At 41.2% G+C, this 57,671-nt stretch carries 41 protein-coding genes (2 of these 41 cut by a window edge); 17 read left to right on the top strand and 24 right to left on the bottom strand.

Features of this window, described 5'->3' with window-relative positions; all coding sequences use genetic code 11:
• On the bottom strand, positions 1-678 hold the start of the coding sequence (locus tag C1A09_RS13335; RefSeq protein WP_101545020.1) for a SusC/RagA family TonB-linked outer membrane protein. Its footprint begins 2,616 nt before the window's first position; only the first 678 of its 3,294 coding nucleotides appear in the window; its start codon is at positions 676-678; the stop codon falls past the left edge of the window.
• A gap of 145 nt (positions 679-823) precedes the next feature.
• Positions 824-3,466, bottom strand: a complete 2,643-nt coding sequence (locus C1A09_RS13330) for a zinc-dependent metalloprotease (RefSeq protein ID WP_101545018.1) — start codon at positions 3,464-3,466, stop codon at positions 824-826.
• 448 nt (positions 3,467-3,914) lie between these two features.
• Between C1A09_RS13330 and pheS the strand changes: the two genes are divergently transcribed.
• The 6 genes from pheS (at position 3,915) to C1A09_RS13300 (ending at position 11,634) form a co-directional block, all read left to right on the top strand.
• Entirely contained in the window at positions 3,915-4,949 is a 1,035-nt protein-coding gene (gene pheS / locus C1A09_RS13325) for a phenylalanine--tRNA ligase subunit alpha (protein WP_101545016.1), read from the top strand.
• A gap of 97 nt (positions 4,950-5,046) precedes the next feature.
• Positions 5,047-6,243 (top strand): MFS transporter, encoded by a 1,197-nt coding sequence (locus C1A09_RS13320; protein WP_101545014.1) that lies wholly within the window; start codon positions 5,047-5,049, stop codon positions 6,241-6,243.
• Entirely contained in the window at positions 6,240-6,914 is a 675-nt protein-coding gene (gene nth / locus C1A09_RS13315) for an endonuclease III (RefSeq protein ID WP_101545013.1), read from the top strand. The genes C1A09_RS13320 and nth overlap by 4 nt, the downstream gene beginning before the upstream one ends.
• Before the next feature lie 87 nt (positions 6,915-7,001).
• Positions 7,002-8,261, top strand: coding sequence for a phosphoglycerate kinase (locus tag C1A09_RS13310; protein ID WP_101545011.1), 1,260 nt, complete (start codon positions 7,002-7,004; stop codon positions 8,259-8,261).
• A gap of 72 nt (positions 8,262-8,333) precedes the next feature.
• Positions 8,334-9,359 (top strand): porin, encoded by a 1,026-nt coding sequence (locus tag C1A09_RS13305; RefSeq protein ID WP_101545010.1) that lies wholly within the window; start codon positions 8,334-8,336, stop codon positions 9,357-9,359.
• 76 nt (positions 9,360-9,435) lie between these two features.
• The gene (locus C1A09_RS13300) at positions 9,436-11,634 is read left to right on the top strand and encodes a tetratricopeptide repeat protein (protein ID WP_101545008.1); all 2,199 of its coding nucleotides are present in this window, start codon (positions 9,436-9,438) and stop codon (positions 11,632-11,634) included.
• 11 nt (positions 11,635-11,645) lie between these two features.
• On the opposite strand, the gene C1A09_RS13295 is transcribed toward C1A09_RS13300, so the two are convergent.
• The 5 genes from C1A09_RS13295 to C1A09_RS13275 all read right to left on the bottom strand — a co-directional run bounded on the left by C1A09_RS13295 (position 11,646) and on the right by C1A09_RS13275 (position 14,517).
• Positions 11,646-12,233: a Maf-like protein gene (locus tag C1A09_RS13295; protein WP_101545006.1), complete on the bottom strand. Its 588-nt coding sequence runs from the start codon at positions 12,231-12,233 to the stop codon at positions 11,646-11,648.
• Between the two features lie 63 nt (positions 12,234-12,296).
• Entirely contained in the window at positions 12,297-12,827 is a 531-nt protein-coding gene (locus C1A09_RS13290; RefSeq protein ID WP_101545004.1) for a KdsC family phosphatase, read from the bottom strand.
• Between the two features lie 25 nt (positions 12,828-12,852).
• Positions 12,853-13,641 carry a Rossmann-like and DUF2520 domain-containing protein gene (locus tag C1A09_RS13285; protein ID WP_101545002.1) on the bottom strand — a complete coding sequence of 263 codons (789 nt, stop codon included), beginning with the start codon at positions 13,639-13,641 and terminating at the stop codon, positions 12,853-12,855.
• A 1-nt stretch (position 13,642) separates the two neighbouring features.
• The gene (locus C1A09_RS13280; RefSeq protein WP_101545000.1) at positions 13,643-13,978 is read right to left on the bottom strand and encodes a hypothetical protein; all 336 of its coding nucleotides are present in this window, start codon (positions 13,976-13,978) and stop codon (positions 13,643-13,645) included.
• 2 nt (positions 13,979-13,980) lie between these two features.
• Positions 13,981-14,517 (bottom strand): nitroreductase family protein, encoded by a 537-nt coding sequence (locus tag C1A09_RS13275; RefSeq protein ID WP_101544997.1) that lies wholly within the window; start codon positions 14,515-14,517, stop codon positions 13,981-13,983.
• Positions 14,518-14,592: 75 nt separating this feature from the next.
• On the opposite strand from C1A09_RS13275, the gene C1A09_RS13270 reads away from it, so the two are divergent.
• A complete protein-coding gene (locus tag C1A09_RS13270; protein WP_101544995.1) occupies positions 14,593-15,576 on the top strand; it encodes a GNAT family N-acetyltransferase in 984 nt (327 codons plus the stop codon).
• 15 nt (positions 15,577-15,591) lie between these two features.
• Here the strand turns inward: C1A09_RS13270 and C1A09_RS13265 are convergent, their stop codons facing one another.
• From C1A09_RS13265 to C1A09_RS13250, 4 genes are all read right to left on the bottom strand, one after another.
• Positions 15,592-17,649, bottom strand: coding sequence for an alpha-amylase family glycosyl hydrolase (locus C1A09_RS13265; protein WP_101545138.1), 2,058 nt, complete (start codon positions 17,647-17,649; stop codon positions 15,592-15,594).
• Positions 17,650-17,822: 173 nt separating this feature from the next.
• Positions 17,823-19,268: a SusF/SusE family carbohydrate-binding protein gene (locus C1A09_RS13260; protein WP_101545136.1), complete on the bottom strand. Its 1,446-nt coding sequence runs from the start codon at positions 19,266-19,268 to the stop codon at positions 17,823-17,825.
• 27 nt (positions 19,269-19,295) lie between these two features.
• Positions 19,296-20,933 (bottom strand): RagB/SusD family nutrient uptake outer membrane protein, encoded by a 1,638-nt coding sequence (locus C1A09_RS13255; protein ID WP_101544993.1) that lies wholly within the window; start codon positions 20,931-20,933, stop codon positions 19,296-19,298.
• 12 nt (positions 20,934-20,945) lie between these two features.
• On the bottom strand, positions 20,946-23,912 hold the full coding sequence (locus C1A09_RS13250; RefSeq protein WP_101544992.1) for a SusC/RagA family TonB-linked outer membrane protein: 2,967 nt from the start codon (positions 23,910-23,912) through the stop codon (positions 20,946-20,948).
• 528 nt (positions 23,913-24,440) lie between these two features.
• Between C1A09_RS13250 and C1A09_RS13245 the strand changes: the two genes are divergently transcribed.
• The 6 genes from C1A09_RS13245 (at position 24,441) to C1A09_RS13220 (ending at position 34,770) form a co-directional block, all read left to right on the top strand.
• Complete coding sequence (locus C1A09_RS13245; RefSeq protein WP_101544990.1) at positions 24,441-25,445, top strand: LacI family DNA-binding transcriptional regulator; 1,005 nt, start codon at positions 24,441-24,443, stop codon at positions 25,443-25,445.
• 31 nt (positions 25,446-25,476) lie between these two features.
• Positions 25,477-26,850, top strand: coding sequence for an SLC45 family MFS transporter (locus C1A09_RS13240; protein ID WP_101544988.1), 1,374 nt, complete (start codon positions 25,477-25,479; stop codon positions 26,848-26,850).
• 80 nt (positions 26,851-26,930) lie between these two features.
• Complete coding sequence (locus C1A09_RS13235; RefSeq protein WP_101544986.1) at positions 26,931-29,243, top strand: family 65 glycosyl hydrolase domain-containing protein; 2,313 nt, start codon at positions 26,931-26,933, stop codon at positions 29,241-29,243.
• A gap of 117 nt (positions 29,244-29,360) precedes the next feature.
• Positions 29,361-30,413: an efflux RND transporter periplasmic adaptor subunit gene (locus C1A09_RS13230; protein ID WP_101544984.1), complete on the top strand. Its 1,053-nt coding sequence runs from the start codon at positions 29,361-29,363 to the stop codon at positions 30,411-30,413.
• A gap of 12 nt (positions 30,414-30,425) precedes the next feature.
• Positions 30,426-33,458 (top strand): efflux RND transporter permease subunit, encoded by a 3,033-nt coding sequence (locus tag C1A09_RS13225; protein WP_101544982.1) that lies wholly within the window; start codon positions 30,426-30,428, stop codon positions 33,456-33,458.
• Between the two features lie 40 nt (positions 33,459-33,498).
• The gene (locus C1A09_RS13220; RefSeq protein ID WP_101544980.1) at positions 33,499-34,770 is read left to right on the top strand and encodes a TolC family protein; all 1,272 of its coding nucleotides are present in this window, start codon (positions 33,499-33,501) and stop codon (positions 34,768-34,770) included.
• An 85-nt stretch (positions 34,771-34,855) separates the two neighbouring features.
• Here C1A09_RS13220 and C1A09_RS13215 read toward each other — a convergent pair whose 3' ends face one another.
• The 12 genes from C1A09_RS13215 to C1A09_RS13155 form a co-directional block, all read right to left on the bottom strand.
• Positions 34,856-36,091: a sodium ion-translocating decarboxylase subunit beta gene (locus C1A09_RS13215; RefSeq protein WP_101544979.1), complete on the bottom strand. Its 1,236-nt coding sequence runs from the start codon at positions 36,089-36,091 to the stop codon at positions 34,856-34,858.
• Positions 36,091-37,923 carry a biotin/lipoyl-containing protein gene (locus C1A09_RS13210; protein WP_101544977.1) on the bottom strand — a complete coding sequence of 611 codons (1,833 nt, stop codon included), beginning with the start codon at positions 37,921-37,923 and terminating at the stop codon, positions 36,091-36,093. The genes C1A09_RS13215 and C1A09_RS13210 overlap by 1 nt, the downstream gene beginning before the upstream one ends.
• 39 nt (positions 37,924-37,962) lie before the next feature.
• Entirely contained in the window at positions 37,963-38,223 is a 261-nt protein-coding gene (locus C1A09_RS13205) for an OadG family protein (protein WP_101544975.1), read from the bottom strand.
• Between the two features lie 218 nt (positions 38,224-38,441).
• Entirely contained in the window at positions 38,442-38,930 is a 489-nt protein-coding gene (locus tag C1A09_RS13200) for an HU family DNA-binding protein (RefSeq protein ID WP_101544972.1), read from the bottom strand.
• A 354-nt stretch (positions 38,931-39,284) separates the two neighbouring features.
• A complete protein-coding gene (locus C1A09_RS13190; RefSeq protein WP_101545134.1) occupies positions 39,285-40,079 on the bottom strand; it encodes an ADP-ribosylglycohydrolase family protein in 795 nt (264 codons plus the stop codon).
• A gap of 760 nt (positions 40,080-40,839) precedes the next feature.
• Positions 40,840-41,652, bottom strand: a complete 813-nt coding sequence (locus C1A09_RS13185) for a hypothetical protein (protein WP_101544968.1) — start codon at positions 41,650-41,652, stop codon at positions 40,840-40,842.
• A complete protein-coding gene (locus tag C1A09_RS13180; protein WP_101544965.1) occupies positions 41,649-42,749 on the bottom strand; it encodes an AAA family ATPase in 1,101 nt (366 codons plus the stop codon). The genes C1A09_RS13185 and C1A09_RS13180 overlap by 4 nt, the downstream gene beginning before the upstream one ends.
• Before the next feature lie 134 nt (positions 42,750-42,883).
• Positions 42,884-43,864 (bottom strand): helix-turn-helix transcriptional regulator, encoded by a 981-nt coding sequence (locus C1A09_RS13175; protein ID WP_101544963.1) that lies wholly within the window; start codon positions 43,862-43,864, stop codon positions 42,884-42,886.
• A 184-nt stretch (positions 43,865-44,048) separates the two neighbouring features.
• Complete coding sequence (locus tag C1A09_RS13170; RefSeq protein ID WP_101544961.1) at positions 44,049-45,623, bottom strand: peptide chain release factor 3; 1,575 nt, start codon at positions 45,621-45,623, stop codon at positions 44,049-44,051.
• A gap of 21 nt (positions 45,624-45,644) precedes the next feature.
• Entirely contained in the window at positions 45,645-46,499 is an 855-nt protein-coding gene (gene rfbD / locus C1A09_RS13165; RefSeq protein ID WP_101544959.1) for a dTDP-4-dehydrorhamnose reductase, read from the bottom strand.
• Between the two features lie 49 nt (positions 46,500-46,548).
• Positions 46,549-47,088 (bottom strand): DUF4924 family protein, encoded by a 540-nt coding sequence (locus tag C1A09_RS13160; RefSeq protein WP_101545132.1) that lies wholly within the window; start codon positions 47,086-47,088, stop codon positions 46,549-46,551.
• Between the two features lie 35 nt (positions 47,089-47,123).
• A complete protein-coding gene (locus C1A09_RS13155) occupies positions 47,124-47,777 on the bottom strand; it encodes a LysE family translocator (RefSeq protein ID WP_101544957.1) in 654 nt (217 codons plus the stop codon).
• A 359-nt stretch (positions 47,778-48,136) separates the two neighbouring features.
• On the opposite strand from C1A09_RS13155, the gene purL reads away from it, so the two are divergent.
• The 4 genes from purL to C1A09_RS13135 all read left to right on the top strand — a co-directional run bounded on the left by purL (position 48,137) and on the right by C1A09_RS13135 (position 57,208).
• The gene (gene purL, locus C1A09_RS13150) at positions 48,137-51,841 is read left to right on the top strand and encodes a phosphoribosylformylglycinamidine synthase (RefSeq protein ID WP_101544955.1); all 3,705 of its coding nucleotides are present in this window, start codon (positions 48,137-48,139) and stop codon (positions 51,839-51,841) included.
• A gap of 191 nt (positions 51,842-52,032) precedes the next feature.
• Complete coding sequence (locus C1A09_RS13145; protein ID WP_101544953.1) at positions 52,033-56,064, top strand: hybrid sensor histidine kinase/response regulator transcription factor; 4,032 nt, start codon at positions 52,033-52,035, stop codon at positions 56,062-56,064.
• A complete protein-coding gene (locus C1A09_RS13140) occupies positions 56,061-56,609 on the top strand; it encodes a chromate transporter (protein ID WP_101544951.1) in 549 nt (182 codons plus the stop codon). Before C1A09_RS13145 ends, C1A09_RS13140 begins: the two co-directional genes overlap by 4 nt.
• Positions 56,610-56,659: 50 nt before the next feature.
• The gene (locus tag C1A09_RS13135; RefSeq protein ID WP_101544949.1) at positions 56,660-57,208 is read left to right on the top strand and encodes a chromate transporter; all 549 of its coding nucleotides are present in this window, start codon (positions 56,660-56,662) and stop codon (positions 57,206-57,208) included.
• Between the two features lie 81 nt (positions 57,209-57,289).
• Here the strand turns inward: C1A09_RS13135 and C1A09_RS13130 are convergent, their stop codons facing one another.
• On the bottom strand, positions 57,290-57,671 hold the end of the coding sequence (locus C1A09_RS13130) for a glycoside hydrolase family 10-like protein (RefSeq protein ID WP_101544947.1). The gene runs 1,130 nt beyond the window's last position; the window shows 382 of its 1,512 coding nt (coding positions 1,131-1,512); its start codon lies off the right edge, out of view; it ends in the stop codon at positions 57,290-57,292.

Below are 57,671 nucleotides of genomic sequence, written 5' to 3'. Positions count from 1 at the left end.
GGGATTTAATCCAGCGATAGAAGATTGCCGCATATTAGTTATATCGCTTAATTCCTCTTGTTGGGGAATATCCGTTCCTTCAAGGGGAATACCATCCAATACCCATAGAGGATCTTGTGTTCCATGCAAAGAGGCAGTACCACGAATGCGTATCTTTGCCGGAGCACCCGGAGCACCGGAAGTCGGAGTAACAGCAAGTCCGGCAACTTGTCCGGCAAGTGCCTGATCGATACTTTTCACCGCACCGATAGTCTCATCCGAGATATCAAGTTTTGAAACAGCCGCTGTCAATTTACGACGTTCCACGGTTTGATAACCCGTCACCACTACTGCATCCAGCATATGAGCAGAGACATGGAGGGTGATTTCGTACCGATCTTTATTTGGAACAAGTTTCACTTCCTGAACATCATAGCCCAAATAACTGCAAAACAAACGGGTAATTCCGGAAGGAACTGAAATAGAAAATTTACCATCTATGTCGGTAATAACCCCAATTGCAGCCTGAGCACTTCCTGTTTTCTTCAAGTCTTCTGCCACTATATAGACAGAAGCACCAATGAGTGGAAGGTTATCTTCTGAAGATATTACCACACCTTGTACCTGCCTGTCTGTAGCAAAAACAGAAGACAAAACTCCCACAAGGCATAGTAAAACGATTAATAAACGTTTTTCCATGTGTTACAATAAAAAAATTAATACTCTATTGAAATTGATTATATAAATGGAAATTTAGGGGCGTAACGCTCTGACAAGGTCTCCTCTCGGATGACAGTGTTTTTAGGCGCGGATGATACGGATTTTATGCTACGCCCCTAAATTATCATTTAATTCCCAGCGCCGTATTTATGCGCAAAACTAAGTCCTTATAATGATATTTCGTCGCTATATCCGATATTCCCAAGCGGCTTTGCAGCAAATCCTTGATACGCAGCAACTCACCACGTTTCACAGATATCGCATCCGATACCCGGTTTATCTGCGAACCGTAAAAGTTAAGTTCACGGGGAGCACCCATGCGGTCGGAATTCAATGCGCGGCGCGCATGTTCATCGCAACTACAAAGAGGGAGACGATTATCCAACAAGAAATGCCCCTCCATCAACTTCTTGTTTATTTTTACCCCTTCGCTCTCGGAAGCGGCCGTAATCAGAGCATCCACAAAATTCTTTTGCAAGGCACGTGTCATAACATCCGGCACTGTTCCTCGCTCCGTGGTGGCAAAGATACCACGATGCAAACCATCCATTAACTCCACTACCGTAAAAGCTTTCTTGCCATTGACCGATTCGTTTTCTAACATACGTATCAGACGATTATTAGCTAACAAATCCCAAAGGATATATGACTGTGCATTCTTCAATACCTGAGTAGGGGCATTCTCTACCACTCCCAGCGGAGTATTACGCAATAAATAAGTGTACTCCCCCACTTCTGTATCAAACAACCACTTCGGATACGTCAGCACCTGATCCAGCAAGAACTTTAAAGCCGCCTGCTGCCTTTCTCTCTCCACAAAAGTATAGGTTTTCTGTCCATCGCCCACCGTGGTATTCTCCAAATAGATACCACCGATATTGGCAAGCACATGATAGAGGTAATTGTTCCACTGATTGATTACCGCATAATACAAGCGAGATGCTTCCTCGTAGGTCTGTCCTTTTTCTCCGGTAGTAGTCCATTGAATAATCTGAGGCACAATACGTTTTAAATTTTCGATACCCAACAGAGACGAGAGAATGGCATCATCCCCCAAATCTTCAATCTGCGCACGAGGGTCAACCGCATCACGAACATCCTGCGCTTCGCTGTATTTGTACAGACGATCCGTATGGCGCCCCAAAAAATCGGCAAGCAATTCCTTTTCCGCTTCCGGAGTCTCTTTTCCATACCAACGATAACCATATTCTATGGCAAACATATCGTAGGGTCCGATATGTGGGGAAAGTGCCGTAATGCCATCCTCCGGTTGTGCCACATAATTAAAACGAGCGTAGTCCATTATAGAAGATGAGGTACTGTTCATACGATCCGTAAATGTTTTGGAACGTAACGAATCTGTCGGGAAAGCCCAAGAGGCTATCATGTTATGGCGCAATCCCAGCGAATGCCCCACCTCATGGCAGGCCACAAAACGCATGGCATCCCCCATCAGTTCGTCCGATAATTTCACCCCTTGAGCTCCGGAGCGTACAGTTCCCGTTTGTACCGTAATCCACTCCTGAAGCATACTCAGGACATTGTGCCACCACATAATATCCGCCTCCAATATTTCTCCCGAACGCGGATCTAGAATAGACGGCCCCATTGCATTGGCTTTGGTAGAAGCGGCGTATGTCAAGACGGAATAATTTACGTCATCTTTATCCACGTTCATGCTGTCCGTCAGTTCTTTGGCTATAATGGCATTCTTAAATCCGGCACGCTCAAAAGCAACCTGCCAATCCTCAATACCTTGCTTAATGTATTTCCGCCAACGACGGGGAGTGGAATTTTCTATATAGAATACAATCGGTTTGGCGGGTTCCACCAATTCACCACGAAGATAGCGTTCACTGTCTTCCGGCTTCGGCTCCATACGCCAACGGGTAATAAACGGTTTCTTATCCACACGTTGCTGTCCGTCGCTATAGTTCAACAGCGGGTTGGTAAAATAACCTACGCGCGGACTGTCCAGACGCCCCATCATCGGTTTTTCGGGGAGTAATAACAAGGAAGAACTCACCTCGACCGTGACAAACACTGTTGTGGTTCCCTCAGTCACCTTTGTAGTCAGTTCGGACGTTGCCACCACATTATTTTCAAAAGACTTAATAGAAAGTATACGCGACAGGTTCTTTATGGCAGAAGTGCCCAAGTTTATATTGGTAAATACATTGTTGATACTGGTTTCCGTACCATCATAGATATCATTCACCTTCACTACCATTTTGGTAGAATCACTATTGAACGCTTCTATTTTGAAACCTGCTATCAACGGAGAAATATAATTGTCTAGTACCGATTGACGTATAGCATCTTCATCAGGAGCCAAAGGCAAAGGACGGCTTTGGCGTACCAATAATTTATTGGCGGCCTTATCCAATTCGAAACGTACCATCTGGTTTTCATAATTCGTGCCACGATTGACACCCGCTTCATTCAGTTCGGAAGGCACACGTTGCAACTTGTTTACCACCAACATATCGCGCCCTAACAAATTTGCAGGCACTTCGAAATAATAATCATTTTTCTTTTGGTAAACATTAAACATACCCTTGCGAACAACAGCCCCGTCACCCGTCAACTTTTCATAAGCACTTTTAGATGGAATACTGTCTTTTGTATCATTTTTCTTTTTCTTCCGGAACCATCCCGTTGTCTCGGGAGATGCAAAATCAGTTTGTCCGGCACGTAAAAATACAGCGGGTCCACACATCAGGACACCTGTAGCAGCCATAATAGGCAGGAATGTTTTCAATCTCATCAATACAATATCTATCTTTATAATATAAACTCCTGTCTGTCAGCAATTCTCTTTTTAATCGCTTTATCAACAAAGCATAAACAGACATTTATTCTACCTCCTATAGAATAATAATGGGGCGCAAAGATAATAAAAGTATGTTTTAAAAGTTACAAAGCAATGTATATTTATGATTTTTCCATGAACAAAAAGAATACTTATGTATTATTAAGAAGTTAAGCGATATTAGAACTCTACACATACTTTCCATAGATCGTATTTTTACAGAGTAACTACTAAATCGCTATGTTTTTAAATAACACCTTGATCTGAAATCCATTTTAAATTCACCTGTATGGTATTTTCTATACAAATTGGGAAAATAATATGAAACGACTAACCACAGAACAATGATAAAATTGTATCTTTGCACCGTTTTATGCACTTAGAAAATAAATAAAGGAAAGATATGATAGCTAAAATCAATCAGCTTCTGCAAGAAGTAGAAACACTGAAAGCCGCTAATGTAGAGGAACTGGAAGCACTCCGCATTAAATACCTTAGTAAAAAGGGAGCCATTAATGACTTGATGGCAGACTTCCGTAATGTAGCAGCCGACCAAAAGAAGGAAGTAGGCATGCGTCTAAACGAACTCAAAAACAAGGCACAAGAAAAAATAGCTGCTCTGAAAGAGCAGTTTGACAACCAGGACAACAGTTGTGATGACCTTGATCTGACTCGTTCGGCTTATCCCATTAAAATGGGTACACGCCATCCGCTCACCATCGTAAAGAACGAAATTATCGACATATTTGCCCGTATGGGTTTTAGCATCGCTGACGGTCCGGAAATAGAAGATGATTGGCATGTATTCTCTTCCATGAACTTTGCCGAAGATCATCCGGCACGTGACATGCAGGATACTTTCTTCATTGAAAATAATGCAGAAAACGTATCACACAATATCATTCTGCGTACACATACCTCAAGTGTACAAAGTCGTGTCATGGAAACCTCACAGCCACCTATCCGTGTATTGTGCCCCGGACGTGTTTACCGTAACGAAGCTATCAGCTATCGTGCACATGCATTTTTTCATCAGGTGGAAGCCTTATACATAGACCGTAACGTATCGTTTACCGATTTAAAGCAAGCACTGTTGCTCTTTGCCCGCGAGATGTTTGGTAACGATACCAAGATACGCCTCCGCCCTTCTTATTTCCCTTTCACAGAGCCGAGTGCCGAAATGGACATCAGCTGTAATATCTGTGGTGGGAAAGGATGTCCTTTCTGTAAAGGTACAGGATGGGTAGAAATCCTAGGTTGTGGAATGGTAGATCCGAATGTATTGGAGTTGAACGGCATTGACAGCAAAATATACAGTGGATATGCTCTCGGTATGGGTATTGAACGTATTACGAACCTGAAATATCGTGTCAACGACTTAAGACTCTTTTCAGAAAACGATACGCGTTTCTTGAAAGAATTCGAAGCCGCCTATTAATAAAAAGAGAAGGTGTGTCATAATGAAGTGGATTTTATCATTTCGTTCTAACACACCTCTTTTTTCTTAATTATTCCCTACATCAAAATCCAGCATCATGAAAGATAGGCTTGTCACTTCCGATTATTGCTTCATACTGGCAGCAAACTTTCTGTTGTACTTCGGTTTCTGGCTATTGATTCCGGTATTACCTTTCTACCTATCAGAGGTGTTTGAAGCCGGAAATTCTACCATTGGCATCATCCTTTCCTGCTATACTGTGGCTGCCTTATGCATCCGCCCGTTCTCAGGATATCTACTGGACAGTTTCGCCCGTAAGCCACTCTACCTGCTCGCTTACTTTATTTTTATGAGTATGTTCGCAGGATACATCATCGCAGGTTCACTGACCCTTTTTATCTTGTTTCGTATTATTCATGGAATATCGTTCGGAATGGTAACGGTAGGCGGTAATACGATAGTCATTGATATCATGCCTTCCTCCCGACGCGGTGAGGGACTGGGTTATTATGGTCTATCCAATAATATAGCAATGGCGGTAGGTCCCATGTCAGGGCTTTTTCTGCACGATGCCGGAATGAGCTATACCACCATTTTTTGCTATTCAGTGGGGGCATGCCTATTGGGCTTTTTCTGTGCCATGCTTGTGAAGACACCCTACAAACCACCTGTAAAGCGGGAACCAATATCACTTGACCGTTTTATCCTGCTAAAAGGAATACCTGCAGGCATCAGCCTATTGTTGCTTTCTATCCCATACGGTATGACGACTAATTATGTAGCTATGTACGCCAAAGAAATCGGCATCAATGCTACTACCGGTTTCTTCTTTACCTTTATGGCGGTTGGTATGGCAATCTCGCGTATCTTCTCAGGGAAAATTGTGGATAAGGGAAAAATAACACAAGTCATTTCCACTGGACTATACATCGTTGTTGTCAGTTTCTTCCTGTTATCGGCTTGCGTGTATATCATACAATGGGATACCAGAATATGTAATGTCACCTTTTTCACTGTTGCTTTATTGTTAGGTATCGGTTTCGGTATCATGTTTCCGGCTTACAATACCCTATTTGTCAATCTTGCCCCTAACAATCAGCGTGGTACAGCCACTTCCACCTACCTCACCTCATGGGATGTGGGTATCGGTATCGGTATGCTGACTGGAGGATATATCGCAGAAATCAGTACTTTCGACAAAGCATATTTTTTCGGAGCTTGCCTCACCATCCTCTCCATGCTTTATTTCAATTATAAAGTAGCCCCCCATTATCATAAAAACAAATTACGATGAGAAAGAAAGAACGTTATGAGAAAATAATTGCTTGGTTCAAAGAAAACCGTCCTGTGGCAGAAACCGAGTTGCATTATGATAATCCGTTTGAATTACTAATCGCAGTAATCCTTTCGGCTCAATGTACGGACAAGCGGGTAAATATGATAACTCCCGCTCTCTATCGTGATTTCCCTACCCCGGAGGCACTTGCCGCCACTACTCCCGAAGTAGTCTATGAATATATCCGTAGCATATCCTACCCCAACAACAAAGCGAAACATTTAGTGGGAATGGCAAAGATATTAGTGAAAGACTTTAACAGCCAGGTACCCGATACATTAGAAGAACTCATCAAGTTACCCGGTGTGGGACGTAAAACCGCCAATGTCATCCAGTCTGTCGTTTTCAACAAGGCTGCAATGGCGGTAGACACACATGTATTCCGCGTCAGCCATCGTTTGGGACTGGTTTCAGACAAGTGTACCACTCCTTTCAGTGTAGAAAAAGAATTAATAAAACACATACCAGCTGTAGATATTCCCATCGCGCATCATTGGCTTATCCTACATGGACGTTATATCTGTCAGGCGCGTACACCTCAATGTGACAACTGTGGTTTACAATTACTGTGCAAATATTATTGCCGGAAATATAAAGTAAGTAAAGAGAGTAGTGATACAGAAGAATAAATGACTATTTCATAGCGAAAAAAAGAAATAAACATTAACTTTGCGCTCACAAAAAAGATTCAGTAACACTTTTAAATAATATAGAGTATTATGACAATTGATCAATTTAACTTTGCCGGAAAAAAGGCATTCGTTCGCGTGGACTTTAATGTACCCTTGGACGAAAACTTCAACATTACAGATGATACCCGTATGCGTGCCGCTCTTCCTACCCTAAAGAAAATTTTGGCTGATGGCGGTAGTATTATCATTGGCTCTCATCTCGGTCGCCCGAAAGGTCCCGCTGATAAGTTTTCCTTGAAACACATCTTGAAACATCTTGAAGAGTTGCTGGGTATCGAGGTGCAGTTTGCTAATGACTGTATGTGCGAAGAAGCTGCAGTAAAGGCTGCTGCTCTGCAACCAGGTGAAGTGCTGTTGCTCGAGAATCTTCGTTTCTATGCTGAAGAAGAAGGAAAACCACGTGGTTTAACAGAAGATGCAACAGACGAAGAAAAAGCTGCTGCAAAGAAAGCCGTAAAGGAAAGTCAGAAGGAATTTACCAAGAAATTGGCTTCTTACGCTGATTGCTATGTAAATGACGCATTCGGTACCGCTCACCGCGCACATGCTTCTACGGCATTGATTGCCAAATATTTCGATAAAGACAACAAGATGTTTGGTTACTTGATGGAGAAAGAAGTGAAAGCTGTTGACAAGGTGTTGAATGACATCCATCGTCCATTCACAGCCATCATGGGTGGTTCCAAGGTTTCTTCTAAAATTGAAATTATCGAGAATTTATTGAACAAGGTTGATAACTTGATTATTGCTGGTGGTATGACTTATACCTTCACCAAGGCTATGGGAGGTAAAATCGGTATTTCTATCTGCGAAGATGACAAGCAGGATTTGGCTCTCGACCTCGTAAAAAAAGCTAAAGAAAAAGGTGTAAACCTTGTTTTGGCTGTTGACGCAAAAATCGCAGATTCATTCTCGAACGATGCTAATACTAAATTCTGCCCGGTAGATCAAATTCCTGACGGATGGGAAGGTCTGGATATCGGTCCTGAAACTGAAAAGATTTTTGCCGATGTTATTAAGAATTCCAAAACTATCCTTTGGAATGGTCCTACTGGCGTATTTGAATTTGAAAACTTCACTCATGGTTCACGTGCAGTAGGTGAAGCTATTGTCGAAGCTACTAAAAACGGTGCATTCTCACTCGTAGGTGGCGGTGATTCTGTAGCTTGCGTCAACAAATTCGGTTTGGCAAATGGCGTATCTTACGTTTCTACCGGTGGTGGTGCGTTGCTTGAAGCCATTGAAGGCAAAGTTCTTCCAGGTATCGCTGCTATCAACGAATAAGAAGAATTAATATTATGCAAAAGGGCAATTCTTTGAAAAAAGAGTTGCCTTTTTTAATCATAATTCCAACACATGAAACGAATTCTACTATCCTGTTTTCTTTTTCTCTTTGCTTTTATGCTAAAAGCACAAGATGCTTGTCTGAATGATATAGTCAATACTTTGAAAGAACGCATCAGTCTTGCTGGATATGCACAAGTAGGGTATACCTACGAAAATACCAACGAAAAGAACACCAATACTTTCGATATAAAGAGAGTAATTTTCATGGCACGGGGTAAAATTACCGATAAATGGTCGTGCTACTTTATGTATAGTTTTGCCAATACCGGAAAGATATTGGAAGCTTATACCGAATATAAATTTCTTCCAGAACTCACCGCCCGTATCGGACAGTTCAAAACAATGTACACCATCGAAAACCCAATGTCTCCTTGTTTTGTAGAATTAATTAACTGTTATTCTCAGTCAGTCAATTATCTGGCAGGTATCAATGGTAGCGATCCACTATATGGTTCCAATAGTGGTCGTGATATGGGTATATTGATTTACGGTAATCTTTTCAAGAAACTCATAAGTTATAATCTTGCTGTAATGAACGGACAAGGTATTAATCTGAAAGACAAAAACAATCAAAAAGATATAGTAGGTAGTTTAATGGTTAATCCTATGAAATGGTTATCAGTAGGTGGTTCTTTCATTAAAGGAAAAGGATGTGCCATAGCAACTTCTTCCATTAATCCCGATATCACTGTAGGTGAAAATTACACACGTAACCGTTGGTCAGCAGGTGCAACTATCCAAACAAAGCCCATCAGCCTGCGTACCGAATATCTTGCCGGTAAGGATGGACATGTAAAGAGCGACGGATATTATGCCACAGCTTCCGTACACATATTGCCTAAATTTGATATAGTGATATCGTACGACTACCTCAACAAAAACAAGTCAATAGCCGACAAGCAAAACAATTATATAACCGGCGTACAGTGGTGGTTCTACCCCAAGTGCCGTATACAAGCACAATATACATACTGCGACTCCCACAAGGGAGGACATTCTAATTTGTTACAGACACAGTTACAAGTCAGATTTTAAAAAACAAAACAGTATCGAACTTTTTGGCATCCTTTTTGTATATTTGTAGAATATATACTTAAAAGAATACGAATTTATGAATGAGCAAGCCATACAAGAGCAATATCAACAAATCATTATCCTGTTGCAACAGAAGCGGTTGAAAGAGGCACAGTCTCAATTGGAAGCTTTCCTTTGGAATTGTAGCGACTGGACGCTACGTACCAGATTGGAACAGACCAAAGTCTCCTATCAGTATATGCTACAATATATGCGACAAGGAATAAAAGATCCTGAACGACAAAAACTCTACCGGCAACTTCTCGCCGATACCTGGGAGATTGCCGATCAAACTCGTATCAGCTTGCTCAACGGAGTTTCAATTCGTTATTATCATGCTCTTCATAAGAACAAGATAAATATGACAAAAGATTACTCCATACTTGACTGGCTGAAAATATTGGAGTCATTTCCTGATGATCTGGCTGTCTGCCAACTGATGCCCGATAATAGACAAGGACTAGATAATGTCTTGCAACGTCATGAGGAAACCGGACAATATTTATTCCTCACCACATGGGGAAACAGTAGCTGGACCATGGAAAACGAGCAACAGGCTAAAGCTTTTTTAGATTCGGAACTTTTACCTGCCAATGATCTATGCATGTTCATAGGCGCTGTCATGCTTAGTTTGATGGAATGTTTCGACTCTCGTAAATTTCTATGGTTGCTGGATGCAACCACCCATGCAGATACACAGGTCAGCCAACGCGCATTAGTGGCAATTACCATCATATTGCATGTACATCCTTACAGACTATCTCTTTACCCGGAACTTATGGCACGTCTTTCTTTATTCAATGAAGACGGAAGTTTCGGTAAACAGTTAAATCGTGTGTACATCCAACTACTTCGTAGCCAGGAGACAGAAAAGATTGACAAAAAAATGCGTGAAGAAATCATTCCAGAAATGATGAAAAACGTAGGTATCATGCGTAATATGAAATTTGGTTTTGAGGAAATTGCTGAAGAGAATGACCGTAACCCTGACTGGGAAAAGGCCTTTGAGGAATCGGGATTAGGAGATAAAATACGAGAAATGAATGAATTACAGTTAGAAGGTGCCGATGTATACATGAGTACTTTTGCACAACTCAAGAGTTATCCATTTTTCCAGAACCCACATAATTGGTTCTATCCATTCGATATGTATCACTCCAGCATTATCCATGAATTCGGGTTAAAACCAACAAATGACAATGCTGTTTTATCTCTAATATTACAATCGGGATTTTTCTGTAACAGTGATAAATATTCGCTTTGCTTTACAATGGCACACATTCCTCAAGCCCAACGTAACATGATGCTAAGTCAAATGACTTCGCAGGATTTAAACGAACTGATGGATGAAAACAAATCATCTGGTTTACGACAATATGCCCAACGGCCAGATGTTATCAGTAATCAATATATCCACGATCTATATCGTTTCTTCAAACTGAGTCAGCGCCGTCATGAGTTTCGTGATATTTTCAAGGAAGAAATTGCATTACATCGTATCCCGGCATTAAAAAATATCTTGCAGAAGCCAGAATTACTGGTTGCTGTTGCCGACTTCCACTTCCATAAGGAACACCCAGTTGAAGCATTGGAGATTTATAAGGAAGTAATAGATATGAATTCTGCCAATGCTGATATTTTTCAAAAAACAGGTTACTGTTTGCAGAAAGAAAAGCACTATAAGGAAGCTATCGATGCCTATCGCAAAGCAGATATACTGAAACCCGACCATGTATGGACTATCCGCCATCTTGCTACATGTTATCGCCAGATGCGTAACTTCAACTCTGCCCTCGAATATTACAAAAAAGCGGAAAGTATTCAACCTGATAATCGCAACATACTGTTTTATATTGGAAATTGTTTGGCAGAATTGGAACGATATGAGGAAGCCTTACAATATTTCTTCAAATTGGATCTGATGGAGAATAATTGTGTCAAAGCATGGCGCGCTATAGGGTGGTGCTCTTTTATCAGCGGAAAGCATGAACAAGCCATGAGGTATTACGACAAGGTACTTGAATTAAAACCCATTGTAACCGATTTTCTCAATGCAGGACATGTGGCATGGAAGTTGGGCAATTTGGAGAAGACAACCCAATTGTATAGAAAAGCTGCTATTGAAAGTGGAAGCAGGGAAACATTCCTCGAAATGTTTGACAAAGATAAGAAAACGCTTATCAAGCAAGGCATAGATGAAAAAGATATGCCGTTGATGTTGGATTTGATTAGTTGAAAGTTTAAGATTTAAACTTTCAACTGAACAAGTTCTTTATAAAGTCTTTGTACCGGAAGTCCCATTATGTTATAATAACTCCCCGAGATATTTTCAACGCCGATAAAACCGATCCACTCCTGTACACCATATGCCCCAGCCTTATCCATAGGCTTGTAAGTATCTACATAATATGTGATTTCTTCTTCACTTAGTTCTGCAAAACGAACCTCTGTCTGTGCAGTGAAACTACGTTGCCATTCTGTCGTAGTGAGACAAACACCTGTAAAAACTTCATGGGTACGGCCAGACATTGTTCTTAACATACACATGGCATCCTCCCTATCCTTAGGCTTTCCAAGTACTTTCTCATCTAGCCAAACAATAGTATCGGCGGTAATCATCAACTCTCCTGGCTTCATCATATTCAGATAGGCATTTGCCTTTTCTTTAGCAATGAAGAGAGGTATATCAGCCCCTTTCAGTGTATCAGGATATGTCTCATCTACATCTGGTAAAGTACGTACTTCATAGTCCACACCCAATCCGGCCAATAAATCCTTCCTGCGAGGAGAATTAGAAGCGAGTATTACTTTGTATTTCTTTAAAATATCTAGCATAACAACATTTGCTGATTACAAATCACTAATTATTACTTTTCAATTTACGGTATTGTATCGGTATCACCACCCAAAAGCCCTTTCATCTGCCATCCAGAGTCCCTTCACCTTTAGAACTTGTTCCACGATATCACGCCCACAACCATATCCTCCTTTCTGATGGGAAATATAACGTGCTACCTCCTTTACTTCCGGAGCGGCATCTTTAGGGCAACAAGGTAATCCACACGTAGTCATCACCTCAATATCGGGAATATCATCACCCACATACAAAATCTCCTCATCACGTAGACCATGACGATCACGAAAATCCCGATAATCATGAATTTTCACGGAAGATCCCAAGTAAATATCTTCCGCTGCCAGCCCCAAAGCAAGGAAACGTTTACGTACAGCTTCGGTACGTCCACCTGTAATAATACCCAATGGAATACCCAACTTAGCAGCCAGATGCAAGGAATAACCATCTTTTATATTCACTGTACGCAATGGCTCTCCATCTGTACTCATGGAAATAACATTGGCACTCAACACGCCATCCACGTCAAAAACAAGGGCTTTTATCTTCTGCAAATCGTAATTGATTGTACTCATGCTGTATCTTTTTAATAAAGTTTTTTCAGGACAAACGATGTATACTCTCACTTATTAACCGATACAGTTCCTGTATTTGGGGTTCATCGACAAGCATCTGCAAGTGATTATTGATTACATTCTTATCGTAACGTATAGCAGGACCGGTTTGTGCAAGATGAGGATTCAGTTCATGTACCTTACGGGCTGTTTCGTCTATCAATGGCAACATCACCTCGAAAGGCAGTTCATATTTCTCCAATAAATCAGCGGCAAGAGTATACATGTGATTTGTAAAGTTACAAGTAAATACTGCTGCCAAATGCAAGCTCTTCCTTTGCTCAGAAGTTGCTTCATATACTCTTTCGGAAAGAACAGCGGCGATATCTTTCAAAAAACGGGTATCTTCTGCCGAATTACTCTCTACAAAAATAGGTATATCGCTAAAATCTACTTTACGTTGTTTACTAAAGGTTTGCATGGGATAAAACACCCCATATCGTTCAATCTGTCCTTCCCACACATTCATCGGGATACTACCAGCTGTATGCACCCACAAACCTTTCTCCTTTCCCAAAATAATCTCAGGAAGCAGTTCCACAAAAGCCGTATCCTTCAAGGAAACTATATAAAGTCGTGCATTATTGATTACAGTAGACAAATCTGTTGTATACTCCGCCTCAACGGTTTGCGCCAATACCTGCGCTGCTTCTACTGTCCGGCTGTAAATCTGAGCTATGCGAAAGCCTTTATAATAAAGTTCTTTCGCCAGATTAGTTGCTAGATTTCCAGCACCAATAAAGACAATGGAGGTGTCTTCTATACTTCTTTTCATCTTACCTAGTTGAAATTAAATATAATATACCACCGATTATTAACAATGCCACAGGCAAAAGGTAAGCAGACATTGTACCAAGCAATGCTGTTATCAACCCAAAGTTCAATATCAACCACAATCCTATGAGTACCAGCCCTACGGACTTATCACGCTTGAAACACAAGAAAACCACTGCCGTATAAAGCAAGAAATTATCCTTATTCATCACCCAAGGTAACCCCAATGTCGAAAAATGTATAAGCTTATCTATCATATAAAGAATACCGAAAACAATCAGCGTGATAGCGGTGGCTCTATATGTATCCCGATTATTGTTTGCTTTCGCCGCACTCACCGTTACTTCCCTCCATATTTATTAAGATGAATTTTTTCCCATTGCAAATTATCTTCATTAAAAGGCTTACGTTCCATACCTTTATGTCCAATAGCTATGATACTAAGTACTTGCAGTTGTAATGGAATATCAAGGATATCGTGTACATATTCACCAGAAGATATACCGGAAGCCGTAAGCCGTTCTCGAACCTGCACCCAACAACTTCCTAAGCCTATGTCTTCAGCCTGAAGTTGCAAATAAATAGATGCAATAGCAGCATCTTCAATCCACACATCACTAACCAACGGATCGGCAACGACTACAATTGCCAACGCAGCATCCGCAATGAATTGTGATGCCTGTTCCTTACAAAAAGATAATTTTTTGAGACTCTCTTTATCATCCACTACAATAAACTGCCAAGAATTGCTACGCTTTGAGGTAGGTGCCATCAACGCTGCTTTCATTAGTGTAACGACCTGTTCTTGCGTCAATTCTTCCTCCGTAAATTTACGCATACTGCGACGGACTTTTATCAATTCGCTGAAACTTTCCATTTGTGTATACTGTTTTAGTGTGAATACTTTATTAATGTATGCAAAGATACGAGATTATTTTCTAAATTTGCAGTAATGCCCTTGAAACTGACTACATATTACCGAGGAAGCCTAATACCCGAATTACCGGGTACAAACACGTTCCACTCCACCGAATTGTTTCGTATCTACGAAGCGACACCGGGATATACTCCTCTGCTCATTGTCGCTTCCGAAGAAGGGAAACCTATAGCCAAGTTACTTGCTGCAATACGAAAAAGTGTACGTCTGTTTCCACCGGGTATCATTAAGCGGTGTGAAGTCTATGGTACAGGAGAGTATTTTGATAACCTAGTAGATCGGGAAACAATCTTTAGTGATATGCTACAACGACTTACAGACGAAGCTTTGCGAGAAGCCTTTCTTATCGAATTTCGTAATTTGGATAATGCCAAGTTCGGTTATAAAGTTTTTCGTGAAAATCATTATTTTGCCATCAATTGGTTACGTGTACGTAACTCACTACACCTTGTTGCACAGGCAGAAGAATGGTTTAGTCCTTCACGCATCCGTCAAATAAAGAAAGGTTTAAAGAATGGAGCTAAAGTACGCGAGGCACATACAGCAAAAGAAATCAGAGACTTCGCTCATATGCTTCACAAAGTATATTCAGCCAAGATACGCCGCCATTTTCCAAGCAAAGATTTTTTCCAGCAACTTGAAAAACAAATGATGAGGAGCCGCCAAAGTCGTATCTTTATCGTGACTTATAAAGATAAAATTATCGGTGGAAGCGCTTGTATCTATTCAGATAAAAGTGCATATCTATGGTTTTCCGGTGGAATGCGAAAAACGTATGCACTGCAATATCCCGGTATTCTTGCCGTATGGTATGCATTGCACGACGCCAAACAACGTGGATATCACCATCTGGAATTTATGGACGTAGGTTTACCGTTCCGTAAACATGGTTATCGGGAATTTGTACTTCGTTTTGGTGGAAAACAAATCAGCACCCGTCGCTGGTTCCGCTTTAAATGGGAATGGCTGAATCGGATGCTGATCAAAATGTATGAGTAATCTCTATTATTCAATTTACTGGATGATTTTAAAAACGACTGAGCTGTAAGCACCCATTTTTATAGAAGAAGGTATATCTTTCTTTTGTTGAATTGTACCGGATACCCCTACTACTTTCTCTATCTTATCAGAAAGTGAAATTTCTACAGATAAGTTTCCAAAGTTATGAACAACCAGCATCTTTTCGTTTCCTTTAGTCATGTACCATGCAGCAATGGTTTTACCTGTAGTTGTATTACTCTCATTATAAGTACTATGTTTCGTCATTGCCCCTTCGGCTAAAGCAGGATATGTATTACGTAGCTTTGTGAAGGTAAGATATGTATTCAGTAAAGAGTTGATATTTTCCCTCTGGTCGGTCACAGGTTTTATATTAGAAGCTAAGGTTGCATCAATCTTATCAGTATAAGCAGTAGTGTAGTTGTTGTCTCCCCATAACATCGGACTACGTACATATTCATCACCATTTTCTTTTGTTCCATAAAGCCCCAGCTCCTCACCGTAATAGATATAGGGATGCCCCGGTGCAGTTAACAATACAGCAGCAGCCAATTTTTCCTTAGCTTCTGATTTACCCAACTTGGAAGCAGCACGATCTTCATCATGATTACTTAACTTAGTAGCTTCGATATAATCTTGACGATATTGCATATATTCTTGTTGATAAGAAAGAATATCATTTGCAAAATAACAACCCTGGCCATTATTTATCGCATACTCCAAACGATACCAGAATGAAAATTCAAATAATGCCGGAAGTCCTGCATAATAGGGCGCTACCTCATTATGCTCTGAAAGTACTTCTCCCACTACATAAATATCATCAGTATTTCCTTTTTGCTTATAATATGTATTCATATCATCATAGAACATCTTCAGGAAACGAGGATTTTCATCGGAAGTAGCACTATGATAAATGTGTTTCACGGCATCTAAACGGAAACCATCCACCCCTTTATCAATCCATCCTTTAGCAGCCGAAGCAATAGCTTTGTATGTAGGGGAATTAGCAGCATTCTCTATCGAACCATAATTTAAATCTGCAAACCAGTCGGTATAGAAATGAGAATGATAGTACCATAAACTCATTGAGTCAAATAAAATATTTTCAGGTGAAGAATTGGTTATAGCAAAAGCCTCTCCCAGTTTTACTTTGGAAGAAAGAGAAGATGCACCATATTTTGTACCTCCATCCCAAGTGGTATTACTTGTACGAATCAGAAAGCCCCAGTCTGTATCCAAATTAACCGTTAATTCATATTTATTATTACCTTTATCATAGAATTTCTTACAGACCCCGTTTCCATAATAAAGATATTTAGCTTCCTTCGTACTTGTATCCGGATTATCATTATCGACAACAGAAGCTTCCGTTACTGTTACTGTCGGTTTAGAAGAATCAGACCAATCAAGTACAAATTTATAACATCCTTTAAAAGCCGTACTTACAGAAAACCACTCACCTTTATTATATCCATTCCCACCTTCTTTACTTATCATTGCTATTTTACCAGCTGCAATATCAGTTTGTGGATTTTGTGAGAAAATATAGTAATCACGATATGGGCTCTCAGCAGACGCTTTCGCGTCTAAAAACCAAGGATGATCTTTACTAGTATGATTCATTACATAATCTAGATAAATCTTAATACCCAGACTATGTGCTTTGGTTACCAGCTGTTCAAAGTCGCCCATTGTTCCATATTCAGGATTTACAGTCGTATAGTCTGTTACATCATATCCATGATAAGACATTGCTGGATGAATAGGTGATAACCAGATAGCGTTTATACCTAACGAGTTCAGGTACTCCAACTTATCAGTAATCCCCTTAAAATCGCCACACTTATCCCCGTTACTATCGGCAAACGAATATACCAGCAATTGATAAGAAATATCTGCACGCTTCTGTCCATCCCACTCTATAGGAGTAGCAACTAAATTCTCCCATTCTCCCGAAGGTTCGGGATCTGGTTCGGGAACAGGCGATGCCGGATTATCATCACTACATGCCAGCATGAAACATACCAGCAAACAATACATCAGAAAAGAGATAAACTTATTCTTCTTCATGTTATTAGATTTTTTCATTAGTTATCTTTATTCAAAGATAGAGAAGAAACCGAAATATAGAGTGAACTTTGAAACCTAAAGTTATAAAGAGGTTTCGAAAACGTTTGCATGAAAACAAGGCTGTTCAGTAACGTCCAAACAGCCTTGCCATACTTATCTTACACAATTTAATATTAGAAACTGCCTGTACCGTTTCTGAAGTCCAATTTTACAACTTTACCACCTTCAATGGGCACACGCGGTTCTTGATCTCCACCTTTACCACGGTATTCAATCTTACTTTCTTTGATAACGAACTCAGATTGCCACCAGTCAACACCATCAATACCTGTTTCTGCATAGATACGCAAATCACCGGCACCAACAGTCGTGGCTTGATATGTACCGTCTGTACCTAATGTGAAAGATACTTTGGCCAATGGTTCCCAACTGCCAGCACATCCTCCTACCAAATAAATCTGCGGTTCAACCAATATCACCTTTCTATTTACAGACTTTTTATCAGCAGAAAGAGTACAAGAAACAATAATCATATAATAACCGTCATGGTCTACTACCAAGTTACTTCCTCCTGTATTATATTCACCAAATCCTTTAGGATCTTCATTCTCCGCACCAAAGTTTTCACCAGTGTCCCAACTTCTTTCATGATTAAATTTCATTTTATTATTGGCTTTCATGTAATAAATCCCCCAAAACATACCATCATGACTATGAACAGGTATCATTTCAGGAGCTACATCCCAACTCCATCCCTCACTAAATGCATCACCGTTAATATACATCTTTTCTGGAAGTTCAGCAGTGGTTGTATCCTCTGCTGTACATACAGCCTTGGCTGAGAATTTGCCGGTACGTAAATCCAACTTTAATGTTACAGTATAAATACCGGCTTTATCAATCTTAAAATTCTGACCTCCACCTTTACATTCACTAAAAGATTCCGAAATTGAGGTTGCAGCATCGCCAGTACCCCCCATATTAGTATGAATTTTGACAGTAGCCCCTTGGTAAGGAATAGACATCCCCCAATCACCAGAATAACGAAACTTCATTTCCTTTTTGTCCAAAGTCACACCTTCCAAACTAAATATCACAGAAGCCTGAGCTTCATCATAAGAAGCTGTTCCCATAGAAGTTTCACCATTCCACTGCAATGGAGTAGCATCACCTATAATTCCAAAACCTACAGGAATAATAGTCAACTGCTTATCAGCCATACTCATAGCTATATAATATAATCCATCAGTTGCAACCTTAAAAGCCTCACCGTTGGCAGATAATGCAACTGTCTCAGCAGGTGTAGAAGATATTACTTCCCCTCTGCCATAAACAGTTTGATTACCTTCAGCATCTACATTCAAAATATTGAAGCTACCACTTGCCTTCAGCCATGTATAAATACCTACTACATTAGTACCATCAGGTGCATTATCTAATGGAGCAGTAGTTAGTTGAGAAGAAGTTGCCGTTGCGCTATATATAGTAGCATCTCCTGTGATATATGTTCCCGTCTGTGCTTCTGTAATGATTTTCCAGTTATCATTACCTTCTTCGCAACTTGTTCCTATCACTAATAGCAACAGAAGAGTTGTCACATATTGAAATATCTTTTTCATATTATTTTCCGTTAAATCGTTCAACTTTTAATAACCATAATTTTGTGTCAGCTTAGTGTTCAAGCTTAATACATCTTCGTGAATCGGGAATACAGTAGTATATCCATTTGCCTCTTCTTTCAACTGTGGCCTATCTGTGTAAGCACGAGTGAACTTACCAAAACGTATCAAATCTTGACGACGTAAACCTTCCCAAGCAAACTCTCTCAAACGTTCAGCGAGTAGATTATCCAAGGTAGCATCTACATCCAAAGAAGCCCCAGCACGTTTACGCACATCATTCAACTCAGTTTGTCCACTTTCACCATTACGAACCTTCGCTTCACTTTTCATCAATAACACATCAGCATAACGGAATAGGACAATATCATTACTTTGCAACTTACCGTCATTGGTAGCAGAAGCATCCAACTCATATTTCTTCATACGCGCACCAGCAGTCTTTTCATTCGGTTTGTTAGACAAATCTAAAGTAACATCTTCCGGTACATATACCAAATCCGAACCATCATCCATCTTTATCACTCCATTCGGACCTTCAACTTTACCTGCGTAATAAGTTAATTCAAAACGCGGATCTTGTTTATTTGTATTATATCCAAACGCATCCAAAGCTTCTTTTGTCGCAGAAGAGCCATTCCACCCACCTTGCCCGTAAGCATTACCATGATTATAGTGGCGGGAACGGATTAAATTATAAAATTCATTTTTATATAAATTCGCATCCATTGGAATGGTGAAAATATTTTCTACCGAAGACTCATTCTTTAAAGAAAAGTTTGCTTCAAACTTTTTTTCCAAATCATATCCAAGAGCCTTTATTTTATCACAGTAAGCAATAGTAGCCTGCCATGCATTCATTTCAGTACCATCCACAATCAACTTAATATTCTTACCGTCCAATTTTGTAGCATCTATCCAGTTGTCATCCATATAAACTTCTGCATTTAAAGCCAGTTTAGCTAAAAGGAAATAAGCCACCGGTTTTGTCATACGACCATAATACTCACCAGTTAAATTACTGTGTGCATCACTTAAATCAGCAACAGATTCCTGTAGTTCGGTCCATACAAAATTGAATACAGCAGAACGTTCAGACTGTTTCACGTCTTCCATAGCCATGGTAGATGAAGTTACCAACGGAACACGAGCAAACATATCGAGCAGATAATAGTAATACATGGCACGAAATGCACGAACTTCTGATATATAGCCCGGTACAACTTTATTTTGCGGATCATTCTCCAATATTTCTTTTAGTTTATCTAAAGAAGTATTAGAAAGTGCCACTACTCTATAAAGATAATCCCAAGAACCCTTTACCAAATCATTTTTAGTACCCCAGTCATGTTTGAACAAACCTTGCCACAAACCACCGTCATACCAGTCCCCCCCACGTGTAGGAAGGATGGCCTCATCCGTAGTAAAAGTGTTCAAGTCATAAAGTCCTCGGTCAGTTCCTTGTAAACCGGAACCTCCACCATTAGCACCCACTTGTGTATAAAGTGTAGCCACCGTATTTAAATATACCAATGTAGAATTGGAATAAGCCTGTTCTTCCGTAATCTGATCTTTCGGGTTTTCTCCCAAGAAGTCGTCACAGGAAGAGAAGCCAAGTGTTGTTGCAGCTGCAATCAGCATGCTATATAATATTCTTCTTTTCATAATTTCCTTGAATTAAAAATTAACACTAAGTCCTAATGAATATGTACGAGACAACGGATAGAAACGTTTATCGTCTATACCAAGGTCACTACCTACCGTTGTGCTGTTAATCATTGGAGAGAGGCCGGAGTAACCTGTTATTGTGGCCAAATTATTCACAGAGAACGTTAAACGTAAAGAATTGATATTCTTTAAATTCTTGGTATTCAAATTCCAGCCTAAAGTCACATAGTCAAAATGCAGGTAGTCACCCTTTTCCAACCAATAATCGGTAACGGTCTGGTCCTTGATGTTCTTTGCCGGAGCCTCAGTCATTACATTGTAAGTAGGGAACTGGCTCATATTCATATAAGACAATGAAGTACCGTTGTAAATCTTGTGTCCAAAAGCGCCATTCATCTGTACCTGAATATCGAACTGTTTATAGCGGAAACTTACATTAGCTCCCAACAAAGCCTTCGGCATAGCCTGACCTGCCACATAACGATCCTTTCCGTCTGCCAAGTCAACTCCTTCCACTCCATCAATATCTTGGATATGATAAGTATAGTCACCGAAACCATTGTCTACCAATCCATCACATTTGGGCAAATAGAATACACCTACAGGCTGACCAACCATCTGATAAATAATCTGATTATAACCGCCGATGAAACCTGCACCATTCATTCCTCCTAAATTCATATATTCTTTGGCAGTCATTTCCTGCCCCATATATGTACCATTCAAAGAAAGCAACTTATTCTTTTGGAAAGCGACGTTGGCATTAATATTCAATTCCATATCTTTTGTTTTCAGAGGAGTAATACCCAATGCTATTTCAAAACCGGTATTACGCATGGCACCCATGTTGGCAAGTAATGTGGGATGAGTGAAAGGAGGAACCTTCACATCATAATTGTAGAGTAAATCAGTGGTCTTTGAATTGTAATAATCCAAGGTCAACGTCAGACGTTCGTCAAACATACCGAAATCCACACCTACATCGAAAGTCTTCTTAACCTCCCACTTTAAATCTGGATTGTAGTTACGAGTAACACCCATAGTCACCACAGGAACACCGTTCACAGTAGTCACACCATTAGGACTCAACAAAGAAAGAGAGTTATAGGAACTGATGGCATCCTGATTACCCGCTAAGCCATAACCAGCCCTCAACTTCAAATTACTAACAAGATCTACATCTTTCAAGAAACCTTCTTCCTTCAGTACCCATGCCAAAGAAGCAGAGGGGAAAAATGCCCATTTATTATTGGCACCCACCTTGGACGAACCATCGGTACGCGCATTCACTGTCACGATATATTTATCGGCATACGAATAGTTGACACGTGCCATGAAGGAAGCCAAACTTGGATTGTTGAAATAAGAAGTATTGTCCCCCCACTTCAGTACTGCACCAGCTTGCAGATTATTGTACATGAAATCGTCTGAACTAAATCCGTGTACCGTAGCACCAAACCCCGTATTAGTGACACGCTGTATTTCACCTAATGCCAAAGCGTTAATATAATGTTTACCGAAGGCTTTCTTATAAGTCAACATCAAGTTTGCCAAAACAGACTGTGACTTATTATCACCGCGATACGCCTCACCACGATTACTCATACCTGCCTTGATGGAAGTAGGAATATACTTCTTATTTTCCTTGACATTATAAGTATACGAACCGAATGCGCTTAATTTCAAATCATCCGTGAAACTATAAGTAATACGGGCATTAGTATTAATGTAAGCATTTGTCTCACGATCATCAATATCCAAACGTCCCAATGGATTTTGTACTTCATTGGCATCAGCATTCTCATCCCAAGTACCGGTTTCCGGATTCTTAAAACTCGGGAAGGTGGGATTATAAGAAGCTGCAGAATAGAATGTCTTTTGATAGTCGTTTACGTAACGGCTCTGCTTCAATGAACCGAACATGCCGAATTCCAGTTTCAATTTATTGTTGAACATATTCTGTACAGCATCCAATTTAGCCGTATAGTTACGCATAGTATTGTTCTTGATGATACCTTTCTGATCAATAACACCAATGGAAGCACGATAATTAGAATCGTCATTACCATTAGAGAAAGAAACGCGATGGTTTTGGGTATATCCTACTTGCTGCATTTCATCCATGAAATCGGTACTATAACCCTTATCCAAAATATTGATACCTCGTGCTTCGGCAACTGCTCTATATTGATCGGCACTCAACATATCCAAATTCTTATAAACGGTTTCAATACCGAAACTACCATCATAACTCAAGCTCTTCACACCGTTTTTACCTTTAATGGTAGTTACAACAATAACACCAGACGCACCACGTGAACCGTACTGCGCTGTTTCAGAGGCATCTTTCAACACTGTGAAATTCTCAATATCAGCAGGAGATATCGCATTCAACATACCCAGATCGCCGAAAACACCGTCAATAATAACCAATGGATCATTACCGCCGGTCAAAGAAGTTGTACCACGCACACGAATGGCAGGTGATGCCGTCGGGTCACTACCACTCTTCTGGATATTGACTCCGGCCACTTTTCCTTTAATCGCCGCCAATGGATTTACTACCACACCGGCATTCATTTCTTCACGTCCTACTTTTTGTACGGCTCCCGAAACAGTACGTTGACTTCCAGTGGCATAACCGATTACAACCACATCATCCAGTATTTCGCTGTCTTCCTTCAAAATTACATTGAGTGTTGGAGCAACCTGTACTTCTGTTGAAACATATCCTACGAAAGAGATGACGAGCATTGCTCCTTTAGGAGCTTGCAGTGAAAAATTACCGTCAATGTCAGTAATGACTCCATTTGTAGTACCTTTTTGTAGTACATTAGCACCGATAATGGGTTCACCCATTGCATCCTTTACATTACCTTTCACAGTGATGTTCTGTGCATAAGCGCCTACAGACAAGAATAACCCTAATAAAAGGGGAAGAATCGTTCGATAGATTCTAAGATTAACTTGCTTCATGCATTTAATAAATTAAAGTTAACAATATTAATTACCTATATATACTTCGAAATCTAAGTTTCGTTTAGCTCTTATTCTTCACAGTGTGATGCAACAAAAATATGATTTAATAAATTAGTAAAGAATAGGAATGATACAAAATATGCAATTGTTAGTACGCAAACGATTGCACCCATTAGAGACCCTCTCAGTTAAATTGAAAACCTTTTCACTCCGTTCTCCCTATTTCCTAGTATTTCCGTTTTCGTAATGAGATACTTTCGTTCCCATTAGAAGAAACCGACGTTCCCGTTAAAAGAAACCAGCGTTTCCATTAAAGGGAACTGGCGTTTCCGCGAAAGGGAACGAGAGTTCCCCCCTATAGGAAACGATAACCATTGGGGCATTGATGAGCAGCATACCTTAATGGACATATATGCAATCGTTTGCATTACAACTTAACTTAATAACTATCAATGAAGAGGGCTATATCTACCAATACTCCTATTTTTGCATTATCTTTGGAAGCTGAAAAATAAAATCTAACCCATGAATAAACCACAGATTACTATCAAGGATATTGCCCGTGCACTGAATGTCTCCCCTTCTACTGTGTCAAGAGCCCTCAAAGACAATCCGGACATCAGTCAGGAAACTCGTAATCTTATCCATGCATACGCGCGTGAACATAATTATAAGCCGAATGTGCTGGCAGTCAACCTACGAGCAAGCCGCAGCAATACTATCGGGGTGATTGTGCCGCAACTGGTACATCATTTCTTTTCGTGTGTATTGAGCGGGATAGAGACTGCGGCAGCTAAAGCAGGCTATAATATAATAGTAGCACAAAGTAATGAGTCCTACGAACAGGAGGTAAAAATAGTGCATTCTTTCCTTGCCGCCCGTGTTTGTGGTGTAATATCATCGTTAACTAAAGATACTTCTCAATACGACCATTATCAGGAATTGTTGAACAATAACATACCTATCGTATTTTATGACCGAATCTGTACCGGACTGAAAACGGAACGAGTGGTTGTGGATGATTATGCCGGATCATTTGCCGCAGTGGAATATATGATTCAGACAGGATGTAAACGCATTTTATTCTACGGTGCCGCCCCTCATCTGGAAATCACTAAAAATCGTCGTAACGGATATCTGGATGCCATGAAGAAATATAAAATTCCGGTGGATGACAGTATGATAAAGTTCTGTGATACAAGAGAACGTGCTATCGCCATCACACCCGATCTGCTGGAACAAGACAAACGTCCGGATGGTTTCTTTGCCATTAACGATGAAACGGCATCGGGTATTCTCTACGCCTGCAAACTGGTAGGAATAAAAGTTCCGGATGAAGTTTCTATTTGTGGCTTCACGGACGGAGCGATAGCTCAAAATACCGATCCTAAACTGACTACCGTAGAACAACATGGGGAAGAAGTTGGTAAAAGCGCTTTCGGCATCCTGATAGATAAGTTGGAAGGCGAAGAAAAAAGCAATAATAAAATTGTGAAAACCAATCTTGTGGTGAGGGGAACGACGAAGTAAAGAAGTTAATATCTAATATCATACTAGAACCATGAAAGCAAAACCCGATTTAAGTTTCTGGAAGCTGTGGAATATCAGCTTTGGTTTTTTCGGCGTACAGATTGCGTATGCCTTGCAAAGTGCAAATATCAGCCGTATCTTTTCAACATTGGGTGCCGACCCACATGATCTGAGTTATTTCTGGATATTGCCACCATTGGCGGGAATATTGGTACAGCCTATTGTAGGAGCTGCCAGTGATAAGACGTGGACTCGCTTCGGACGTCGTATCCCCTATTTGTTTATCGGTTCGCTGGTTGCCGTCATCGTAATGTGTTTGTTACCCAACGCAGGAAGTTTTGGCATGGCGGTAAGTACAGCAATGATTTTCGGACTGGTATCTTTAATGTTTCTGGATACTTCCATCAATATGGCAATGCAACCTTTCAAAATGATGGTGGGCGACATGGTAAATGAAAAACAAAAAGGACTAGCCTACTCCATCCAAAGTTTCTTATGCAACGCCGGCAGCCTAGTGGGTTATTTGTTCCCGTTCATATTTGCTTGGATAGGCCTCAGCAATACGGCTCCGCAAGGAGTAATTCCCGACTCTGTAATTTATTCATTCTATATCGGAGCGGCCATATTGATATTGTGCGTCATCTATACTTCTGTCAAGGTAAAAGAAATGCCACCTGCCGAATATGCAGAGTACCACGGCATTACGGAAGAAGAAGAACATGAAAAAACGAATATGCTGAGACTACTCATCAAAGCTCCCAAAGCTTTCTGGACAGTAGGACTGGTACAGTTTTTCTGTTGGTTCGCCTTCATGTTCATGTGGACTTATACGAACGGAAGCATTGCCGCCAATGTATTCGATGCTCCTACTGTGGAACATATCACAAACGGTATCAGTAAAATAGTTCTCGACACCAAGAGTCTTCAATATCAGGAAGCTGCCAATTGGGTAGGCGTACTGTTTGCCGTACAAGCTATCGGTTCCGTAATATGGGCTATCTGTATCCCGATGTTCAAGGATCGCCGCTTTATTTATGCTCTCAGCCTTGTATTGGGAGGTATCGGTTTTATATCCACCTTCTTCGTGCACAATCAATATGTCTTGTTTGTATCCTTCCTGCTTATCGGTTGCGCATGGGCAGCAATGTTGGCACTACCTTTCACCATCCTGACAAATGCACTTTCCGGTGGTCACATGGGTACCTATCTAGGACTGTTCAACGGTACTATCTGTATCCCGCAAATTGTAGCGGCAGCTTTAGGTGGAACTATTCTCGCCCAGTTTACCCCCAAAGGTATGCTCCCTCCTGAAATCAACATGCTGGTAATGGCAGGTGTAATGTTGATTATCGGAGCGATTTGTGTGTATCTCATCAAAGAGACCAAAGGAGAAAGGGTAGACTGATATTTATTTTGTCCTCGCTTTTCTTTTTTATTTCTGTGTATTGCTTATCTTTACGGCGACAACTACAGAAAACACATGCCATGAAGAAATACCTCAAAATTGATGAATGGAATATCATCGAAGATAGTTTTCATGCCGATCACCTACGGATGTCGGAAAGTATATTCAGTCTCGGGAACGGTCGTTTCGGCCAACGGGGAAATTTTGAGGAGCCTTATAGTAGTGATAGTTACCGGGGGAGCTTTGTCGGGGGCATCACTTTTTTAGATAAAACCCGGGTAAATTGGTGGAAAAATGGTTTTCCCCAATTTTTTACCCGTATTCCCAATGCAGCCGACTGGAGCCGTATCAGTCTCCGGTTAATCGATGAAGAATTGGATCTCGCCCAATGGGATGTGAATAGTTTTTACCGCAGGCTCGACATGAAAGCCGGTATTTCATATCGTGACGTAGAGGTTACTTCTCCACGAGGTAACCAACTACGCCTACATGTGGAGCATATCACGGATATGGCACATCCCAATCTATGCCTCATCAAATACAGCGTTACTTCACTCAATTATAGTGGTAAGATATCATTTGTTCCCATTCTTGACGGACATATAGTAGATGATAATGAACAACCGGGCGAAAAAATCTGGAATATCCTCCGTTCAGGAGGTACCCATGATTGTGCATATCTTTGGACGCAAACACGACGGGAAGATGCGCAAATATGTTATGCAATGACCTATCAACTACTAAAAAATAATAAGGAAGCCACTCATAACCCTATACGGATAGAGAAGGGTAAACAAACCGGTTTCAGTGTAGGTGTCGATGTAAAACCTGATGATACTATAACGCTTATCAAATATGTAGCTATCACATCTTCACTTTATTACGAACGGCATAACTTGATTGAACAATCCGTTTCAGAAGTATCGCAAGCCAAGCTCATCGGCTGGAATACATTATTGGAAGAACACCAAAAAGCCTGGCAGGAAATCTGGAATGAAACCGATGTTATTATCGAAGGCGACCCGGAAGCCCAACAAGGTGTCCGTTACAATATTTTCCAACTCTACCAAACCTACCGAGGAGATGACCCGCGCCTGAATATCGGTCCGAAAGGTTTCACAGGGGAGAAATATAGTGGTAATACTTATTGGAATACCGAACTATGCTGTGTGCCGTTCTTTCTCTTTTCCACTCCTAAGGAAATTGTGAAAAACCTGTTGATATATCGCTATAACCAGCTTCCCAACGCAATAGAGAATGCCAAGAAACTAGGTTTTAATAATGGTGCAGCTCTTTTTCCACAAGTAACCAGTAATGGAGAAGAATGTCATAGCGAATGGGAAATTACATTCGAAGAAATCCATCGTAATAATATCATTGTTTATGCCATTATCCAACATGCAGCAATAAATGGTTCGTTGAATTACATAGCACACTATGGTTTGGAGGTGATGATTGCCATCTGCCGCTTCTGGAGCCAACGGGTGTCTTTCTCAACACCGAAACAGAAATACGTAATTTTGGGAGTCACCGGTCCGGATGAATACGAAAACAATGTAGACAATAACTGGTACACTAATTATTCATGTATACAATGTCTCAAAACGACCCTTGAATACATTGAAATCATCGCTCGGGAATACCCCGACGAATATACACGTATACGTCGTATCACCAACTTCAAGTATACGGAAGAAAGTGAACGCTGGAAAGATATCATCGAAAACATGTATTTACCCGAAGATAAAGAGCAGGGTATTTTTGTACAGAATGATGGTTATATGGATAAAGTGTTACAAAGTGTAGACACCATTCCCGCTGAAGAACGTCCTATTAACCAGCATTGGTCATGGGATCGCATCCTCCGTTCATGTTACATCAAACAAAGTGATGTCTTACTTGGCCTATACCTTTATTATTTTAACTTCGATACGGATACTGTTCGCCGCAACTTTGAGTTTTACGAACCTATGACCGTACATGAGTCCTCACTCTCTCCTCATATTCACGCCATATTGGCAGCACGTATCGGTAAAGTAGAAAAAGCATATCAACTTTTCCTGCATACCACGCGTCTCGATCTGGATGATTATAATAATGAAGCCGATCAGGGACTACATATCACCAGTATGCCGGGTAGCTGGCTCGCCATTGTACGTGGTTTTGCCGGTATGCAAATACTAGACGGCATACTGAAATTCTCCCCTGTCATACCCCAAAAATGGGATAGTTACTCATTCAAAGTAAATTACTTAGGAAACACCTTACATATACATATTGGGAAAGAAATAAAAATCTCTCTTACTACTGGAAATAAACTGAACATACAGGTCTACCAAAACGTTTATGAGCTAAGACAAGGGTTAGATTTGACTATCAAAACAGTAGAATAAACTTATATACATTGTTTGGACAGTACAATTATAAACTTGAAAATCGTTTTCGTTTTTCAAGCTTAGACCTTTATACCCTAATAGAACAATAAAATACTTGTTTTTAGCCAAAAGGAAATGAAAAGAATGTATCTCTTCGCCCTGATTACGACGCTTGTAATTACGTCTTGTGGGCACAAAAAGGGGGAAGATCCCCCTCTCATCCGACCTGTAAAAACCGCTACTGTCAGCTCACAGTCGGTTATTCACAAAGATTTCTCCGGTATGGTGGAAGCAGTAGAATATGTAAAACTGGCATTTCGTGTCAGTGGACAAATCATTAATCTTCCGGTAGTAGAAGGGCAGCGGGTAAGAAAAGGACAACTGATTGCCGCCATCGATCCACGGGATATTGCCTTACAATATGCAGCAGACAAAGCTACATACGAAACGGCGGCTGCACAAGTAGAGCGCAACAAGCGCCTGCTGGGGCGCCAAGCCATTTCCTTGCAAGAATATGAGATCAGTGTAGCTAATTACCAAAAAGCAAAATCCGCTTACGAATTGTCTTCCAACAACATGCGGGATACGAAATTATCTGCTCCTTTCGATGGATCCATCGAAAAACGTTTGGTAGAAAACTACCAACGTGTCAACTCTGGAGAAAGTATCGTACAGTTGGTAAATACCCAAAAGTTACGTATCAAATTTACCATACCCGATGATTACCTCTATCTGCTCCGTGCCAAAGATGTTACGTTTAAAGTGGAATTCGACACTTATAAAGGGAAAATATTCAATGCCAGGTTAGAAGAGTATCTTGATATATCGACAGACGGTACAGGCATTCCGGTTACCATCATAATCGATGACCCTACCTTCGACCGTAGCATATATGATGTTAAACCGGGATTTACGTGTAACATCAAGTTGGCTTCGGATATCGCTCCGTTTATAGAAGAAAAAATGATGAATATTCCCCTCAGTGCGGTATTTGGCGAGAGTGGAGATAAAAAGACATATGTTTGGATAATAAACAATGATAAAGTCAGTCGTCGTGAAGTAACCGTATATTCACCGACAGGTGAAGCAAATCTACTCATTTCCAAAGGAGTGAAACCGGGAGAAACCATTGTTATAGCCGGAGTTCACCAACTGGTAGAGGGACAAACTATAAAGGTGATTAACTAAACGATATTCATTATGAACTTAGCCAAATACTCATTAGAAAACACAAAGATTATCTACTTCTTCCTCGCTGTATTGCTCATCGGCGGTATATTCTCATTCGGTCGTTTGGGAAAGAAAGAGGATGCGCCCTTCGTCATCAAGACGGCGGTCATCATGACACGCTATCCGGGAGCCGAACCGGCCGAAGTGGAACGACTCATCACCGAACCTATCTCCCGCGAAATACAGAGTATGAGTGGAGTATATAAAATAAAATCAGAGTCCATGTACGGGCTTTCAAAAATTACGTTCGAGTTGCAACCGTCACTTTCTGCCGCATCTATACCGCAAAAGTGGGATGAACTACGCCGTAAAGTACTCAATATACAACCTCAATTACCAGTCGGTTCTTCTATCCCAACCGTCTCGGATGACTTTGGTGATGTGTTCGGTATCTATTATGGTTTGGTTGGCGATGACGGTTTCTCATACGAAGAAATGCGCGACTGGGCCGAACGTATCAAGACTCAGGTCATCACCGCTGACGGTGTAATGAAAGTAGCCCTCTTCGGTACACAGACGGAAGTAATCAACATTTTTATTTCCGTAAGCAAACTGGCAGGGATGGGTATTGACCCTAAACAACTGGCAAGTTTACTGCAATCTCAAAACCAAATTATCAATACCGGTGAAATCAGTGCAGGTGAACAGCAACTGCGTATTGTGGCAAATGGTACATATACAACTGTCAACGATATCCGTAATCAGATAATCACTACTCCGGGCGGACAGGTCAAACTAGGTGATATAGCTATCATTGAAAAAGGTTATATAGATCCTCCAAGTATCATCATGCACGTAAACGGGAAACGCGCCATTGGAATCGGAGTCTCTACCGACCCGCAAAAAGATGTAGTGAGAACCGGTGAACTGGTTGATGAAAAGCTTGCCGAACTATTGCCTCTCATCCCCGTAGGATTAGAACTGGAAAGTCTTTATCCTGAAAACGTCATAGCTAAAGAAGCGAATAATGGTTTCATCATTAATTTGATAGAATCTATCCTGATTGTAATTGTCATCATCATGTTGGTGATGGGAATGCGTGCAGGTTTGCTTATCGGTTCTTCCCTGATATTCTCCATCGGAGGTACATTGCTTATCATGTCGTTTCTGGGGGTTGGTTTGAATCGAACCTCACTGGCAGGATTTATCATAGCAATGGGTATGTTGGTAGACAACGCCATCGTGGTGACGGATAATGCCCAAATAGCCATAGCCCGTGGCGTAAACAGACGGAAAGCCCTGATAGAAGGGGCTACCGGGCCACAATGGGGATTGCTGGGTGCAACTTTTATTGCCATCTGTTCATTTCTACCGTTATATCTGGCTCCCTCTTCTGTTGCCGAAATCGTAAAACCTTTATTTATAGTTCTTGCTATTTCGCTGGGTTTGAGTTGGGTACTGGCATTGACGCAGACTACAACTTTCGGTAATTTCATATTGAAAGCTAAAACCGGTAATATTATCAAAGATCCGTATGACAAACCGTTCTATCACAAATTTGCCTCCATACTCAGCGTATTGATACGAAAGAAAGTATTGACATTGGGAAGCATGGTCGTTTTATTTATCCTCTCCCTTGTCATCATGGGATTAATGCCTCAAAATTTTTTCCCATCATTGGACAAACCCTATTTCCGTGCAGATGTATTCTATCCAGATGGTTACAGTATCAATGATGTGGAAAAAGAAATGAAGAAAGTGGAAACTCATTTAATGCAGCAACCGGAAGTGAAACGAGTTTCCGTTACCTTCGGAAGTACTCCGTTGCGTTATTATCTGGCATCGACCTCCGTTGGTCCAAAGCCCAACTTTGCCAATCTTCTGGTAGAGTTGACAGAAAGTAAATACACTAAAGAATACGAGGAAAAGTTAGATACCTACATGAAGGTGAATTATCCCAATGCCATCACTCGTACCACGCTGTTTAAATTATCTCCTGCGGTAGATGCCGCTATTGAAATCGGTTTTATCGGTAACAATGTAGACACACTGGTACAACTGACTAATCAAGCATTGGAAATAATGCACCATGATAATGAGCTTATCAATATACGCAATTCTTGGGGAAATAAGATACCTGTGTGGAAACCGATATATAGCCAAGAACGTGCACAGCCGTTAGGAGTATCCCGCCAAAGTATGGCACAGAGTATTCAGATCGGAACAAATGGAATGACGTTGGGAGAATATCGTCAAGGAGACCAAGTTCTTCCTATCCTACTGAAAAACAACACTACAGGTTCTTTCCACATCAACGATCTACGTACTCTGCCTGTATTCGGTACTACACCTGAAACGACGACACTGGAACAGGTAGTCAGTAATTTCGATTTCCAATATAAATTCTCTAATATAAAGAACTACAACCGTCAAATGGTAATGATGGCACAAGCCGATCCTCGCCGTGGCGTGAATGCCACCGCCGCCTTCAACCGTATATGGAAACAAGTGCAGGAAGAGATTGATATCCCCGAGGGATATAAAATGAAGTTTTTCGGTGAACAAGAAAGCCAGGCAGAGTCTAATGCTGCTTTAGCCGCCAATTTGCCATTGACGTTCTTTCTCATGTTTGTCACCCTGTTATTCTTATTCAAGACATATCGTAAACCGATTGTTATTTTACTGATGTTGCCGCTTATCTTTATCGGCATTGTATCGGGGTTATTATTACTGGGTAAAACGTTCGATTTCTTCGCTATCCTCGGTTTACTGGGGCTAATTGGCATGAATATTAAGAATGCAATTGTATTGGTAGATCAGATTGATGCAGAAACTGCTACCGGAAAAACACCGCGCGAAGCGGTTATCAGCGCGACCATCACCCGTATTGTTCCGGTAGCGATGGCATCCGGTACTACCATTTTAGGTATGCTCCCATTATTGTTCGATGCCATGTTCGGTGGTATGGCAGCCACAATCATGGGAGGGCTATTAGTGGCTTCGGCATTGACCCTGTTCGTATTGCCTGTAGCATATTGCGCCATACATAAGATTAAAGGATAAAATGATTTTACTATTTGATGATTTACTATTTATCGTTTGAATGATGAAAACAAATATATTTATTCTATTCTGGCTATGTTTCGGCTTGAATGCCGGAGCACAACAATACCTGAGCCGAGAAACCTATCGTGACAAAGTAGAAGCCTACAGTCAGATTTTGAAACAGCAACAATTGAAGTCTGTTGCAAGTATCGAAGCGCGAAAAATAGCCGCTACCGGTTTTCTGCCACAGATAGACATTACCGGTGAGGGTACTGCCAACCTGAATCGGTTGGACAAGTGGAACAGTCCGAAAGGAGAATATCGTCCTTACACTTATCAAGCATTGGTTACATTAGGCCAACCTTTATATACGGGAGGCGCATTGATTGCTCAAAAAAAAATAGCTAAAGCTGATGAAGAGTTGGACAAACTTGCCATCGAACTGACTATAGACCAAATTCACTATCAGAGCGACGCCGTTTATTGGAATGCTTCTGCCGCATGGGCCATTCTTAAAGCTGCCGCAAAGTTCGAAGAGATTATCGACCAACAATATAACATCATCCAAGACCGGTTCAACGATGGCGCCATCAGCCGTACCGATCTGCTAATGATATCTACCCGCAAGAAAGAAGCCGAACTGCAATTCATCAAGGCCCGTCAAAACCACACTCTCGCCCTACAGCAATTGAATATACTGATGGGAGCAAAACCGGATGAACCAGTAGACAGTCTTTATGAGATCAATGTTGCCTGTCCACCGGTCACTCCTCTCAATCTGGATGACGTTTTAGAACGCCGTGCCGACTATGCCGGTACATTCGTCAATATAGCCAAGAGCGAAGCACAACGAAAAGCCGCCCTAAGTAAATATAATCCCCAACTCAACATGTTTCTCGCTACAGGTTGGGATACGGGAATTACATACATGGGATTGGATGTACCGCATACTCCCATTGCCGGGATCAATCTTAACATACCTATCTTCCGATGGGGTGCCCGTTTCAAGACAAACCGCCAACAGAAAGCCTATATCGGTATTCAGAAACTGCAACAAAGTTATGTCACTGATAATATATTGGAAGAACTATCTGCCGCCACCACCAAACTGGCGGAAACAGAACAACAAGTAAAAACCGCGGAAGAAAATACAAAGCTTGCGGAAGAAAACCTTGATCTTGTTACCTTTTCCTACAATGAGGGAAAATCCAGTATGGTCGATGTACTTTCAGCACAACTGTCATGGACACAGGCCCAAACCAATTTAATCAATGCTCATCTTGCCGCTAAAATGGCGATGGCTGAATATAGAAAAGTTATTAGCGAATAAAAAATGCCTGTTCAGAAAAGTATTATAAATTTTAGGCACGGATTACGTGTAATCCGTGCCTAAAAATATTATTCAGCAAACTTATTTACCCGAGAAACGAGATCAGCACACCAGCTGCCACAGCCGAACCGATAACACCCGAAATATTACTGGACATACAATAATTCAACACATGATTTTTCGGATCATATTTCGTAGCGATATCATTACAAACACGGCTCGCCATAGGTACGGCACTCAACCCGGTTGCACCAATCAACGGGTTAATCTTCTTCTTAGAGAACAGATTAAACAGCTTTACAAAGAAAATCCCCCCCGTAATTGACAAAGCAAATGCAAGGAAGCCACCTATTACAATACCGATAGTCGTCCAATTCAAGAACGCTTCGCTGGTCATCGTAGCCCCCACACTCAATCCCAAGAAAATAGTTGCCGCATTCATGATACTATTTGCAGCAGCATCGAATAAACGACTGGTATCAGAACCGATCTCCTTAATCAAATTGCCAAACATCAACATACCGATCAAAGGTACCGCAGTAGGCACAAAAAGAGCTACAATCGTAGTAACTGCAATCGGGAAAATAATCTTCAACACCCGCAGGTTCTTGATTTCCGTCTTCGAAGGATAAAGTTTCTCCTGTTCTTTCATATTAATCATCAGTTCCTTTTTGGAGCAGAACAGTTTTACTACCAACGGAATAATCACCGGCACCAAAGCCATATAAGAATAAGCGGCAATAGCGATCGGTCCCAACAAATGAGGAGCCAGCTTAATCGTAGTAAAGATAGCCGTCGGACCATCGGCACCACCGATAATACCCAGCGCACCTGCTTCCTGTGGAGTAAAACCTATCATCACGGCACAAAGCAATACTGTAAAAATACCAAGTTGCGCTGCCGCACCGAATATAGAGAGACGCAGATTACGAAGCATCGGTCCAAAGTCTGTCAACGCACCTACTCCCATAAAGATAATGGGAGGCAAAAATCCGGTCTTGATCAACATATAATAGATGAAGTTCATCAATCCCAAGTCGTGTGCAATCTCATGCAACGGCATTTCCCAGATATTCTTCAACACCCCGTTTACCATAACCATTCCATTTTCATCCGCCTGAATTACCCCCATATCACCGCCGGGAAAGTTGGCTATGAGTACACCGAAAGCGATAGGCACCAACAACAACGGTTCGTAGTGTTTCTTAATTCCCAGATAAAGCAGAATGAAAGCAATGGCATACATCACGAGGAATGACGGATCGGCAATAATATTGCTGAAAGCCGTCATATCATAGAGTTTTGCAAATATATCTTCCATTATCCAATCTTCATTAATACATCATCTTCAGAAACAGAGTCACCCGGATTAACGCAAATGGCAGTCACCGTTCCGGCAAAGTCGGCACGGATGGCATTGTACGTCTTCATGGCTTCAATATAGCAAAGGAGATCGCCCTTCTCTACCTTATCCCCCACTTTCAGAGGAGTTTCCTGCGCATTCTTGGTAAGGAAGAACTTACCTTCCAGCGGAGCCGGCACATCTTGCCCTTCACCTACGGGAGCAGTAACCTTTTCAGTAGCGGAAGCCGGAAGATCAATGTCACCATAGGCCACCGTTACGCGATAAGCCTGTCCGTCCACCTGCACCGTGAGAGTTTTAGGTTTGGCATCATCCAACGGAGATTTATCCCGTTCTGCACGGCGTTTTTCAACATCAGCCAAGAAATCTTCTTTCGCCTTACCGCTTTTATATGCCTCATATTGTGCCGGATGCATGGCATATTCAAAGAGTTCCTCTTCGTCCTCGCCAAGTTCCCATTTATTCTCTTTCATCATCTTGCGGTACTTGTCCAACGCGTCAGGATAGTTGTCCTGCGGATTTCCGGTGAAGAATTTACGTCCTTCACGTTCAGCCTTTTCTATCAGTTCGGGAGCCAACGTACCCGGCAACTTACCTGCCTTGCCCAGCAACATATCCCAGATGTCATCGGCAATCATCCCCCAACGTTCCTTACCTTTCTCCATAGCGATGACATTCATCATGGAAAGGTTCTTAACATACTGGCTGAACGGGGTCACCAACGGTGGATAACCCACACGGGGCCAAACGTATGCCACTTCGTTGAACAACTTGATAAGCAACTGGTCTTGCGTCATAAACGGCAAATTACGTTTTGCCTTATACTTATTGATAGATTCCAGATTGGACTCCAAGTCAGCCATCAGGCTACCCATCATACCACCCGGAAGTCCCGGACCTATCAACAGGGAATTCATCAAGCGATTTCTCGGGCTGATGTAAAGTCCGAGGAAGTCATCCATAAACTCCTGAATAAGAGCACGGACTTTCATATAGGCTTCCATATTGATTTCAGGCACCTGGAAACCGGCGTCTTTCAACATAGCCTGTACACTGAGCAAGTCAGCATGTCCCGTACCCCATGAAAGCGGCTCCATACCCACGTCTATATAATCGCAACCTGCCTCACAAACCTCAAGGATACTTGCCATATTAAAACCGGGGCCCGCATGGCTATGATACTGGACAGGAATATCTTTTATCTTCTTGATACCTGCTACAATCTTACCCAAAGATACCGGACGCCCGATGCCGGCCATATCCTTAATACAAATCTCATCTGCACCCGCCTCAATGAGTTCCTTAGCCATGTTCACATAATATTCCACCGTGTGCACCGGAGAGAAAGTGATACACAGCGAACATTGGGAAATCATTCCCGCATCATGTGCATAGCCGATAGAAGGAATAATATTACGGGTATCATTCAATCCGCAGAAAGTACGAGTGATATCCGTACCCTGCGCTTTCTTTACTTTATAAAAAAGTTTACGCACGTCGGCCGGTACAGGGCTCATACGAAGCCCGTTCAGTGCACGATCCAACATATGAGTCTGAATACCTGCTTCATGGAATGGTTTCGTCCATTCGCGTACGGCTTTATTAGGATTTTCCCCAAACAATAAATTTACCTGTTCAAAACCTCCGCCATTGGTTTCTACACGGGCAAAACAGCCCATCTCAATAATAGCGGGAGCAACCTTCACCAGCTGGTCTACACGAGGAACATATTTTCCGGCACTCTGCCACATATCCCTGAACACCAAGCTGAATTTAATTTCTCTTTTCATACTATTTTTCAGTGTATTTTTTATATAAGATTAATTTTACTATTTAATTTTTTCTACCTTCGCCACCTTACCTTTACCTTGTGTAACCACTGTTACAGCCGCACTGATAGCAGCCAGGATATTTCCGGGAATAGGTGCAGGAGCATTCCCCACAGCTTTGGCAGGCACCACTTCTTCAGGGACATATTTATTCACAAGCGCAATAAGACCTTTTCCCATATAGATAACAATCAACAGGATAGCAAAGACCGTAGCCATACCCACAACCATCAGCAAAAGTGCCGTATTCAAGTTTTCCATATTATAATTTATTAGTTATTCAGCCATTTTTAGATAAAAACGTCCGAAATTAGCGATAATTGATGAGAAAATGCAGAAATATAATAATAAAATTTGCTAAAATAGGAGTCCGGGAAGAAAGAACAAGGGGACGAGTTGACAAGGAGAATACTTCCCCCTCGTCAACTCGTCCCCTCAGGTCCTGTCAACTAAAAAGCTGAGCTAACGGCGGAACCTCCCTATCCCAACGGATTCTCGTTCTGGTCTTCATCGTTACCGCCCTCACCCGGATTGCCGCCGGTGGAAGAGTCACCGGAAGAAACAGACAACTTGCCCCACTCTTCCCAAACAATCTTTGTATTCACCATGCTGCGGGTAGTCACCTGGCGGCCACTGTTACGCTCCACTTCGGGCAAGAAACGGACACGTACCCCGTTAATCAGCGAAGCGCTTACCTCCTCAGCCGTCGGCACCCCTCTTTTGGCAGAAGTAGCCGTATAATAGAAGGTACCTATGCCGTCTATCTTCACAGTACGTCCCTGCCCCATGAAATTACTCAATACACGTCCCAAGTTCTCCATTACCGCATACGTGTCACCACGGGTCACGGTAGAGAGAACGGACAGTTCATCTGCCACTTCACGGGTAGTAACCGCCTTGCCCCAGGTTACTGATTGAGGGTACCACAAATCGTTTACTTTCTTCTGAATTCTTCTAAAAAATGCCATAATCGTAATGTTTTAAATGATTAATTAATAATGTATATCCGGTTTCTCTTGTCTCACCCGAGAAACAGAAGTCTTCATCGTGAGGCCTCAACGGTTCAGCCGTCTGCTTTTCTCAAATTCGATGTTGCAAAGTTAGGGCAAGGTACAAGGGAAAACAAGAAAATGGCATCTACAGCCGATTTACATAAATCACTTAAAAACAAAAGATTACAAAAACACCGTCTCTACAAGGAGAAGGAAAATATAAAGCAGGAATAAGAAGAACAAGGTAGTAATCTCTACAAACACTATCCATAAATATCTGATAATGAATACACCTATATCTTCTGGCTCTACAAGGTGGTTGTTATGATATCATTTACATTTTAATTTTGCAATCGAGAATTTTCTCATTACCGTCACAAACTCATCAGGTAATCTTTTGATAACTTCCTCCTTTATAAAGTCAGGTACACCACCATAATAGGCTTCCGCAATGCCACCCGTAATAGCCCCCATCGTATCCGCATCTCCTCTTAAAGATACAGTCAGCCGAATAGCACTTTCATAGTCCGTGCTTTCCAAAAAAGCAATGATAGATTCCGGCACCGTACCTTGACAAGAAATATCATAACTATAAGTAGGCCTTATCTCATTACAAGTACGACTAAGATTATAACCAAACATCTCCTCTACATACTTCTTTATCTCCTGCTTGGATTTGCCCGTACGTGCCAAAAAGACACAAGCCGCCGTAGCCTGCGCTCCTTTTATCCCTTCAGAGTGATTGTGCGTTACTTCCGCGCTCCGCTTTGCCGCAACCAATGTTTCCTCCAGTGTATCAAAAAACCATCCCACAGGACTGACACGCATGGCCGAGCCGTTTCCCCAACTATTATAAGGCTGCGGATCATCAGCCCATAGCCAACGGATAAAACTACTACCATATCCTGCTAATGGATAACGGTTTCCATAATCCTGCATGATACCTAAAAGACTATCTCCCGTCAACAACCAATCTGCATTGGCAACTGTCATAACGGTGTCATCGGTAAACTTCGATGCTTCGGTAAACAATGGGAAATTCCACTCTTTTACCGGCGAGAATTCATAGACAGAGCCTATTATGTCTCCGGCAATGGCTCCCAACAAAATATCTTCTGTATTCATCGCTTCAATATTTTTATTTCTGAAAGATAGCAATTCCTCATTAAAAAGAGATACACAATCTATTATTACATGCTCTCCTCTACTTTCTTTCTCATTCAATTTCCGTTCAAGATCCTGCAATTCCTGTTCACATGCCGGGCAAGTGCCACTGCAAGATCCCACATGAGTACATTCTGTCTGTACATATTCTATGCCATTAGCCTCTGCTATCTGTTTACGTAAATTGGTCATCAGCAAACAGACTGTTTTTGAATCTCTCCCACCAACCATTTTTTCTTGATTTATAATTATTCTGTAGTTTTCCTGTTAGCCCAGTAAGTTTTCCACCAACCTCTGCCTGCACCTGATAAGTCAATCTATCAAAGTGGCTAAGGTACTATAATATAACAAATAACAGCTAGTTTTGCAAGGCTTTCAAAATCATCATCTGATATTCTTCTATTAAACGTAAATACAAAAGAGAAAGAAAACTATGAATAGCAATATTTTCTAAAATTACAAATCTACCCACTTCTCATTTTGTAACAACATTTCAAAATCCAAAACCATCCGCTTCAAGCCATCAATCTGCCACAGTCCATCCCCTCCCGGAACGCCTTCTGAAGTGGGGGTAATTCAGTATACGACTGAATAGGATTCAATATACGACTGAATGGCATTCAGTATACGACTGAATAGGGTTCAGTATAAGACCGAGGTTATATTAGTAGCAAAACAGAATTGAGAATAGGGGAAATCAGCGACTTTTTGTCCTAATAAATCAACACAGGTTGGCTATATCTCTAAAATAATCATATAAAAATATCGGAAATGAGTTCAAGACAGCTACTCTGCAATTTTCTGTATTTACATACTTAGCCAGTTGATTTTCATATATGTTGCTCTGAGCGAGATTTTCTTTTAAAACTGGTATAGCATCAACACCTACACAAATGAAGTTTGCCTTCCGAACATTCATATCGGTCAAATGCAACCAATTCTCTTTAGCAACCTGTTGTTTCAGCAACTTCTTTTCCTCTTTCTCATTTTTATTACCTGATACAAGCAGATGCTCAAAAGAATTATAAAAAGAAAAATCACGAGCCAAGGCTTTAAAATTATAACATTTCTCACGAGTAATGTCATAACTCAGATAATCCTTATCCGGCAGTTGCTTGGTATAGAACACAGACTCCACCATCGGATAATTGATATACAATTTCCCATTTCCGGTTTCATCGTCAAAATACTCCAGCATTTCACCAATATGCCGGTTATTCTCTTCCAATGTCAATCGGGATTCTTGAAAATCATAATCAAAAAACAAGAATATTTCAGAAACATCTACTTCCAGAATGCCAGCAAGAGTATCATCCCCGTTCTTTTGCAATATATCATTAAGTATAGTTACCGTATTTCCGCTTGCTGTAACATTTTCAAAGACGTCATACCCCTTCAACTTTGAATACAAAGAATAGATATTGCTATTGTAAGTACAAACAAAAGGCTCCACCTCTTTGGTGAAAAACAAATGTTTCAAAGTCTCAAAAAGACGAGGTTCACATTTCTTGCCTTCAAAAATAAATAGAATCATACTTTAAAAGTGTTACCCCGAAAAAGTTTCTCAATATTGTGTCCGAATCTCAACTCTTTATCTGTACAGTCACACAAAGGCTTAATCTTATTTTCATTCAAGATGAAATTACAGTCCGGACGCAGCAAATCATTTGTCATCAAATATGTATTATGCGAAGACGTAAATATCTGACAATCCATATTGAACAGCATTTTGCACACTTCAAAGGCTAAACGGAAATGATAGAACGCATCAAATTCGTCAATAAAGACAAATGACGCTTCACTCATTCGTTTCATCCAAAAATAAAGTAATTGCAGTGATCTGGTTCCCGTAGATGCAACCAAGTTAAAGGGAATCTCAGAACCGTCTATATCACAAAGAATCTGCTTATCAGTAGAGGAATGCACAGTAAGTTGAAAATTCTGCCCGCTGACACTCTGCAGGAAATTTGAAAATTCTTTGAGTAGCCCATTTGCAATGATAAACTCATCAAGATTCGTTACGCTTGTTTCAAGCCCGATAAACTCCCTTATATCGAGATTTCTGAACCAAAGCATAGAGTTAACAAACTTGCTGAGTTTTATCAGATAATGCTCTTTGCTTAAGGGATAAGAAGTCAATAAGAAATTGACTATCGACACGTTATTTGCATTGCTTCCGAGGTTATTCTCTATGGTTTCTTCCATAGGAAACTGTTGCTTGTCTATACAAAAAGAACCATTCTTCCGTTCAAAAACCAAATTATCGTCCACTCGAAGCGATTCGGACGCTAATATACCGCCTGCACCTTTGGAATAGGTATAGAGAATTGTCTCGTTCCCAAATCTAAATGTATATTCAAACTCGACTGTTCCCTCTTTCTTTCCGGCATAAATGAAGTTCACATAATAATCTATCTTTTTCCATTTGGGAGACAAATGGTTCTCAATATCGAATAAGGCCAAACTGAAGTTTGTTTTACCCGACCCGTTCGGACCATATACTATACCATTTTTTATGATACCGTCTTTGATAGCATTTTTATTGAACTCATAATTTGCCGGATTTGACAAATCCCACTCGATGCGGTCTGCAAATCCACGATAGTTGGTAACAGCGAATTTTACTAACATACTTCTATTGACTTAACTTTCAGAAGACAAAGATACGGAAAAGGATTTCCGTAAAAAAATTACGGGCTTAATTTATCTTAATGCCCACCTAATAGTTTCATACCCTTGTTGCTGTTGTCTTGCAATCCGAAATTTCAGACATGACACACTACTGTATCCAGCGTCTCTCCATCGGCAAACAACCTGCCATCCACCTGCATCATCCGTTTCTTCAGGCGGAACTTCTGCTGGGACACGGAAGCGGGAGACACGGCAGTGAGCGTGGCAATCTGCGCATTGCTGAAGTGCAGGCGGATAAGCATGCAAAGCTGGCTGTCGGCAGGCGTAAGCTGGGGAAAACGCAAGACAAGGCGTTTGGAAGCGCCCTTGTACACTCTGTCAGTAAGCTTCTGCAAATACTCCCACTGGCTGTCCGCAAGGTATTTGGGCTGTGTACGCAACTGCTTCATCACCTCGTCTGCGTCTATCATGGCGGAAGCGAGCGCCTGTACCTGCCCGTCGAGCATACGGACACGCTCGCCCTCTTTCCTCAACAGTTCCAGTTCGCGAGGCACGGGGTTGTCTTCATACTCCTTGAGACGGGTGCGGAGTGACTCGTTTTCTTTATCCAGACGACTGCCATGTTCCATGAGGTTTGTCAGCGAGCCATGCACTTCTTCGCGCTCTTCGTCGGTCAGCGACATCTCCTTCAAGCACTCTTCCAGTTCCTCACGTTCGCGTTCGTTGTTGCGCAGACGCTGTTCATTCTCGCTCAGGGTGATAAGGTAGTTGCGGTGACGGCGCTCTTTCTTGAACCGGACAAGGCTGAACAACATAGCACCGGAGATACTGAACATGATTATAGAAAACACTCCCCAGAAGAAACGTTCGTAACCACTGACCGGTTTCAACCGCACATGCCTGCCATCGGAAAGTTTCTTTATCTGATTGTATTCACGGTGCAAGTCGGAAATCAGGCGGACGGCTTGGGCACTGTCAACAATACCCGTCTGTACCAGCGAGTCGGCACGGACAAGGGACTGTTCGTAGTTCATCAACGTCTTACCGGAAGGTTTCGAGCAGGCTGTCAGTCCCCAAAGGAGGGTAAGTAAGAGAAAAAGAGAGATGTATTTCATTTTGAAATTTTGTGTTTATAATAATAAGGTAGAGAGGAACGGCAAAGTTACAGAAACAAAGGTAACACTTTCTTCCCACAATAAATAAAGAGGTACAAAGTTTTTCATTACTTTGTACCTCTTCAGTTATATTTCTCTTCGACCTGTATTATTCATAGTCGTGAGTCAGCCAAAATCATATAGCTCAAAACTCGCTGGTGAAGTGGAACTTTATATTCTTGAAGTCCATCTGCGCCATTTGTAGTACATAACCGCTATCAGCCAGGAACACATCCCTGCCTTCACGGTCTTTCGCCATATACTGGTATTTACGTTTTTTGAAAGCCTCCAGTTCTTCAGGGTCATCACTTTCAATCCAACAGGCTTTATACAGGCTCAACGGCTCCCAACGGCATTTGGCGCTGTATTCATTTTCCAAACGGTATTGGATGACTTCGAACTGCAACTGGCCTACAGTACCAATAATCTTGCGACCGTTGAACTGGTTGACAAACAACTGTGCCACACCTTCGTCCATCAACTGGTCGATACCTTTGGCAAGCTGTTTCTGCTTCATCGGATCGGCATTTTCGATGTATTTGAACATCTCGGGAGAGAAGCTTGGCAATCCACGGAAATGAAGCATTTCGCCCTCAGTCAACGTATCACCGATCTTAAAGGTACCATTATCCGGCAAACCGATAATATCTCCCGCCCAAGCTTCATCAATGGTAGTCTTGCGTTGCGCCATGAACTGGGTAGGTGAAGAAAAACGCAACGTTTTTCCGTGACGCACATGCAAGTAAGGAGCATTCCGTGTAAATTTGCCGGAACATATCTTACAGAAAGCGATACAGGAACGGTGGTTCGGATCGATATTGGCTGTAATCTTGAAAATAAAACCGGTAAATTTAGGTTCTTCCGGCGCCACTTCACGCTCTTCCGCTTTTACGGGACGGGGACTCGGGGCAATCTCCACAAAACAGTCCAGCAACTCTTGCACACCAAAATTGTTCAATGCAGAGCCAAAGAAAACCGGGGCAAGCTCGCCTTTCAGGTATTCTTCATTATTGAATTCGGGATAAACTCCATCTATCAGTTCCAGCTCGCCGCGAAGTTTGTCGGCCAGCGATGAACCGATATGTTTATCCAGTTCTTCGGTATGGATATCTACTTCTACCTTTTCCGTGACAACTTGCTTGGAGGGTTGGTAGAGGTTCAGATTATGTTCATAGATATTGTATACTCCCTTGAAACGGACACCGCTTTCGATGGGCCACGTCAAGGGACGCACATGGATAGAGAGTTCTTCCTCCAATTCGTCAAGCAAATCGAACGGGTCTTTCGCTTCACGGTCCATCTTGTTGACGAAGATGATCACCGGCGTATTACGCATACGGCAAACTTCCATCAATTTACGGGTCTGGGTTTCCACACCTTTCGCACCGTCCACTACAATGATGACACTGTCTACAGCAGTCAGCGTACGATAAGTGTCCTCAGCAAAATCCTGGTGACCCGGAGTATCGAGGATATTGATTTTATAATCCCGATAGTCAAACTCCATCACGGAAGTGGTAACAGAAATACCACGTTGTTTTTCAATATCCATCCAGTCGGATGTCGCCGTTTTCTTTATTTTATTGCTTTTTACAGCTCCGGCTACTTGTATCTGTCCACCGAAAAGCAATAGCTTCTCAGTCAATGACGTTTTACCGGCATCCGGATGCGCGATAATCGCAAATGTCCGTCTTCTTTCTATTTCGTTGTTATTGGCCATATATCAATTAGTCAGTAATAATCACTTTTCCAAATTCTTAATGCAGGCAGCCAAGCTTGTTTCCCAATGAGGAATTTCAATACCGAATGTCTTCTTTATCTTTGTTTTATCCAATACAGAGTAATGCGGACGTGGTGCTTTAGCCGGAAATTCATCCGTGTGCAATGGACTTACCTTACAGGTTGTAATACTTGCCAGACGGTGTATCGCCAAAGTAAAATCATACCAGGAACAAACACCTTCATCACTGAAATGATAGATGCCAGGAATGATACCTTGATTGATAGCTGCAAAAATGGCACGTGCCAAGTCATTGGCGTATGTCGGCGTTCCTATCTGATCAAAGACAACACCCAAAGTTTCACGCTCGCGTCCCAGACGGATCATGGTCTTCACGAAATTATTTCCGTAAATGGAATATAACCATGCTGTACGGATAATCATGGCACGGCTACAATTCTTCAATACAACTTGTTCTCCTGCCAACTTTGTGGAGCCGTATACGGAATTGGGACAAGGGGCAACTTCTTCCGTATAAGGAATATGTCCCGTACCGTCAAAAACATAATCCGTGGAAACTTGAATCAATGCAGCGCCGCAAGCCTCAGCGGCGGCGGCCAGATATCCCGGAGCGACATGGTTCAGTTTATCACAAAGTTCAGCGTTGTCTTCCGCCTTATCGACTGCTGTATAGGCAGCACAATTCACAATAACATTTATCTGATTATTTACTACAAACGCACACACCGCCTGTTCGTCACAAATATCCAGTTCCTGCACGTCGGTAAAGAAATAGGAATGTTGAGGATTTTCTTGCGACAATACCTGCATTTCATTGCCAAGTTGACCGTTGGCACCGGTTATTAAAATATTCATTTAAAGAGTTACACTTATAAATATTAATGTTACGATGAACAATTCTCCCTTAATCCAGCTCCAATTCGCCACGCTTTTCCTTATCGTAGTAATTGGCCAGCAGTGAAACGAAACTGCTGATTGCTTCCATAGCTTTGGCAGTCCCCTGACTGATTTCTTTTTTCTGCAAACGCAGTAATAATATACCATAGAGGGCCTCGAAACAAGTCTCCAACTCCGGTTCATCCTCTTTTCCGTTTTTCCGGCGCAATTCTACAATAAAAGGCAATGCTTTGAAATAAGCGGCGTTATAAAACGGATATTGGGTGGAAGCCAGTAAAACAGCGTGCAATTCTGTCAGACTCTGTATCACATTACGGTTGATTTGCAGATGTCCTTTTTCCTTCACTCCTTCCGTACGCATCATCTCAACCAGATTGGCATACCATTCTTCTAACGCAGCACGTTCTTCTTCTGCGTAATGGGAAATGATATTATGACGTATTTCATCAATATCGCACTTATTGGCACGAAGCAAGTCTTCTACTTGCCACATATATATAAGGTATTCGGCAATATTCTTTTCTTTCAGTTGTTTTGCAATCTTCATCGGGAAATTATCAATTATCAACTATCGTTTATCAACTAATACAAAGATTCTCCCATCAAAGTAAACACCAACCCAAGCACAGACACCACCATGACAATACTTCCGATGATACGGTTCAATATCCAAATACCACGCAAATTAAATTGCGTACGAACTTTATTTACAAAATAAGTAATACCGAACCACCATGCTAAAGCGCCTAAAGCAATGGCAAAATATCCCGTAACAGCCTCAAATACCAATACTCCCTCACTTACAAAAGCAAAACGAGCAAAAAGGCCGACAAACAGAAAGATAATCAGTGGATTGGAGAGTGTAACGGCAAAAGCAGTGATGAAGTTATGAAAATAAGATCCTTTGTTGGTAGAAACCGGACGAATAGATTGTACAGGATTGCTGCGAAACGTATAAATACCAAATACCAATAACAAGATACTTCCGAAAAGTTGCAGGTAAAAAATATTCTTGTTAACATAATCAAAAACGAAACTCATCCCGTAGCCCGTCAACAAAGCATATGCAATATCACTCAAAGAAGCTCCTATACCGGTTACAAAACCATACCAACGTCCTTTATTCAAAGTACGCTGGATGCACAATACCCCTACAGGCCCCAATGGTGCGGACACAATAACACCGATTATGAATCCTTTCCATAATATGTCAAATATGGTCTCTATCTGAATCATGCCTGCAAATATCGGACTTTTTTATGAGACGAACGAATAGAGTTAACGTTTTTTCGACGGAAAAGGATCTTAAAAGTAAAGAATATCCCTTTTCAGACCTGATATTTATATGTTTAGATATATTAAGAGAATTACATTACAAAAACATCAAATATATTTTAGTCTCCTAATGGATAAAAGGTAAGGAAAAAAGGGTATCCTTCAGGGTTGAAGTTTTTATCGACCAGACAAATTCAAGTAAACTTGATTATAATTCATTCGATTTCCCTATCTTTGCACTCAGGAAGAAAAGATGAAGAAACTATTTTTTAGTAACTTCAATCGTAAAATCGTAAAATCGTAAAATCGTAAATATAACTATGATTCTTTTTTTCAGAACCCCATCCAAGAGCGTGATTGCCGTAGAATGTGACCACGAACTCCCACAAGCAGACAGCGACAAACTCTGCTGGCTTTTTGGAGAAGCCACCCCCGAAAGTGAAGACAACCTGAAAGGACATTTCGTAGGCCCGCGCCGTGAAATGATTACTCCTTGGAGTACAAATGCCGTGGAAATCACCCAAAACATGGGTTTGGAAAGTATCACCCGCATTGAAGAGTACTTCCCTGTAAAAGATGAAAACGCAGAGTATGACCCGATGTTGCAACGTATGTATAAAGGGTTGGATCAGAATGTATTCACAACCAATCGTCAGCCTGAACCTATTGTTCACATTGAGGATCTGGAAGCATACAATGAAAAAGAAGGTCTTGCACTTTCTAAAGAAGAAATGGACTATCTTAAGAAAGTAGAGAAAGACCTTGGGCGCCCTCTGACCGATTCCGAAGTGTTTGGTTTCGCACAAATCAACTCAGAGCACTGTCGTCATAAAATCTTCGGCGGTACTTTTATCATTGATGGAGTAGAACAAGAGTCTTCTCTTTTTCAAATGATTAAGAAAACCACTCAAGAAAATCCCAATAAGATAATTTCCGCTTATAAAGATAATGTAGCTTTTGCCGAAGGTCCGATTATCGAACAGTTTGCCCCGGCAGACCATTCAAAACCTGATTATTTTCAGGTGAAAGATATCAAAAGTGTCATCTCACTAAAAGCTGAAACACATAATTTCCCAACAACTGTAGAACCGTTCAACGGCGCATCAACCGGTACGGGTGGAGAGATCCGCGACCGTATGGGTGGCGGTAAAGGTTCCTGGCCAATTGCAGGAACTGCTGTTTATATGACTTCATATCCCCGTACGGACGAAGATCGTGAATGGGAGAATATCTTACCTGTACGTCAATGGTTATATCAAACGCCGGAACAAATTTTAATCAAAGCTTCCAACGGTGCCAGCGACTTTGGTAACAAATTTGGTCAGCCATTGATTTGCGGTTCCGTACTTACTTTTGAGCACAAAGAAAAAAACGAAGTTTATGGGTACGATAAAGTCATCATGCTTGCCGGCGGTGTAGGTTACGGTACACAACGTGACTGCCTGAAAGGTGCTCCTGAAGCCGGAAACAAAGTAGTTGTAATCGGTGGTGATAATTATCGAATCGGTTTGGGTGGTGGCTCTGTATCGTCAGTAGATACCGGACGCTACAGCAGCGGCATCGAATTAAATGCCGTACAGCGTGCTAATGCAGAAATGCAGAAACGTGCCTACAATGTAGTGCGTGCCCTCTGTGAAGAAGAAAACAATCCGGTTGTTTCCATCCATGACCATGGTTCTGCCGGACACGTCAACTGTTTGTCCGAGTTGGTAGAAGAATGTGGCGGCTTAATTGACATGAATAAATTGCCTATCGGTGACAAGACATTGTCAGCCAAAGAAATCATCGCCAATGAAAGTCAGGAACGTATGGGCTTACTCATCCAGGAAGAAGCAATTGACCACGTACGCAAAATAGCCGAACGCGAACGCGCTCCAATGTACATAGTCGGTGAAACAACCGGAGATCATCGCTTTGCTTTCCAACAAGCTGACGGTATCCGCCCGTTCGATCTTGCCGTAGAACAAATGTTCGGTTCCTCTCCTAAAACTTATATGGTAGACAAGACTGTGGAGCGCCATTACGAAATGCCGAAATATGAGCTTCCACAGTTACATGAATATCTCACAAACGTACTTCAGTTGGAAGCTGTTGCTTGTAAAGACTGGTTGACCAATAAGGTAGACCGTTCCGTAACAGGTAAAATTGCCCGTCAGCAATGTCTGGGTGAACTTCAGTTACCGTTGAGCGACTGTGGTGTAGTTGCTTTGGATTTCCGTGGCGAGAAAGGTATTGCAACTTCTCTCGGCCATGCTCCCCAAGCAGCACTTGCCGATCCGGCTGCCGGCTCAGTACTCTCCGTCAGTGAGGCATTGACCAATCTTGTTTGGGCTCCTCTTGCCGAAGGTTTGGACAGCGTATCACTCTCGGCCAACTGGATGTGGCCTTGCCGTTCACAGGAAGGCGAAGATGCACGTCTTTATACTGCAGTAAAGGCATTGAGCGATTTCTGCTGTGCCCTACAAATCAATGTACCGACAGGTAAAGACTCTCTCTCCATGACCCAGAAATACCCCGACGGAAGTAAAGTCATTGCTCCAGGTACAGTGATTGTTTCTGCAGGCGGTGAAGTCTCCGATGTAAAAAAAGTCGTTTCTCCTGTTCTCGTCAACAATGAGAAGACTACTATTTATCATATTGATTTCAGTTTCGACAAGCTGAAACTTGGTGGTTCTGCGTTTGCACAATCCTTGGGTAAAGTAGGTGACGAAGTGCCTTGCGTACAAGACGCCGAGTACTTCCGCGATGCTTTCCTTGCTGTACAAGAATTAGTGAACAAAGGCTTAATTCTTGCCGGACACGATATCTCAGCCGGTGGCCTTATCACCACTTTACTGGAAATGTGCTTCTCCAATGTAGAAGGCGGTATGGAAATCAATCTGGATAAAATAAAGGAAGAAGACCTCATCAAAATTCTATTTGCAGAGAACCCGGGTATCGTTATCCAAGTAAGCGACAAACATAAAGAAGAAGTAAAACAAATACTGGAAAACGCCGGTATAGGTTACGTAAAACTCGGTAAGCCGACAGATGAACGCCATATCCTTGTTTCCAAGAATGGCGCTACCTACCAATTTGGTATAGACTATATGCGTGACGTGTGGTACTCATCTTCTTATCTGCTCGACCGTAAGCAATCCATGAACGGTTGTGCCAAAAAACGTTTCGAGAACTATAAAATGCAACCAATGGATTTAACCTTTATGCCTCAATTCAAAGGTAAATTCTCTCAGTATGAAATTGATCCGAACCGTCGCAATACAACCGGTATCCGTGCGGCCATTATCCGTGAGAAAGGCACCAACGGCGAGCGTGAAATGGCTTACTCACTCTATCTTGCCGGTTTCGACGTAAAAGACGTGACCATGACTGATCTTATCAGCGGACGTGAAACATTGGAAGACGTAAATATGATTGTTTATTGTGGTGGTTTCTCCAATTCCGATGTTCTCGGTTCTGCCAAAGGATGGGCAGGCGCGTTCCTATTCAACCCGAAGGCTAAAGAAGCCCTTGATAAGTACTATGCCCGCGAAGATACCCTTTCATTAGGTGTCTGCAATGGTTGCCAATTGATGATGGAACTCAATCTTATTAATCCTGAACTAAAGAAACAAGGCAAGATGTTGCATAACGACTCCCACAAGTTTGAGTCCCGTTTCCTCAGCGTTACTGTTCCTACCAACCGTAGTGTAATGTTTGGTTCATTGAGTGGTAGTAAATTGGGTATTTGGGTAGCTCATGGAGAAGGTAAGTTCTCACTGCCTTACGATGAAGATAAGTATAACGTTGTACTAAAATACACTTATGACGAATATCCAGCCAACCCCAATGGTTCAGATTATTCAATAGCCGGTTTAGCAAGTGCCGACGGACGCCACTTGGCAATGATGCCTCACTTGGAACGTGCCATCTTCCCGTGGCAGAATGCTTATTATCCTGCAGATCGTATAAATTCCGATCAGATTACCCCGTGGATAGAAGCCTTCGTCAATGCACGTAAATGGGTAGAAAACAAGAAAAAATAAAAACATTTTATATCACTTTCCACAGAAACTTACAGACGCGGATTTTTCTATAATCCGCGTCTGTTTTTGCTTATTATTCCTTGCGTATTCTCCATTTTTTTTTGCATATCATAAACAAATTCACTACTTTTGTGTTAATTTTTAGTCCCCCCAGAATTTATCATCATATTCAAACCCTAAATAGGTTATTTATGAGAAAGTTTTTCATTTTTCTTGTGTACCTTTTGTCTTCACTTTTTTGCACCGCTCAGACATATAAATATATTGGTGTAGAAGATGGACTAAGTAATAGACGGGTATACGCAATTCAAAAGGGGCCCAAAGGTTACATGTGGTTTCTGACACACGATGGGATCGATCGCTATAATGGTAAAGACTTCAAACAGTACAAGTTAATGGATGGCGAAGAAGAAGTCAACTCCATGATGAACTTAAATTGGCTCTATGTAGATACCCAAGACAGATTATGGCAAATCGGCAAGAAAGGCCGCGTGTTTCGTTATGAGAATAAGCATGATCGCTTCCAACTGGTATATAAGTTACCCGACAGTGAATCCAAAAACCGTCATACTCCTGTCACTTTCGGTTATATCGACAATAACGATATCGTATGGTTATGCAATGATAAAGCCATATACTTATATGATAGCAAAACAGACAAGTCCATTGTAATTCGAAACGCTATTGAAGAAAACATAACAAAGATTGTACAGATAGACAGTTTACACTATTTTATTGGAACAGATGTCGGCATACATTATGCAGAGTTGAAGAATAATATTCTGTCACTCAGTCCTTGTGACAAACTTGATACATTGCAATTCCAGATCAATGAACTCTATTTCCATAAAGGTAGTAATAAAGTATTTATTGGAACGTTTCAAAAAGGAATATTCGTGTATGACCTGAACCTTCATCACACGGTCATGCTGAAATCTGGTTTGGAAGATATTAGTATCAACCGTATCTGTATCTTTGGTGATAATGAGATACTGATCGCCACCGATGGCGCAGGAGTTTACAAAATGAATGTAGACACCTATAAATGCGAACCATATATTATAGCCGATTATAATCGTTATAATGCCATGAACGGCAATACCATCAATGATATATATGTTGATAATGAACAACGAATCTGGATGGCCAACTATCCTATCGGCATTACTGTACGAAATAACCGATATAACGATTATAAATGGATAAAACATTCTATCGGAAATCCTCAGTCGCTTATCAATGACCAAGTAAATGCCGTCATGGAAGATACTGATGGTGACATGTGGTATGCCACTAATAATGGAGTAAGTTTATACGTTGAAAAAACAAAGCAATGGCATTCCTTCCTCAGTGTATTCAATAAGGATAACCACAACCAAAACCATACATTTATTTCACTATGCGAGGTAAGCCCTGGTATCATTTGGGTAGGAGGCTACAGCTCCGGTATCTACGAAATAGATAAAAAGAATTTGTCTGTAGACTTTTTTACACCTTCTTTATTTAGTAATCTAAATATCCGTCCGGATAAATATATCCGTGCCATTACCAAAGATAATAAAGGGAATATATGGTCGGGAGGCTATTATAATCTCAAAAAGATAGACTACGTAAATAAGAAAATAGAATATATTCCCGGATTGGACGGAATTACGGAAATCATTGAGAAGAACGACCAATACATGTGGATAGGTACTGCCAATGGGCTTTACTTATTAGAAAAATCAACTGGCAAATATCAATATATCCCAATGCCGGTAGAATCGATCTATATATATTCTTTATATCAATCACCCAAGGGTTTATTATATATAGGAACCAATAATTCGGGATTGTTGATTTATAATCCTCAAACTAAAAAGTTTGAACATTTCCATAAAGATAACAGTGCACTTATTTCCAATAATATATATACTATACTCTCCGATGGGAAACTAGATATATTCTTAAGCACGGAACACGGTTTATCCAGTTTCAATCCTACAGAAAAGACTTTCCACAATTGGACTAAGGAACAAGGTTTAAAATCAGATCACTTCAGTGCAGCTTCGGGTACATTACGCAAAAATGGAAATATCATCTTTGGCAGCACGGACGGTGCCATTGAATTTGATAAAAACATGGTATTACCACGTGATTATAAGTTTAAGATGATCTTCAGTGACCTCCGCGTATTCTACCAAACCGTTTATCCTAAAGATAACGGTTCTCCATTAATGGTGGATATAGACGAAACAAAAACCTTACAATTAAAATATAATCAGAATATATTTTCTTTAAACGTTTCGACTATCAACTATGATTATCCTTCTCTCATTCTATATTCTTGGAAGTTGGAAGGTTTTTACAACGGATGGAGCCGTCCGGGACAGGAAAACATTATCCGTTTCACGAATTTGAGCCCCGGCGAATACACATTGCGTGTACGTGCCATCTCCAATGAAGATCGCCGCATTATTCTGGAAGAACGTGCGATGACTATCATCATTGAACAACCCATCTGGCTTAGTATATGGGCTTTATTACTATACGCCATAATCATCATAGCGATTGCAAGTATCACTTTGCGCGTTATTGTAATGCGTAAACAAAGAAAAATATCCGATGAGAAAATACGGTTCTTCATCAATACTGCACACGATATCCGTACCCCATTGACACTTATCAAAGCTCCTTTGGAAGAAATTGCCGATCGCGAGACATTGAGCGACAATGGACGTAATAATATCAATACTTCCTTACGTAATGTAAATGCCCTGTTACGTTTGACAACAAACTTAATCAACTTTGAGCGTGCCGATACATATACATCCAGTCTCTATATATCCGAATATGAATTGAATGCCTATATGACAGAAACTGTCAATGCCTTCCGTTCATACGCCAATGTAAAACATATTAATCTAACTTATGAAACGAACTTCCGTTATCTGAATGTTTGGCTGGATAAGGATAAGATGGATTCAATTCTGAAAAATCTTATATCCAATGCCTTGAAATATACTCCTGAAGGTGGAAGTGTACATATCTATGCAGGCGAAAGTTCGGACAACTGGTGTATTGAAGTGAAGGACACCGGTATCGGTATTCCCGCATCTGAACAAAAGAAACTGTTCAAGATACATTTCAGAGGTAGCAATGCTATCAATTCCAAGATTACCGGTAGTGGTATCGGATTGCTTTTGGTAGGTAAACTCGTAAGTATACACAAAGGTAAATTGAGTTTTACCAGTACCGAAGGTAAGGGTTCCAATATGAAGGTTACGTTCCCGAAAGCAGAGAAATATTATCGTAAAGCTATACAGCGCCCTCCATTGAAGGGTGAGAAAGTGGTTTACTCGGAAGCTGGCGTACCAGTCAGTATTTCTCAGCCAGACAGTAGCATCTACGAAAACATGAAACAGCAAACTCTTGAAGCTGAAGAACGTCAGAAAATATTGATCGTAGAGGACAATGATGAATTACGTAACTACTTACGTAATTCCCTTTCTGAGGAATATAATATACAAATATGCAGTAACGGCAAAGATGCGCTCATCATTGTGAAAGAATATTTCCCAGACCTGATTATTTCTGATATCATGATGCCCGAAATGTGTGGTGATGAATTATGTAAGGTGATAAAGAGCGATATCACTACCTCCCACATTCCTATCATCTTGCTCACAGCCCTCAATACAGATAAAAACATTATCGAAGGATTACAAATTGGTGCAGATGAATACATTGTGAAACCGTTCAATATCGGAATTCTTCGTGCCACTATAGCCAACCTCTTGGTAAATCGCGCCATCTTGCGTCGTAAATATGCCAATTTGGAATTAGACGATGATGAAAATCATAGCGATTGCATCAACTGTTCTTCGGATAAGGAATGGAAATTTATCGCAACCATTAAGAAAAGCGTAGAAGATAATATGGATAATTCCGACTTCACTGTCGATACGCTTGCCAAATTGCTAAATATGAGTCGAAGTAGCTTCTACTCCAAACTCAAAGCATTAACAGACCAGGCACCAAGTGACTACATACGTTTTATCCGCTTGAAATATGCCGCCAAACTGCTGAAAGAGCAAAAGCATACAGTCACCGAGATTGCGGAAATGACAGGTTTCAACGACGCCAAATATTTCCGTGAGGTATTCAAGAAATATTTCAATATGAGTCCGAGTCAATATGGTAAACAAGATTCAGAAGAAGTAAAGGAAAAAGAAGAAAAATGAATATGTATATCGAAGCGTTCTCCATTTTTTTCAAAATAGGAGCATTTACTATTGGAGGTGGTTACGCCATGGTACCGCTGATTGAGAATGAAATTGTAACCAAACGTAAGTGGATAGCTCAGGAAGATTTTATCGATTTACTTGCCATATCGCAATCGGCTCCAGGTATCCTTGCTGTTAACATTTCCATCTTTATCGGTTATCGACTACGCGGATTGAGGGGAAGCATTATCACTGCCTTAGGTACCATATTACCTTCTTTTCTCATTATCCTTGCCATAGCGCTGTTTTTCCATAACTTCAAGGACAATGTTTATGTGGAACGTATTTTCAAAGGTATACGTCCAGCGGTGGTTGCTTTGATTGCCGCCCCCACATTCAGCATGGCTAAATCAGCCCGGATCAATCGCTATAATATCTGGATACCTGTTATTTCTGCCTTGCTTATTTGGTTACTGGGCTTCTCCCCCATCTGGATCATTATTGCTGCCGGAGCGGGCGGTTACTGTTTCGGACGTTGGAAACATCGGAAAGACAAGAAATAAAGAGTTCCGTCAATGATAAATTACCAATCACTAACCATTAATCACTTATCATGATATTCCTTCAATTATTCTATACTTTCTTCAAAATCGGCCTTTTCGGTTTTGGCGGTGGATACGCCATGCTTTCTATGATACAAGGTGAAGTAGTCACTCGTTATGGCTGGCTCTCGTCACAGGAATTTACAGACATTGTAGCTATCAGCCAAATGACTCCGGGTCCCATCGGCATCAATTCCGCTACCTATGTAGGCTTCACGGCAACGGGAAGTATATGGGGTTCTGTTGTAGCTACCTTTGCAGTAGTATTACCCTCATTCATCCTGATGCTCACCATCAGTAAGTTTTTTCTGAGATATCAAAAACATCCGTCTGTAGAAGCAGTATTCAGTGGACTCCGTCCGGCAGTAGTAGGCTTGTTGGCATCTGCCGCATTGGTATTGATGAATACAGAAAACTTCAATTCTCCTATGGAAGACCTCTATTCTTTCATCATGAGTGTAATAATTTTTCTCGTTGTTTTTATTGGAACGAAAAAATACAAGGCCAATCCAATATTAATGATTATCATATGCGGAATTGCAGGACTTATACTCTACTAAAAAAGAGTTATACCCTTTATCCCTTAACTATATTACAGTAAGGAACAAAGGGTATAACCCCAACATATAAAGAGTGTATATCTATAATTTCACCTTTTTCCCAACTGATTTTGATTCATTATGCAAGCGGTCTAATGCCGTCACAACATAGCGATACTTGGTTTTTCCGTTATCGTACGGTAATTTATAGAAAGTATTGCGTGTGATAGCAACAATATGCGACGGATCATCTATATTCACCTTCTCTTTTGAAGCAAAACGATACACCACATACTGTACCGGACGATTCATTTCGTCATCATATTTCGGTGCTGTCCAGAATAAGATATATCCATCCTCGGTCCATACCGGCTTCATCTTACGTACCTTGTCGGGTGCTTCATTATCCATAAAATCAAAAACAGGAGGAAGAGCCGGATACTTATGATACTCTGCAATCAAAGCACTCCGGTAGTTACCTACA

It is taken from the genome of Bacteroides cutis, from assembly GCF_900241005.1.
In the GTDB taxonomy this organism is placed as follows: domain Bacteria; phylum Bacteroidota; class Bacteroidia; order Bacteroidales; family Bacteroidaceae; genus Bacteroides; species Bacteroides cutis.
The sequence above is the reverse complement of the archived record's forward strand: the minus strand, read 5'-3'. Positions and strand labels throughout refer to the sequence as shown.

What these genes read in the sequence shown, in the direction of transcription:
- C1A09_RS13330 (WP_101545018.1), bottom strand. Translation starts at nt 3,466, where the DNA reads ATGAGATTGAAAACATTCCTGCCTATTATGGCTGCTACAGGTGTCCTG.
- pheS (WP_101545016.1), top strand. Translation starts at nt 3,915, where the DNA reads ATGATAGCTAAAATCAATCAGCTTCTGCAAGAAGTAGAAACACTGAAA.
- C1A09_RS13320 (WP_101545014.1), top strand. Translation starts at nt 5,047, where the DNA reads ATGAAAGATAGGCTTGTCACTTCCGATTATTGCTTCATACTGGCAGCA.
- nth (WP_101545013.1), top strand. Translation starts at nt 6,240, where the DNA reads ATGAGAAAGAAAGAACGTTATGAGAAAATAATTGCTTGGTTCAAAGAA.
- C1A09_RS13305 (WP_101545010.1), top strand. Translation starts at nt 8,334, where the DNA reads ATGAAACGAATTCTACTATCCTGTTTTCTTTTTCTCTTTGCTTTTATG.
- C1A09_RS13300 (WP_101545008.1), top strand. Translation starts at nt 9,436, where the DNA reads ATGAATGAGCAAGCCATACAAGAGCAATATCAACAAATCATTATCCTG.
- C1A09_RS13295 (WP_101545006.1), bottom strand. Translation starts at nt 12,233, where the DNA reads ATGCTAGATATTTTAAAGAAATACAAAGTAATACTCGCTTCTAATTCT.
- C1A09_RS13290 (WP_101545004.1), bottom strand. Translation starts at nt 12,827, where the DNA reads ATGAGTACAATCAATTACGATTTGCAGAAGATAAAAGCCCTTGTTTTT.
- C1A09_RS13285 (WP_101545002.1), bottom strand. Translation starts at nt 13,641, where the DNA reads ATGAAAAGAAGTATAGAAGACACCTCCATTGTCTTTATTGGTGCTGGA.
- C1A09_RS13275 (WP_101544997.1), bottom strand. Translation starts at nt 14,517, where the DNA reads ATGGAAAGTTTCAGCGAATTGATAAAAGTCCGTCGCAGTATGCGTAAA.
- C1A09_RS13270 (WP_101544995.1), top strand. Translation starts at nt 14,593, where the DNA reads ATGCCCTTGAAACTGACTACATATTACCGAGGAAGCCTAATACCCGAA.
- C1A09_RS13265 (WP_101545138.1), bottom strand. Translation starts at nt 17,649, where the DNA reads ATGAAGAAGAATAAGTTTATCTCTTTTCTGATGTATTGTTTGCTGGTA.
- C1A09_RS13260 (WP_101545136.1), bottom strand. Translation starts at nt 19,268, where the DNA reads ATGAAAAAGATATTTCAATATGTGACAACTCTTCTGTTGCTATTAGTG.
- C1A09_RS13255 (WP_101544993.1), bottom strand. Translation starts at nt 20,933, where the DNA reads ATGAAAAGAAGAATATTATATAGCATGCTGATTGCAGCTGCAACAACA.
- C1A09_RS13250 (WP_101544992.1), bottom strand. Translation starts at nt 23,912, where the DNA reads ATGAAGCAAGTTAATCTTAGAATCTATCGAACGATTCTTCCCCTTTTA.
- C1A09_RS13245 (WP_101544990.1), top strand. Translation starts at nt 24,441, where the DNA reads ATGAATAAACCACAGATTACTATCAAGGATATTGCCCGTGCACTGAAT.
- C1A09_RS13240 (WP_101544988.1), top strand. Translation starts at nt 25,477, where the DNA reads ATGAAAGCAAAACCCGATTTAAGTTTCTGGAAGCTGTGGAATATCAGC.
- C1A09_RS13235 (WP_101544986.1), top strand. Translation starts at nt 26,931, where the DNA reads ATGAAGAAATACCTCAAAATTGATGAATGGAATATCATCGAAGATAGT.
- C1A09_RS13230 (WP_101544984.1), top strand. Translation starts at nt 29,361, where the DNA reads ATGAAAAGAATGTATCTCTTCGCCCTGATTACGACGCTTGTAATTACG.
- C1A09_RS13225 (WP_101544982.1), top strand. Translation starts at nt 30,426, where the DNA reads ATGAACTTAGCCAAATACTCATTAGAAAACACAAAGATTATCTACTTC.
- C1A09_RS13220 (WP_101544980.1), top strand. Translation starts at nt 33,499, where the DNA reads ATGATGAAAACAAATATATTTATTCTATTCTGGCTATGTTTCGGCTTG.
- C1A09_RS13215 (WP_101544979.1), bottom strand. Translation starts at nt 36,091, where the DNA reads ATGGAAGATATATTTGCAAAACTCTATGATATGACGGCTTTCAGCAAT.
- C1A09_RS13210 (WP_101544977.1), bottom strand. Translation starts at nt 37,923, where the DNA reads ATGAAAAGAGAAATTAAATTCAGCTTGGTGTTCAGGGATATGTGGCAG.
- C1A09_RS13205 (WP_101544975.1), bottom strand. Translation starts at nt 38,223, where the DNA reads ATGGAAAACTTGAATACGGCACTTTTGCTGATGGTTGTGGGTATGGCT.
- C1A09_RS13200 (WP_101544972.1), bottom strand. Translation starts at nt 38,930, where the DNA reads ATGGCATTTTTTAGAAGAATTCAGAAGAAAGTAAACGATTTGTGGTAC.
- C1A09_RS13190 (WP_101545134.1), bottom strand. Translation starts at nt 40,079, where the DNA reads ATGAATACAGAAGATATTTTGTTGGGAGCCATTGCCGGAGACATAATA.
- C1A09_RS13185 (WP_101544968.1), bottom strand. Translation starts at nt 41,652, where the DNA reads ATGATTCTATTTATTTTTGAAGGCAAGAAATGTGAACCTCGTCTTTTT.
- C1A09_RS13180 (WP_101544965.1), bottom strand. Translation starts at nt 42,749, where the DNA reads ATGTTAGTAAAATTCGCTGTTACCAACTATCGTGGATTTGCAGACCGC.
- C1A09_RS13175 (WP_101544963.1), bottom strand. Translation starts at nt 43,864, where the DNA reads ATGAAATACATCTCTCTTTTTCTCTTACTTACCCTCCTTTGGGGACTG.
- C1A09_RS13170 (WP_101544961.1), bottom strand. Translation starts at nt 45,623, where the DNA reads ATGGCCAATAACAACGAAATAGAAAGAAGACGGACATTTGCGATTATC.
- rfbD (WP_101544959.1), bottom strand. Translation starts at nt 46,499, where the DNA reads ATGAATATTTTAATAACCGGTGCCAACGGTCAACTTGGCAATGAAATG.
- C1A09_RS13160 (WP_101545132.1), bottom strand. Translation starts at nt 47,088, where the DNA reads ATGAAGATTGCAAAACAACTGAAAGAAAAGAATATTGCCGAATACCTT.
- C1A09_RS13155 (WP_101544957.1), bottom strand. Translation starts at nt 47,777, where the DNA reads ATGATTCAGATAGAGACCATATTTGACATATTATGGAAAGGATTCATA.
- purL (WP_101544955.1), top strand. Translation starts at nt 48,137, where the DNA reads ATGATTCTTTTTTTCAGAACCCCATCCAAGAGCGTGATTGCCGTAGAA.
- C1A09_RS13145 (WP_101544953.1), top strand. Translation starts at nt 52,033, where the DNA reads ATGAGAAAGTTTTTCATTTTTCTTGTGTACCTTTTGTCTTCACTTTTT.
- C1A09_RS13140 (WP_101544951.1), top strand. Translation starts at nt 56,061, where the DNA reads ATGAATATGTATATCGAAGCGTTCTCCATTTTTTTCAAAATAGGAGCA.
- C1A09_RS13135 (WP_101544949.1), top strand. Translation starts at nt 56,660, where the DNA reads ATGATATTCCTTCAATTATTCTATACTTTCTTCAAAATCGGCCTTTTC.